The sequence below is a fragment of the Rhizobium subbaraonis genome (assembly GCF_900220975.1).
Classification (GTDB): Bacteria; Pseudomonadota; Alphaproteobacteria; order Rhizobiales; family Rhizobiaceae; genus Mycoplana; species Mycoplana subbaraonis.
The window spans coordinates 1-56,143 of the sequence record NZ_OBQD01000022.1 but is presented as its reverse complement, the minus strand read 5'-3'; the positions used below and the strand labels follow the sequence as shown (position 1 = coordinate 56,143).

The window sequence follows — 56,143 nt, the reverse complement described above, 5'->3', positions numbered from 1 at the left end:
ATCCGCCGGATGTCATCCTCGCGGAAGACGAGGGGTTCCACCTGCTGATCGCCGAGCTCTCGGGAAATCCCGAGCTTGTTCATCAGCTGTCTTCCATCAATGCGCGCATCCGCTTCATTCGGCGCATCCAGATCGAACACCGCACGCACGACAAGGCGCAGGTCAGCTCTCACTCGGCCATCGTCGAGGCCGCGATGAACCGGGATATCGAACGCGGTGTCGAACTCCTGCGCAATCATATCGAGATGACGGTCTCCGCGACGCAGCAGGCCTTGAAGGACGCTCTGCTCAAGGTTTTCGCCCCCGGCGACGCATCCTCGAAGACGCGCCGCCGAAGGGCCTGAGGAAGAAGAACTAGCCTGCGCAAAGATTGAACGCAATAGTGTCGACACTTTCTTGACGGCGGCCCAATAGTCTGCTTCGATGATCATCAGCAAGGAAACCGCATGAGCTTCCTGGCTGGAACAGATTGCAAAAAAGGGGAATCGCCATGAAATTTGCCGCCTCACTCTGCCTCGGCGTATCGCTACTCGCCTCGCATGCGCTCGCAGATGAAGTCACGATCGGGCTGGCTGGCCCGCTGTCCGGCCCGCAGGCCTATTTCGGCTCGACCTGGCACAACGGCTTCAAGCTCTACGTCGATCAGCTGAATGCTGCAGGCGGCGTGAACGGCACGACCATTGCCATCGACCAGCAGGACGACAAGGCTGATCCGCGTGAAGGCACGCTGGTCGCGCAGAAGTACTGCGACAACGATGACGTCGTTCTCGGCCTCGTCAACTTCAACTCGGGCGTCGCCCAGTCCACGCTGCCGATCTACGAGGATTGCTCCCTGCCGACCATGACCTTCGGCTCCAATCCGGCGCTGACGCAACAGGGCTACAAGTTCATGGTTCGCCCGGTTGCCAACGACCTCGCAGGTGCATTGCTGCCGGCCGAATACGCGCTTGGGGAACTCGGCGCCAAGAAGGCAATCGTCGTCAACGACAAGCAGGTTTTCGGTCAGGGTATCTCGGAAATCTTCGCCAATAACTTCACCACCGGTGGCGGCGAACTGCTGGACACGCTTGCCATTGCCCCGACCGACGTCGATTTCACCGCCGTCCTGGCCCAGATCAAGAGCAAGAGCCCGGATGTGATCTACCTTGGTGCCGTGATGCCGCAACTCGCGCTCTTTGCCAAGCAGATGCATGAGCAGGGTGTGACGGCCACGCTGCTGGTGCCGGATGGCGGCTATACGCCGGACTTCATCAGTCAAGCCGGCGAAGCCAACGTCCAGGGCGCGATCGTGGCGATCCAGGTACCGCCGATGGATGCGTCCCCGGACATCGCCGCGTTCGGCAAGCTCTACAAGGAGAAGTACGGCGAGGAAGCCGGTCCCTACTCGATCTACGGCTACGTCCAGGCGCAGATCCTCGAGGAAGTGCTGAAGACCACCAAGGGCTTCAGCCGGGAAGAGATGAACGACGCCCTCCACGCCGTAAAGGTCAAGACGGCAGTCGGCGAACTCGAGTTCGACGAAGTGGGCGAGCTGAAGGTCGCCCCGTCCTATCTCTACAAGGTAGAGGGCAAGGACTTCATGATGATCGGCTCGAAGTAAGTCGCGTCAAGAGTGCATAGGCCGGAGCAATCCGGCCGGTACTGTCGTCGTGCGACTGGCACGGCCGCCAAAAAAATGGCGTGCCGGTCGCACATTCCTATCCTCATCCCGCGCCGCGAAGTGTGTCGGCAGCCGGATACCTCGGACAGGACACCCATGCTGGGAACCATTATCCAACAGACGGTCAACGCTCTCACGATCGGCTCGATCTATGCCTTGATCGCCCTCGGCTACACCATGGTCTATGGCGTGCTGCGCATGATCAACTTCGCCCACGGCGAAATGTTCATGCTTGGCGCCTACGCCGCCTTTCTCGCGCTGACCCTCGTGGTCGGAGATATCGGCGCTGTCGGCGCCATCGCCCTGACGCTGGTCTTCTTCGGCGCCATCGTTGCCGTCGGTTTTGTCGGCGTCGGCATCGAGAGGCTGGCATACAGACCTCTGCGAAACTCGACGCGGCTTGCGCCGATGTTGTCGTCCCTCGGCGTCTCGCTTTCGCTCGTCACCGGCGTACAGATCCTGGCCGGACCGCAGCCGGTGGGCTTTCCGAGCTTCTTCCCGACGACCCGATTCGACGTCTTCGGCGGTACCGTGACTCTGGTGCAGATCGGTATCCTGATCGCCGCGTTCATCCTGATGTTCGGCCTCTACACGCTCGTCAATCGCAGCCGCATGGGCATCATCGTGCGCGCCGTCTCCGAGAGCCGGCCAACAGCGCAGCTGCTCGGCATCAACGTCAATCTGGCGATCTCGATGGTCTTCTTCTCCGGTCCGCTTCTTGGTGCGGCCGGCGGCATCCTGTATGCGAGCTACTACGGCATCATGTCGCCGACCATGGGCGCCGTGATTGGCTTGAAGGCGTTTACCGCGGCAATTCTCGGCGGCATCGGCTCGATCCCGGGCGCCATGCTCGGTGCCTACATCCTCGCTTTCGTCGAGGTTGGCGGCACGGCACTTCTGCCGGTCGTCTCCGGCGGTGTCCTCGGCACCGAATATCGCGACGTGCTCTCCTTCGCCATTCTCATCCTCGTTCTGCTCATCCGCCCGGCCGGTATCCTCGGCGAACCGGTCTCGGAGGAGAGCATGGTCTACAAGAGGGAATTCTGATGTCCGCCGTCGACACTCCCGCAGCAGCCGAGCCGCGGACGCGCAGGATCATCCCGCTCCTCGTGTTTGCGCTTGCGGTTGCCCTCCTCGTCGCCACGCCGTTCCTGCCGAACTATCACATCCGGGTCATCAACGGCTTGCTGATCTACATCCTGCTCGGCATCGGCCTCAATATCGTCATCGGCTATGCAGGCCTTCTCGATCTCGGCTTCGTGGCCTTCTATGCGGTCGGCGCCTATACATACGCGCTGCTCGCAAGCCCGCAGTTCGATCTCCACCTACCCTTCCTGCTGATCCTCCTGATCGCGGCCTTCCTCGGCATGCTCACCGGCATATTGCTCGGCATTCCCGTCCTGAAGCTCAGGGGAGACTACCTGGCGATCGTGACCCTCGGCTTCGGCGAGATCATCCGCATCGTGATGAACAACGTCGACTGGCTGACCGGCGGACCGCAGGGCATCGCCCGCCTCGACAAGGCATCGGTCTTCGGAATCGAGTTCGCACGTCCTGTCGAGATCTACTTCCTGCTTCTCGTGATCGTCTTCACCGTCGCCGTTCTGGTCTGGCGCATGGAGCGGTCGATCCTTGGCAAGGCATGGGCCGCAATCCGTGAAGACCAGGACGCCGCGCGCGGCATTGGCATCAACACGACCAATGCCAAACTGGCCGCATTTGCGACCTCTGCCAGCATCGGCTCCATCGCGGGTGTCATCTTTGCCGCCTCGCAGCGCTTCGTCAGCCCGGAAAGCTTTACGCTGCAGGAGTCCGTTCTGATCGTTCTGATGATCGTCGTCGGCGGGATCGGCAACATCCTCGGCATCGTTGCGGGTGCCACGATCCTGATCCTGCTGCCGGAGGTGCTGCGCGAATTCGCCGAATGGCGCATTCTCTTCCTCGGCCTGCTCATGATCGTTCTCATCATCATTCGTCCGGCCGGCATCGTGCCGCGCAGCTTCGGCCCGGATAAACTCATTCGGGGGCTGTTCGGAAAATGACGCTCATCTTCCAGAATATCCGCAAGCAGTATGGCAGCAACGTCGCGATCGACGACGTCTCGACAGAGTTCGTGCCCGGGCTGATCCACGGCATCATCGGGCCGAACGGTGCGGGCAAGTCGACCCTGATCAACATGACGGCTGGATCGTATGCCGTATCCTCCGGGGCGATCGTTCTCGACGGCAGGCAGATGCAGAGCCTGAAGAAGTACGAGATCGCCAATTCGGGCATCGCCCGCACCTACCAGAACATCCGCCTGTTCGATCAGATGACGGCGCTCGAAAACCTCGAGGTCTGCTATTATCCGACGGAAGTTGGGGCGACGTGGCGGGAGGTTCTGTGGCCGCCGTTCGGCCGGAGCCAGCGCGAGCGCAGACGCGAAGCCTGCATGGAGATACTGCGGTTCTTCAATCTGCAGGGCTACGCTTCGGCCGAGGCCGGCAGCCTGCCCTACGGTCGCCAGCGCATGCTCGAGATCGCGCGCGCGCTGGTCATGAACCCGCGGGTTCTGTTGCTGGACGAGCCGGCGGCCGGGCTCAATCACCACGAGACGGCGGAACTGACGGCCAAGCTCGCCGAGCTGCGCTCGCCCGACCGCATCATGATCATCGTCGAGCACGACATGGATCTCGTGATGACGCTCTGCGATCGCATCGTGGTCATGCATCACGGCAAACTTCTCTTCCAGGGCACGCCCGCCGAGGTGCAGGCAAACCCCGACGTCCAACTTGCCTATCTGGGGACAGCCAATGACATCGACGAAATCCGCGCCGCTGCTCAAGATCGCCGGGCTAAGCTCGGGATACGGGCGCGTCAGCGTTCTTGAAGGGATCGACCTCGAGGTCGACAACCAGGAAATCGTCGTCATCCTCGGCCCGAACGGCGCGGGAAAGACGACCCTCCTGAACTCGATCTCGGGTGTCGCGCGGGCGACGACGGGAAGCATCGTCTTCGACGGCAAGGACATCACCGGCGCAAGGCCCGAGCAGGTCGTCCGCATGGGGCTCGTGCATTGCCCGGAGGGTCGCCAGATCTTCCAGCGCCTGACGGTCGAGGAAAATCTCGTTGCTGCCCATATCGGCCGCGGCGGCAAGAGCTTCGAAGCGCTCCGCTCTGACGTGTTCGACCTGTTCCCGGTGCTGAAGGAACGGCGCAACGGGATGGCGAGCCGCATGTCCGGCGGGCAGCAGCAGATGCTGGCGATCGGCCGTGCACTCATGGCCGAACCGAAACTGCTGATGCTCGACGAGCCGTCGCTGGGCCTCGCCCCGAAGATCATCCACCAGATCTTCCGGATCATTCTGGATCTTTCCCAGACCGGCATCTCCATCCTGCTCGTCGAGCAGAACGTCCAGCTGGCGCTGGAATGCGGCGACTACGCCTACCTGCTGAACACGGGGCGGGTCAGGGTTCACGGACCGTCACAGGAAATCGCCGAGCACTCCGCCCTCAGCGACCACTATCTCGGTAGCGCTACCGAGGAAGTCCTCCATGTTTGAGGTGGACTGGAAGACGCCACACCTGTGGCGCAAGACTGCGAAAGCTCGTCCTGTGTCGCCGGAACTCCAAGGCGATCATCATACCGATGTGCTTGTCGTGGGCGGCGGCTTCACCGGACTTGCGGCAGCACTCGGCGCGCGCGACAGCGGCGTCGACGTGGTACTCCTTGAAGGCAACGAGATCGGCTCGGCGGCATCGGGACGCAACAACGGTCTCGTCATCTCGCATCACTCCAAGGCCTCCCCTTCCGAATTCGAGGCTGCATTCGGTCGCGAGATCGGCGAACGGTTCAACCGCATGGTGGCGGATTCGGCCGGTGTTGCCTTCGGCCTGATGCAGCGCTTCGGCATCGATGCCCACCAGGTGCAGGAAGGCTGGATCCAGCCCGCCCACACCGAGACGACGCTGGCCCGCGCCCGAACGTTCCATGACGAATGGAAGGCGTTCGGTGCCAACGTCTCGTGGCTCGACCGTGATGAGATTTCGGCGCGCATAGGCAGTCCCTATCTCGGCGGCTGGATCGTCCACAATTCCGGCCACATCAATCCATTCGCGATGACGATCGGGCTTGCCGACGCACTGACACGCGAAGGCGTGGCGATTTTCGAAAACTCCAGGGCGACCGGAATCGAGAAGGTGGCTGCGGGCTGGCGCGTGCGCACGGCCAGGGGCAGCGTGACGGCACGGGAAGTCGTGCTTGCCACCAATGCGCTGACAGGCGACATATGGCCCGGCCTGAAACGCACCCTGGTCCCGTTCAAGGTGTTTCAGGCCGCGACCGATCCCCTGCCCGAAGACGTCCGGGCAAGGATCCTTGTCGGCAATCCGGCCGTCTCCGACATGCGCAACGATCTGCGCTATTTCCACTATGACTGTGACAACCGGCTTGTGAGCGGTGGCACCCATACGTTCTGGCACAACGAAGCCGAACGCGGCCTTGCCAAGGTGTCGCGCATGCTCGGCAAGGCTTTTTCCGCCTTTGGCGGCGAGCCTCGGATGAGCGAGTACTGGCATGGAACGTTCGCCGTTGTGCCGGATCGCCGGCCACGCCTCTACCGGCTTGCGCCGGGCCTGGTCTTCGGTGGCGTCTATTCCGGGCGGGGCGTGGCTCTGTCCATGTCTCTGGGGCAGGAGTTGGGACGGTGGGCTGCGGGACGGCGGACGGATGCGCAGATGTCCCTGCCCGTGACCGGTATGAAACCGGTGGCCTTCCATCCGATCGCGACACAGATCGCAAACCGCATGCACGCCTGGAACCGCTTCCAGGACCGGGAATAGGCGCCGGGAGGCGCCATTGTGCCCAGGGATATCCGCAGCATCGACAGCCGCCCGCTCGGGCGGCTGTCTTTTTCTCCTGAGCTCAGTACGCCGCTTCGTAGGCGGCACAAATCTCGGCCTGCGTCTTTCCTGCCAAGTAGGCGATCTCGCCTTGCTTGTGCTTGACGTAGACGTCGGCAAAGCCCTCCGGGAACCAGCTGCAGACGGTCGCATTGTTCCGGAAGGAGGCCAGCGCTGCCTCGAGCGTCTGCGGCAGCCGGACGTAGCCGCGGGCGGCGAGTTCTTCCGGCCCGAGTAACGAAAGGTCCTCCTGGGTGGCTTCTGGCACTTCAAGGCCTTCCTCGATGCCCTGCACGCCGGCATGGACGATCGCGGCAAGTGCGAGGTGCGGATTGGCGGCGGCATCGGCCGCGCGGAACTCGAAGTTGAACTGGGCGGCCTTGGCGATATCGCTCATGTCCGAGACCGGGCAAATTCGCACCGAGGCCTCGCGATCGCGGAAGCCGAGATTGTTGAAGGCGGCACTCCATCGATGCGGCGTCAGCCGGAGATAGGAGACGACGCTGGGCGCGGTGATAGCGATGATCGAATCCATATACTTTAGAACGCCGGCTACGAACTTGCCCGCGAGATCGGACAGGTCGTGCTTGCCCTTGGGATCGTAGGTCGCCGGATTGCCGGCTGCATCAAGCATGCTCAAATGCACATGCACGCCGTTGCCGACGCCTGCGGGATCGCGGATCGGCGTGAAAGTCGGGTCATAGCCCAGCTCCCGGGCGACGAGGCCGACCAGTTCGCGCGTAATCAACGAATGGTCCGCAATCGTGACGCCCTTCTGCGGCCCCATGGTGACTTCGAACTGGCCGCTGCCGAATTCCTTCAGGATCGTGTCCGGCGTGACGCCGGCATCGCGCATGGCAGCCACGATGGCTTCGCAGAAATGGCGTTCCTGCTGGAAGCTGCCCAACGTAAAGGCTCCGCCCACTTCGGACGTCAGGTGCTTCAACTGGAATTCGTGCTCGAAGGCGCCGAGCAGTGTGACGCCCCCAACGCGCTCTAGCCTTTCAAGGGCGGATTCGAGAATGGAGCGGGTGCAGAATTCCCAGGGCCGCCCGTCGGTGTAGCGGATGTTTCCGAGAACGAAGTTTTCATTCGGCGCGTCGTCTTCGCTCTCGATGCTCACGCGCGTGGCAGCATCCGGGATCAGCACGAGATCGCCGAGCGAGCCGAAGGGGCTGTCGGCGATGGCATCGAAGCAGGTGATCTGCACATTGGTGGGCGTCCAGCCCACACCCCGCTTCAGGCGCTTCTCCATTTGGTCCAGCGGAAAGGCCTTGCCGCGGACCTTGCCCGAAAGGTCGCCGCAGCACGCGACCATCATTTCCTCACGTTTCATCCATTTCCCCGTTCATGCTGTCCTGGTCATATCCCGGCATCGCAAAGCGAATGCCGTCCCAATCTTTGATCCGCTTCTGCGTGGCGCTCCAGTCTGCCTCGGAGACGCGCACGATCAGCGCCTCGACGAGGGCAATCGCAGCGGCCACCGTGTCCCATGCGGTGCCGGCATCGATCGGCAGCGCCACGATATGGTCGGCGCTGCGCGCGGCAGGCGACATCCATTTGTCGGTCACCACGACGACGGTCGCACCGCGATTGACAGCGATGGTCTCGGCAAGGCGGCAGAGGCTCGGCTGGTAGCGGCGAAAATCGAACAGCAGTACGACGTCCTTCTTGCGCATCCGCAGGACGTGCTCGGGCCAGAATTCGGGATTGTCGGAGATGTGGTAGATTCCGCTGCGGATCTGGCGGAGGTGGATCGACAGAAAGGACGCGATGCTGTCGCTGACACGTCCGCCCAGCAGGAAGATGTTGCGGGAGGGATCCGCCAACAGCGCGGCGAGGATGTCGAACTGCGCCTGCGAGACGGTCTCCGTCATCTCCTGCATGACGGCAGAAAGGCGCGCGACGTATTCTGCCAGAAATTCCGAATGCCCGACGGGCTTCTGGCTCGACATGAGATCGAGAGGGGAGCGCTGCCCCTCCTTCAACTCGGCAATGAGTTGACGCTGCAGGTCCTGAAAGCCGCCACAACCGATTTTGCTGACGAAGCGGGTGATGGAAGGCGCACTCACCCCCGTTTTGGCGGCAAGCTCCTGGATGCTCTCAAGCGCCGTAAACGGATAATCGGCGAGGATCGCATTGGCGATCTTTCGCTCGCTTGCCGTCAGTTGTGCGGCGGAGTCCCTTATCCTCGTGCGGATCGTGGATGACTTTACATGGTTCACCGGTTGCATTCCCCCAGTTGCGATCGATATTGCGCTATGAAAAAAAATAGTCAAACGGAAAAATATGATTGACTATGATTGATAAATTTCCTTGAGTGCCAACCATACTATCCCGCACCGGTAACGACGTCGCCGGAACATGAACAGATCGGGTTTCCATGCCGAGTATCGCGGAACGCGACACGACGAAATTGCTGCTGGCCGGCGATCCCGAGCCTGTCGAAAGGGTCAACCTTCAGGGCGGCTCTGCCATTTTTCTGACCTGCGAGCATGCCGGGCGCGCCGTGCCCTCCGCTCTGGGCGACCTTGGCGTGGCCAGTGACGAGATGGATCGGCATATCGCCTATGACGTCGGCGCCGAAGGCCTGGCGCATGCGCTTTCGGAGCGCCTGGGCTCAGCCCTCGTGCTCCAACGCTACAGCCGCCTGGTGATCGATTGCAACCGGCCCTTCGAGGCCGACGATTGCGTTGTGCTGCGCAGCGACGGAACGAGGGTGCCCGCCAATGCTGATCTTGGCGAGAGCGACCGTCTTCGTCGTTATGCCGAAATTCACGAGCCTTTGCACGAAGCTATCAAAGTGGCACTCGATGAGCGCCAGGCGGCCGGTCGCCCGACGGTGCTCGTATCGGTGCACAGCTTCACGCCGGTCATGCGCTCGACCGGCGCCGTACGGGATTTCGAGCTCGGGCTTCTCTACAATCGCGACGGGCGCTTTGCGAGGCATCTGGCTGAGGCGTTTGCCGCGGCCAATCCGGATTCCTCCGTCCGACTCAACGAACCTTACGTCGTTGACGACCAGTCCGACTATACGATTCCTGTCCATGGCGAGAGGCGCGGCCTGCCGCACGTTCTCATCGAAGTGCGCAACGATCTCATCACGGACGCCCGCGGACAGCAGGAGTGGGCCGACAGGCTTGCCGAACCGCTCCGCCGCGCCGCCGATATGCTGAAGGAAACGACCTATGGCCGCTGAACACCTGACCACCCGCGAAGTTGCGCTCGATCCGGCTGCGTCCGCGATCCTCTTCATCGACGTCCAGAATTTCTCGGTCCGCCGCGATGGTGGCGAGTTCAAGGACGTCTCCGACGCCGACATCGCCGGCAAGTACGGCTATTACTTCCAGCGCATCGGCGAGGTTGCCATTCCGAACATGCAGCGGCTGCTGCACGGCTTTCGCAAGGCCGGCATCGAGGTGCTGCACACCACGATTGAGAGCCTGACGAGGGACGGCCGCGACCGCAGCCTGGACTACAAGATCACCGGGTTCAACGTGGCAAAGGGGTCATGGGACGGCAAGGTCATCGACGAACTGGAGCCGCTCGAAGACGAGATCGTGTTTCCCAAGAGTTCGTCCAGCGTCTTCGTCTCCACGCATATCGACTATGTCCTGCGCAATCTCGGCGTAAAGCAGCTCGTCCTTTGCGGCCTTCTGACGGATCAGTGCGTGGAATCGGCGATCCGCGACGCCTGCGACCTCGGCTACCTGGTGACGCTGGTGCCGGATGCCTGCGGCACCTATTCCGAGGAGCGGCACGAGACGTCACTTCGCGCCATAAAGGGCTATTGCCGCCAGATATCGACCGATGCGCTGCTGAAGGAAATCGGCCAATAATAGGAAACTGCGCATCAAGCATGGGACGAAACAAGGAGACCTCCGCAAGCGGACCCCAGCAGAAGAAAAAGACATGTCCGCGCAACAGCTTTAGTGCCGTGATGGCAAAAGAAAGGGGAACCACGCTATGAAATCGACTTCCAAACTACTTCTGGCAGCAGGTCTTGCGCTTGCGGGCACGTCGGCGCTCGCGGCCGACGACAAGATCGTCATCGGCGGCGCGCTTTCGATGACTGGTATCCAGGCACCGCTGGATACACCCGGCTATAACGGCGCCCTCGTGGCCGTGAAATACCTCAACGACAATGGCGGCGTGCTTGGCAAACAGGTCGAGTTCATCAACATCGACGGCAAGTCTGATCCGGTCACCGTCGGCAACGTCGCCGTCGAACTGATCGACAAGGGCGCGGAGGTCATCGTGGCGCCCTGCGACTTCGACTTCGGATCGCCGGCCGGCCGTGAGGCACAGTCGGCCGGCCTCGTCGGTATCTCGACCTGCGCTTCCGATCCGCTCTATTCATCGTGGTCACTCGGCGACAAGCAGTTCACGCTGTCGATGTGGAACACGACGATGGGGGCCACGGCGGCGGACTTCGCCGTCAAGGAGAAGGGCTGGAAGACGGCCTATGTCGTTACCGACCAGTTCATCGCCTACACCAAGTCGCTCTCGAAGTACTTCGTCGAACAGTTCAAGGCGAATGGCGGCGAGGTCATCCTCGAAGACACCTATACCAACGGCGACAACAACTTCTCCGCCCAGCTGGCGCGCCTGCAGGCGCTCGGCAAGAAGCCGGACGTGATCTTCGTCTCCTCTTACGGCACGGACATCGGTGTCATCATCCGCGCACTGCGCGAAGTCGGCTACGATGCGCCGATCCTCGGTGGCGACGCCTATGATGACCCGGCAATGCATGAAGCGCTCGGCGAGAAGTTCGGCAACGACGTCTATTTCGTCACCCACACCTGGATGGGGCCGGAAGCGCATCCGGACATGGCAAAGTTCATTGAGCTCTACACCGCCATGCACGGCAAGGCGCCGGACACCTCTTTCGTTTCGACGGGCTGGGACACTGTCATGCTGATCGCCGAAGCCATGAAGGCGGCCGGCTCCACCGATGGCGCGGCCGTCGCCAAGGCGCTCGAGGACGGCCAGTTCAAGCTCCTGACCGGCGACCTCGACTATGGCACCGCGGAAGAAGGCCACGTACCGAACAAGGCCGCAGCCATCATCGAGCTCAAGGGGGGCAAGCCGAGCTTCGTGGGATGGCGCAAGCCCGAATCCCTGCCGAAGCCCTGATCGCCCACATAGGGTCGGTCCTGCGCATGCCGCCCCAACCGGAAACGGTTTGCCGGGCATGCGCGGGCCAGGCGCCCGCAGCGTCTCATCCAGTCGATGACGCGCGGTGCCCGGAAAGACCGGCTCATCACCTTCGGATAAGCCATGTCTGAAACGCGTCTCGCGGTAGCCGATGTGTCGGTGGAGTTTACCGGACTTCGTGCACTCGATCATGTATCGCTGTCGGTCGAAACCGGCGAAGTCGTCGGCCTCATCGGGCCGAACGGCTCCGGCAAGACCACGCTCGTCAATGCCATTTCCGGCCAGGTCAAACTCGCCACCGGCACGATCACCGCTGCCGGCGTCACCCTGTCCGGCCTCTCTCCGCGCGCGATCGCCTTGCACGGCGTTAGCCGATCCTTTCAGATCGTTCGCCTGTTCAATGCCATGACCGTGCTTGAAAACGTCGAGGCCGCGGCTCTCGCCAAGGGCGCCTCCCGTGCGGTTGCCCGAGAGCGGGCGGAAGCGCTGCTGGACGAGTTCGGGCTTGCCCCCAAGGCCGACGAGCTTGGCGACAGCCTCAGCTACGGCGACAAGCGCCGCGTCGAGATCGCCCGCGCGCTGGCGGCCGAACCGAAGTTTCTGCTTCTGGACGAGCCCGCGGCGGGGATGAACGACGCGGAGACCGAGACGCTGCTGCACACCCTTGCCGCGCTGCCTAAAAAGAGGGGACTCGGTCTTCTCATCATCGACCATGACATGGGCCTGATCATGCGCCTCTGCCACCGGCTGCATGTGCTTGCTTCCGGACGCACCATCGCCGAAGGTTCCGCCGCTCACGTTCGCGCACATCCGGCCGTCATCGAGGCCTATCTTGGAAAGGGTACCGTCCATGCTTGAGGTGCGCGACCTTTCCGTCAGCTATGGCGCCATTCGCGCGGTGCGGGGCATCAGCTTCTCGCTCGGCAAGGGAGAACTGGTCAGCCTGCTTGGCGCGAACGGTGCCGGCAAGTCCTCGACCATCAAATGCATTGCCGGCGCGCTCAAGGCGTCCGGCGGCACCATCACGCTGGAAGGCAAAGACATCACCACCTCCAGCCCCGAACAGGTGGTCCGCACCGGGCTGGCGACGGTGCCCGAGACCCGTGACGTCTTCCCCGATCTAACCGTCGCAGAGAACCTCATGCTCGGCGCCTATCTCCATCGGCGGGACGTGGCCGGCAACCGCGACAACCTGGAGCGGATGCATGCGCTCTTTCCCCGCCTTTCCGAGCGATCGAACCAGGCGGCGGGCACGCTGTCGGGCGGCGAGCAGCAGATGCTGGTCATCGCCCGCGCGCTGATGTCGCGTCCGAGCGTGCTGCTGCTCGACGAGCCCTCGCTCGGCCTTGCGCCCGCGATCGTCGAACGCATCTTCGAAATGATCGAGACGCTGAAGAAGTCCGGCCTGACCATCCTGCTCGTCGAGCAGAACGTGAACCAGGCGCTGGCTGTCGCAGATCGCGCCTATGTCATGCGGCTCGGCTCGATCGTCGCCTCCGGCACGGCGGACGAGATCCGCTCGACCAGCGACCTCAGCGCGCACTACCTGGGGAGCTGACCCATGGCCTTTACCATCCAGTTCATCATCGACGTCCTCAGCCTCGGCGGCGCCTATGCGCTGATGGCGCTCGGTCTCGTGATCATCTACGGCATTCTGCGGCTGGTTAACTTCGCCTACGGCGAACTGATCATGGTCGCGGGCTACACCATGTATCTTTCGAGCGGTTCCGGCCTCCCGTGGATCGTCATGGCCGCGCTCGCCGTCGCCATGGCGGTGGTGTTCGGCATCTTCACCGACTACGCCGCCTTCCGGCCGGTCCGCGCCAAATCGGTCACCGCCGTGTTGATCACCTCGTTCGCCTTCTCCAACCTCTTGCAGAATGCGGCACTTCTCTTCATCTCGCCGCGCCCACGCAACGTGCCGCTGCCGCCGATCTTCTCGCAGACAGTCGAGATCGCAGGGGCGATCACCCCGGTGCGCAACCTGATCACGATAGCTGCATCGATCGTGCTTCTCGCCGCCGTTGCTTACCTGATGCGCAAGACCACGCTTGGCATCGCCATGCGCGCGGCGGCCACGAACTTCACCATGGCGCGCATGCTTGGCGTTCCCGCAAACCTCATCATCTCCTCGGCATTCGCCCTTTCCGGTTTCCTAGCCGGCGTCGTCGGCATCCTCTGGATCGGTCGCATCGGAACCGTCGTGCCCGGCGTCGGGCTCGAACCGTTGCTCGTCGCCTTCATCGCAACGGTGATCGGCGGAATGAGGAGCCTGCCCGGCGCCGTCGTTGGTGGCTTCCTGCTCGCGCTCATCGACACCACCTTGAACTACACCCTGCCGCAGGACCTGCTGAAGTTCCGCGACGCCTTCACCTTCACCCTCGTCATCCTGATCCTGCTCTGGCGGCCGGCGGGCCTCATCAAGGGTCCGGCGAGCGGCCAGCGGACCTGAGGAGCGCGCAACAATGAAGCATTCCTATATCACTGCCGCCCTGCTGATCGGTGTCATCGTGGCCCTCGTCGTCGGAACGGAACTGCTCGGCATCCGGCTTTATGACCGTATCGTCACGAATCTTCTTATCTCGCTGGTGCTCGTCATCGGGCTGCAGACCTTCATGGGCAATTCCGGCCTCCTGTCCTTCGCCCATATCGGCTTCATGGGCTTCGGCGCCTATACATCCGCCGTTCTCACCATTCCGGCGCAGATGAAGGGCATGGCGCTGCCCGACCTCTACGGTTTCATGACAGGGGTGGAAGTTTCGCCGCTGCTCGCCATGCTGGTCGCAGGCATCGTTGCCGCAATCGTTGCCGCGATCGTCTCCTACCCGCTGATGCGCCTTTCCGATGCCGCGGCGGTCATCACCTCGTTCGCGCTGCTCGTCGTTCTCTACACGGTGATGAACAACTGGAGCGCCTTCACAAACGGTCCGCGCACCCTATTCGGCCTGCCGAAGGTCACGACCATGCCGATGGCGGCGGTCGTTGCGGCCCTCGTCGTCGTCGTCGCGCTGGTCTTCAAGGAATCGCGAACGGGCAAGCTGCTGCGCGCGTCCCGCGAGGACGAGGTTGCTGCTGCGGCCCTCGGCGCCGACATTCCGAAGCTTCGCTGGAAGGCCTTCGTGCTGGCGGCCTTCATCGCCGGCGTCGGCGGCGCGCTGTGGGGGCACTTCATCACCTCGTTTGCGCCGAAGTCGTTCTATCTGAAGGAAACCTTCCTCGTCATCACCATGCTGGTGATCGGCGGCGCGAACACCGTAACGGGTGCTGTCGCCGGCGCCATCCTGGTGACGTTCGCCTATGAGGGGCTCCGCGGCCTCGAAGGCACGCTGAACGCGACGGCCGCCGGCGCCGGACAGGTGGTCGGCCTGACCGAGATCGTTCTGGCGATCGCCATGATCGCCTTCATGGTCCTCAGGCCCGGCGGGCTCTTTCCGACCCGCGAGATAGGCCACATCCTCGCCCGCATGCGCCGCAAGAAGGAGACCTCCGCATGACCTGGAAGACCGCCTACCGATCCTTCTACTATGCCAATGCCGAAGAGCCGGAGGATATCGTCCTCGACCCGGAAACGACCGCGCTGCTGGTCATCGACATCCAGAACACCTATCTCGAACCGAAGGATACGCCCGAGGAGACCGAACGCTGGCAGCCCTTCTATGACCGCATGCGCGAGACCGTCATCCCCAATACGGCGCGGCTGATCGAGGAATGCCGCAAGCGCAAGGTGGAAGTCATCTTCGCCCGCATCGCCTGCCTGAAGCCGGACGGACGCGACCGGTCCCTGAGCCAGAAGAAGCCGGGTTTCAACTACCTGCTGCTGCCAAAGGAATTGCCGGAAGGCCAGGTCGTGCCGGAGCTGGAGCCTCGTGCAGACGAGATCGTCATCACAAAGACCACTGACAGCGCGCTGACCGGCACGAACCTGCGCCTCATCCTGCACAACATGGGCATCAAGAACGTCATCTGTTGCGGCATCTTCACCGACCAGTGCGTCTCCTCCACAGTGCGCAGCCTGGCCGATGAGAGCTTCGGCGTGGTGGTCGTTGACGATTGCGGTGCGGCGGCGACGGACGATCTGCACAGGCGCGAACTCGAGATCATCAACATGATCTATTGCCATGTCGTCCAGCTCGACGAGGTCCTGACCTTCTTCAAATAGGCGAGGAAATGCCATGTCCGGTCTCTACGCCCGCGAGAGCCAGTCGATCTCCAGAATGGCGCATCTGCGGTTCTTCCCGCAGGCGGTCGTCGGAGGCCGCGGCGCGTATCTGACCGGAGACGACGGCCGGCAGGTTCTGGATTTCTCCGCATCGTGGGGTTCGGCGAGCCTCGGCCATTCGCATCCAGCGATCTGCGCGGCGGTCAACCGCGCGCTATCGGACCAGGCCGGGGCCAGTTATCTTTCGTCGGCGAACGAGCCCTGTGTACTGCTTGCGGAAAAGCTGCTGTCGCTCGGGCCCGAGCGTGCCAGTGGCCGGGTCTGGTTCGGCCATTCCGGTTCGGATGCCAACGAGACGGTCGCGCGCATGGTTACGGCAGCCACCGGCCGTCCGCGTATCCTTGCATTCGAAGGGGCCTATCATGGCGGCACGGTCGGTTCGATGGCCGTCTCCGGGCATCCCGCGCAGCAAGGCGCGCGCGCCGCCGGCCTGACGCTCGTCCCCTACCCCAACAGCTATGCCGCCGGAAGCGCCGAGGCCGCACGGGACGCCACCCTCTCGCATCTCGAACGCCTGTTTGCGACCGAATTTGCTCCGGATGAGGTCGCCGCCTTCTTCATCGAGCCAATTCAGTCTGATGGCGGTATGCTGGTTCCACCGGACGGTTTCTTCCAGGCGGTGGAGGCGCTTTGCCGCAAGCATGGCATCCTGCTCGTCAGCGACGAGGTGAAGGTCGGGATCGGACGCAGCGGCAGGTTCCACGCCTATGAGCATTCCGGCATCGAGCCGGATATTGTGGTTTTCGGCAAAGGCCTTGGCGGCGGGCTGCCGATCTCCGCCGTCGTCGGCCCCGAGGCCCTCATGAACCACGCGGCCGCCTTCTCCCTGCAGACGGTGCATGGCAACCCTGTCTGCGCCGCCGCCGCCCTTGCCGTGCTTGAGACGATCGAGCGGGAGCGTCTCGCCGAAAACGCAACCCGGACGGGAGGCATTCTCCGCGCCGCTCTCGATCGGCTCGCCTCCCGGCATGCGCTGATCGGCGATGTCCGCGGTCATGGTCTGGCGTTGGGGGTCGAGCTTGTCAGCGATGCCGCCAGTCGCGCCCCGGCCGCGCGGGAAGCGGCGCTGACGGTCTATCGTGCCTTCGAACTCGGCCTCGTGCTGTACTACGTGGGGGTGCGATCCAACGTGCTGGAATTCACACCCCCGCTCACCGTCACCGCCGAGGAGGCGGAGAAGGGGGTGGCCATCCTCGACCAGGCGCTCACCGACGTCCGCGACGGCAAGATCGGTGAAGACGTCCTTTGCGGCTTTGCAGGATGGTAGCCTTCGACGTGCCTCTGAGAGCGGAGGCGCACCGCCGATGAAAGTCAAAGTCTTTGTCGAACGAAATGAAATTGCCCGAAAACAGCATATTGTCCGGAAAGGTCAAACTCCATGACAACACGTTCCCAGCTGGTTGAGACAGTAACCGCGCTGATCGAAAGAGACAGGGACTGGGTCGTCGATCTGACGCAGCGTCTTGTCCGCATCCCTTCCGTCAACCCGAAATTCAACCTCGATCCGGCGGTCAACCGCGAGGCGGACGTACAGAAGCTGATCGAGACGGAACTGAAGACTATGGGATTTTCGACCGAAAGCTGGGATGCTCTGCCCGGCCGCCCGAACGTCGTCGGCGATCTTGCCGGCAGCGAGGAAAAAAGCCTCATCCTGTGCGGTCACATCGACGTGGTGCCGATTGGCGATCCGGCCCGCTGGACCGTCGATCCGTTCGGCGGCGAGATCAAGAACGGCAGGCTCTATGGGCGCGGTGCCATCGACATGAAGGGTGGCGTGGCTGCTTGCCTTGCGGCTGCGTGGGCGATCCGGGCGGCCGGCATCGAACTGGACGGGCGGCTTTCGATCCATACTGTGGTCGACGAGGAAGCCGGTGGCTTCGGCGCGATGGATGCGGTCAAGCGCGGCAAGCTTGCAAAGGCCGTTCTTGTCGCGGAACCGACCTGGGGCGACGTGTTGCCGGCGGAAGGCGGTCTCGAATGGGCGCGCGTGACGATCCGTGGCCGCACGGCGCACTCGGCCTGGCGCTACAACGAGATCTATCCGCAGCGGCACGAAAGCGGGCGTCTGGAACCCGGTGTCAATGCGATCGAGCTTGCCACGCGCTTCATCGAGGCGTTGCGTCACTATGAGTCCGGCCGCACGCGTGCAGCGTCCCACCCGCTTCTGCCTGTGGGCATGAATACGATCAACGTCGGCGTCCTGCACGCGGGCGCGGGCCTTGGCGACAACGGCCTGCCGATCACCATGACGAACCCGGCCATCATCCCCGACGTTGCCGTGATCGACCTCGACATGAAGTTCCTGCCCTCGGAGAATTCTGCGGATTACCGGCGCGATTTCGAGAATTTCGTGCATCATTTCGCCCAGACGGACGCCTGGCTGCGCAGCAATCCGCCGAAGATTCAATGGGAACTCGGCGGGCTGCATTTCCCGCCGCTCAATACGCCGGTCGATCACCCACTCGTGCAATCGCTCGTGGCCAACAAGGCGGCTGTGGGGCGCAAGCCCGACATCAAGGGCTTCGTTGCCGTCTGCGATGCCGCGCACTATGCCGGTGCCGGCGTCGATGGCGTCATCTTCGGCCCCTCGGGCGACGGCTTCCATGGTGACGACGAATATGTCGATGTCGAATCCCTGGTCGAGACGACGAAGGTGATCGCCGCCAGCGTCATCGACTGGTGCGGCAGCAAGTAAGCGGTCCGATCCGCATTCCAGTGCCAAAGACCCGGGCTGTATCCCGCAGCCCGGGTCTTTCATCGAACGGGACCTTGCGTGATCAGCCTTCCCGGCGTCTGAGCCAGGAAGCGCGCGCCGAAGCCCATATCCCGGCAAGCCCGGAAGGATAGACAAGCATCACGACGATGATCAGGAGGGCCGTGATGATCGGCCGCCAGGCGCCGAAGTCGGCCATGACCTCGGCAAAGATCGTCAGCACGAAAGAGGCGCCGATCGCGCCGTATATGGTGCTCGTCCCGCCCAGCAGGACCATCGAAAGGATGATCGTCGCAAGGCTCATGCCGAACACGTCCACCGAGGCATTGCGCTGGTAGGCGGCATAGAACGCCCCGGCGACGCCGGTGAAGAATGCGCTTGCGGCAAGCGTAATGACCCTCTGGCGCACCAGCGAGATACCTCGGCTGACGGCATATTCCTCATTGTCGCGAAGCGCCACGATGCTGGCGCCGGTCTTCGAGCGGACCAGCAGGCGGAGAAACACCGTGCTGGCAAACAGGATCGCCAGTGCGATGTAGAAGTAGGCAAACTTCCCGTCGCGGATCATGTTGTGGCCGGCGAGATAGAGCGTCTGGATCCGCACCATGCCCTGCGTGCCGCCGGTATAATCGGACTGGCTCAGGATCAGTTGCATGACGAGCTGGGCGAAGCCGAAGGTCACGAGAATGATGTAGATGCCCTTCAGTCGCAGAATCGGGATCGTCACCACGATTGCGGCAATCGTGGAGACCGCGCCGCTCAATGCCATGGCGAGCCACGGATCGATGCCGGCAAGTTTGGTCATCAGGCCGTAGGCGTACACGCCGATGCCGAAAAGCGCCAGATGGCCGAAATTGAACACGCCGCCATAGCCAAGGCTCAGGTCCCAGTTCGACGCCACCACCGCATAGATGAACGCCATGATCAGGATGTGGCGGCTGTAGCTGTCGGTGACAATGAAGGGCGTCAGCGCCAGCACGGCAAATGCCGTAACGACGAGGGCCGCCTCGTTCTTCCAGCTTACGCGGCCTGGTGTTGCGCGCAGGTCGGCCTTCATGCGAGTCCCCTCGTCTTTGCGCCGAACAGGCCCTCGGGCTTGATCATCAGCATGAGAATGAGAACCGCGAACAGCAGCGCCGGCGTCCAATAGAGGCCGAAATAGTAGCTGCAGATCGCTTCGAAGAAGCCGATCAGATAGGCCGCGAAGATCGGGCCGGAAATGCTCGACAATCCGCCGAAGACCACCACGATCAGCGCCTTCAGCAGCGGATCGGCCCCCATCACCGGGGACATGAAGCGATAGCCGCCCATGAAAATGCCGGCAAGAGCGGCCAAGGCTGCGGCGATGGCAAAGGCGAGGCCGTAAAGCGCCGTCACGTTCAGGCCGACCAGCAGGCTGGCATCCTCGTTCTGCGCGACCGCGCGAAGCGCAAGCCCTAGCCGCGTGCGGTTGAGGAACAGCCAGAGCGCGCCGAGGATCACCGGCGTAATGAGGATGATGGCGATCTGATGCATTGAAACGCCGACGCCGAGGATCTGCGTATTGCCTTCGATCAGAGTCGGCAGCTGCTTCGAGCGCGGTCCCCATATCTCAAGGACGCCGTTCTCGACGAGCGACGCTGCGGCGAGCGTGGTGATCACGACTACGAGCACGATGTTGGGACGGCCGATCAGCGGCCGCACGACACTGGCCTGAAGCAGCCAGCCGACCCCCGCCATAATCAGCATGGTTGCCGGCAGCACGATGAAAAGGGGTATGGACCAGGCGCTCAGCTGCCAGGCCACGTAGGCGCCCAGCATCATCATCACCCCGTGGCTGAAGTTGAAGACGCCGATCGTCGTCCAGATAAGCGCCAGCCCGACTGCCATCATGGCAAACAGCGAACCCTGAAACAGGCCGCCAAACAGGATCTGCAAGGCTGCATCCACTATGCCTGTCCTCCGAAGGGGTGAAAATCGAACATCGTACTACTGGCCAAAATAGAGCGCCATGATATCGGCATGGCCCATGGTCTGGCCCGGCTTGATCTCGGCGGCCACCTGCCCGTGGTTGACGAGGTAGAGGTGCTGGCTGAGTTCGAGCAGGAACTCGACGTCCTGCTCCACCACGACAAGCGGTATGCCGCCGGCCGAGATGTCGAGCACGGCGCGGCAGAGCTCTTCCTTGACCTTCGGTGCAAGGCCGAGCGTCGGCTCGTCGAGGATCAGCATGGCCGGGTTGCTCATCAGCGCAGTGCCGATCGACACCATCTGCCGCTCGCCGCCGGAAAGCGTGCGAACCTTCTGGTTCCAGCGTTCGCCGAGCTTCGGGAATATCTTCAGCGCCCGTTCCCGGTTCGCCTCCTCCTGCGCCCTGGCGCGTGGCGTATAGGCGCCGAGTGCCAGGCATTCGCCGATGGTCAGATCGGGAAACAGCCGGTTGCCCTGGGAGGAGTGAACCAGGCCCAGCCCGACGATCGAGCGCGGCGTCTGGTTGGCGATGTCGGCGCCGCCGAAACGGATCGAGCCTGAACGCGCCTTCACCAGGCCGGAGATCGCCCTGAGAAGCGTCGTCTTGCCATGGCCGTTCGGCCCGAACAGGCCGACATTGCCGTGCGCGCCGATCGTCATGGTCAGATCGTGAAGCACATCGATGCGGCCGTAACCGGCGGTCAGATTGGTGATTTCCAGAAGTCCGCTCATACCGCAGCCTTCCGCGTGCCGAGATAGGCCTCGATGACGCGCGCATCGGCGATCACGTCCTTTGGATTGCCGATGGTGAGGACCTCTCCCTGGTTGAGCACGAGAAGGTGCTGTGAAAGGCTCATTAGGAAAGTTAGCACGTGTTCGATCAGCACGATCGTCACCCCGAGGTCCGCGATCCTGCGGATCAGGCCGATCGACGTCTCGATTTCCGGCCTGGTGAGGCCGGACGCGGGCTCGTCGAGGAGAAGCATCTTCGGCTGCATCGCGACTGCGGTTGCAAGCATCAGGCACTTTCGGTCGAACACCGACAGTTCCTCGGCCAGTCGCCCATGGCGCGATCTCGGCAAGCCGACGATGTCCAGCGCCTCGAGAGCGCCGGCGCGCTCCTCTTCCGGCGATCGATTGGGCTTTCCGTATGCACCGGAGACCAGGACGTTTTCGAACACGGTCAGCTTGTCGAAGCTCGTCTCGCGCTGAAATGTCCGTGCCAGGCCGAGCCATGCGATCTTATGGCCGGCCTTGCGCTGAATTTCGACACCGTCGAAGACGATGCGGCCGCTGTCCGGGCCGAACGGAATTCCGGTGATCACGTTGAACAGCGTACTCTTGCCCGATCCGTTCGGTCCGGCAATCCCGAAGATCTCGCCGGGTTCGACCTTAAAGGAGACCTTGTCCAAGGCCTTCAGCGAACCGAAGGCCTTGCTGACGCTTTCCACTTCAAGCAGCGGCATGCTTCACTTCATCCAGGGCTGCTGCTTGTATTCACCGCTCGCATAGGCCGCGGGCGAGATCAACGTGCGTTGGCCATCCCAGATCTGGAAGAAGGTGATCGGAATGTAGTCGTCGCCCTGCATGGCAAGGTGGGTGGTGGGATCGAACTTCAGCCGGCCGGCAACCACCTGCTTGTCGGTCTCGCCGATCGCCTTCATGATCGCCTCGTGGTCGCTGGCATCGCCGACCTTCTTCAGCGCGTCATGGTAGACGTTGACGATCTCGTAGAGCGCCAGCCCATAGGTGCCGCTTTCCACGCCATATTTGTCCTTGAACTTCTTTGCGACCTCGTCGGCGCGCGGGTTCTTCGGCGAAAAGAGCGGGCCACCGAGCAGGTTGTAGACGACGCCGTTGGAGTTGGATTTGGTCAGCTCGACGAACTCTGGCACGCTCGGCGCATACTGCAGGAAGACGAGGCTGTTGGTCGGCTGTTCCAGGAACTGGTTCAGGAACGAGGCGGAATTGCCCGAGAGGTAGTCGGTATTGATTACCACGTCCGGCGGGTTTTCACGCACCTTGGCAAGAATCGGACGCCAGTCGGTGACTTCGCCGAAGGGGACCATTTCGTCGACGGTGAGCGTCCAGCCTTTCTCGCTGAAGGTCTTCTTCATGCCCTCGGAAATCGTCTTCGAGTAGGCATTGTCGGACGAGATGATCGCCACCTTCTTGTCGGACAGCTTCAGCTTGCCGTCGGCGGCGAGCTTCTCGACGAAATACGTGACATCGGTGTTGTAGGCGTCGAAAGACGGCGTCCAGGACCAGCAGCAGTTATACTTGTCCGGATCCGGCGCGATGATGTCGCGCGTCTGCGCCGAGGTTGCGGCGAGCACATAGGGCATCTCCGCTTCGGCCATGGTGTCGATTTCGAAATTGGTCAGGCTCGCATAGCCGGTCAGCATGAAATGGACGTCCGGATCGCCGAGCAGGCGCTCGACGGCGCTGGTCACGTTGCCGGCCGACTGGTCCTTCACGTCGCCGACAACGAGTTCGAAGGTGTCGCCGTTGAATCCGCCGGCGGCGTTCAGCTCGTCGACGGCCATCTGGGCGCCCCGCTGGTACTCCTGGCCGTCCGCGCTGGCGGGTCCGGTCAGCGGTGCCAGAAGACCGATCTTGATTGTGGCTGCGGACGCGATGTTCGCTGCGGCGGCACTCAGCAAGACGGCTGCTGCAACGCAGGAGGCGAGCTTACTGACATGCGCGGCAATGGTGCGATTCTTCATGTACGGACCCCTGTTATGGCCACCGTGGGTGGCGATGTATTTTTTTCAATATAGGCATAATCAATTTCGATTGAAAAGATAATTTCATTGACGTGTTAAAGATTTCGCTTAATTTCTGAGCATGCCTACCAATTGGACAACGTCCGCTTTCCGGAGATTTTCATGAGCGTGCGAACATCAGTGCTCGAGACGAGCCATGCGAAAATTGCGGTCCGCGAGAGCGGCGGCAAAGGTACGCCGATCCTGTTCGTCCACGGGAATTCGAGTTCGGGCGCCGTCTTCCGCAATCAGTTCGAAAGCGAGATCGGCACCACCTACCGCATGATCTCGTTCGACCTTCCCGGACATGGCGACTCATCCGATGCCGTCGATCCGGACCGCAGCTATTCGATGGAAGGCTACGCCGACTGCATGGTCGAGGCGCTTGGCCTTCTCGGCATCGAGCATGCCGTCGTCTTCGGCTGGTCGCTTGGCGGCCATATCGGGCTGGAGATGATCAAGCGGTATCCCGGCATGCTGGGTCTGATGATCACGGGCACCCCGCCGGTGGCACCCGAAGAAGTTTCGCTGGGCTTCCGTACCAGCCCGCACATGGGGCTTGCCGGAAAGCAGGACTTCACAGAGGAAGACGTCGGGCACTATGCGCACGCGACCTGCGGCGAGCCCTTCGAACCGTTCCTGCTGGATACGGTGCGGCGAACCGATGGCCGTGCGCGGCGACTGATGTTCGAGAAATTCTCCGCCGGCACCGGCGACAACCAGCGTGAGATTGTCGCCGGGCCGACGCCGCCGATCGCAGTCGTAAACGGGATCGATGAGCCGTTCGTCGAGGTGGATTTCGTTGCCAACGTCAGGTTCGGCAACCTGTGGCAAGGCAAAACGCACACCATCGCCAATTCGGGCCATGCGCCCTTCTGGGACAAGCCGGCGGAATTCGACGAATACCTGCTTCGCTTCATCCGCGACGTCGCCGCCTGACGGGCTGGAGGTAACGATCCGAAACTTCAGGCCGCCGCGGGTCGGGGATGCCGACTAAAGCGAAAGCGCGTCGCGAAGGGTCAGGCTGGAGCTGGCACGAAGGTCGAGGTCGGCCTCGATGTGGTCGATATGGCGCAGCATGAGCGCCTGCGCGCGTGCAACGTCTCTCGCCTCGACCGCGTCGAGCAGATCGGCGTGGTCGTTGTGCCCGCAGCTTGACGCGCCCGAGCGGCCGTAGAGTGCAATGACCAGCGACGAGCGGGCGACCAGTTCGTCCATGAACTTCTGCAAGATCGCGTTACCGGCGACCGCGGCAAGCATCAGGTGGAAGTCGCCCGACGCCTTGATCTCCGCGCGCCTTGCCTGCGCACCCCGCTCATGCTTGTGGCGCGTTTCTTCCTCCAGATGACGGCGGAAGGCCGCAATGTCCTTCGCGGTGGCCCGCTCGATCGCCGCTGCAATCACGCCGGGCTCGATCAGGCGTCGGGACGCGAAGACCTGGAGTGCCTCCTCGGGGGTTGGATCCGAAACGAAGGCGCCGCGGTTGCGCTCGACCCGTACCAGTCCCTCGAACGCCAGCATCTGCAGGGCGGCGCGCACCACCGTGCGGCTCACATCGAAGAGTGTGCCAACCTCCGCTTCGGACAGCTTTGTGCCGGGGGCAAGCCTGCGGTCGACGATCGCGTCACGCAGCGAGTCGCGGATGGCCTGCGCCCGATCCTCCTGGCTTGGATCGGAAGGGAGCGGCGGTTCGGCGATCTTCATGGTCCTTGGCATGACCTATCTCTACCCTGCGGCGCCCTGTGAGGGAATATAGGGCTGCAACAAATTCCCAATTGTTTTGCACTCAATATTGCCGCCAGATTGAGCGCAAAATGCTCTTTTTTGTGCATGCATTGCTGCGTTGCAGCGCAAACGACAGGCAGTCGAAATTAAACTTCCGCGATTTCAATGCCTTGGCATTTCCTCATGTGAACTGGCACGGCGCCTGCATCGTCCCTGGCGGAAACCAGGAGATGCCGCATGACCAAAGCAGCAGAAATCGACATCGCTTCCGTCTCCAAAGTCTACGGCCAATCCACGGCCGTGCACGCGATCAGCCTGAAAATTCCGGCCGGAACCTACTGCTGCCTGCTCGGACCGTCCGGTTGCGGCAAGACCTCCACGCTTCGCATGATCGCCGGCCATGAGAGCATCACCAGTGGCGACATCCGCCTTGGCAACGCGGTCGTGACCGACCTGCCGCCGGCCCGGCGCGGCACGGCCATGATGTTTCAGTCCTACGCGCTCTTTCCCCATCTCGACCTCGTTGACAACGTTGCCTTCAGCCTGAAGATGAAGGGCGTGGAGAAGGACGAGCGGCGGCAGAAGGCGCTCGACATGCTGCGGCTCATGCAACTTGAGGCCTATGCGACGCGGCGCCCGGCCCAGCTCTCCGGCGGCCAGCAGCAGCGCGTGGCGCTTGCCCGTGCGCTGATCACCGATCCGGAAGCGTTGCTTCTGGACGAGCCGCTTTCCGCGCTGGACCCGTTCCTGAAGATTCGCATGCGCGCCGAGTTGAAGCGCCTGCAGACCTCCCTCGGCATTACCTTCGTCCACGTCACCCACAGCCAGGAAGAGGCGATGGCACTGGCCGACCTGATCGTTGTGATGAACGACGGGCGGATCGAACAGGCTGCGGCACCCCGCACGGTTTTCGAGCGGCCGGCGACTGCCTTCGTTGCCCGCTTCATGGGCGATCACAACGTGATTTCCGGCCGTGCTGTCGCAAGCGGGAACGGTGTCGTCACGCTGGAAGTGGCCAATGGCGGCCAGTTCAAGGCGATGGGGGATGTGGCGGAGATCGGCAGGCCCGTCGATATCGCGATCCGGACCGATCACGTCCGCATCGGCCAGCCGGACCAGGGCGGTCTCGGCTTCAACGGGATCGTTTCCAACATCGAATACCGCGGTTCGACCGTGAAGCTGACCCTCGACGGTGCGGGCGTCGAGGATTTCACCGCGATCCTCGACGACGCAGCCTTCTTCCAGCAGACGATACGGGTGGGCGACGCCGTGCCGCTCTCCTGGGGCGGGACGGATGCCATCGTGCTCGGACGTGTCGCGCCATAAGGCCGACCAGACAACGACAACAACCACAACGAAGGAGAACAGCCAATGACAGAGAATGCATCGAACAAGGCCGGCATCAGCCGCCGGTCGCTTCTGAAGACCGGTGCCGCAGCCGCCGGCCTTGCCGCGGGCTCGGGCGCCATCACCGGCTTCCCGACCATTTGGGCGCAGAACCCGATCACCTTGCGCCAGTTCGGTACCGGCGTCTCCAACATCAATGCCATCGCCGAGAAGTGCAAGGAAGACCTGGGCATCACGCTCGAGATGACGGCGACGGACTCCGATGCCGCTGCCCAGCGCGCCGTCACGCAACCCAATTCCTACGACATCGCCGACATCGAATACTGGATCCTCAAGAAGGTCTATCCGACCGGCGTTATCCAGCCGATGGAAACCGCCAAGCTGAAGTACTACGACAAGGTCGTTCCGCTCTTCAAAACCGGCAAGCTGACGCCCGACAGCGTCATCGCCCAGGGCACGGCGCCGCACACCGTTGGCTATGTCAAGAGCAAGGATGCCAAGACCTTCGCTTCCGGCGAGACCGGCTTCTTCACCATGATGCCGACGATCTACAACGCCGACACGCTCGGCATTCGTCCAGACCTCGTCGGCCGCGAGATCACTACCTGGGCCGACATCATGGACCCGGCGTTCAAGGGCAAAACCTCGATCCTCAACATTCCCTCGATCGGCATCATGGACGCGGCGATGATCATGGAGGCGATGGGCAAGATCAAATATGCCGACAAGGGCAACATGACGAAGGAAGAGATCGACGCGACGATCGATTTCCTGATCCAGGCCAAGCAGGACGGCCAGTTCCGCGCCTTCTGGAAGTCGTTCGACGAGAGCGTCAACCTGATGGCTTCGGGCGAAGTCGTTATCCAGTCCATGTGGTCGCCGGCAGTGGCCGCCGTGCGTTCCAAGGGCATCGCCTGCAAGTATCAGCCGCTGAAGGAAGGCTATCGCTCCTGGGGCGGCGGTCTCGGCCTCGCTTCGCATCTGACGGGTGCACAGCTCGATGCGGCCTACGAGTACATCAACTGGTACACCTCCGGCTGGGTCGGCGGCTATCTCAACCGGCAGGGCTACTACTCGGCCTGCATGGACACGGCGAAGGAGTTCATGTCGGCGGACGAGTGGGGTTACTGGATCGAGGGCAAGCCGGCCCAGGGCGACATCCTCTCGCCGGAAGGCAAGGTCATGGAGAAGGCAGGCGCCGTCCGCGACGGCGGCTCGTTCGAAGAGCGCATGGGCAAGGTCGCCTGCTGGAATTCGGTCATGGACGAGGATCGCTACATGCTCAAGCGCTGGAACGAGTTCATCGCTGCCTGATGTAAGCGTCCTCTTCTCCCCTCGGGGAGAAGTGCCGAGCGCATGTGAGGCGATGAGGGGGCTCTGCGGCTCCCTCATCCGGCCCTTCGGGCCACCTTCTCCCCGGCGGGGGAACGAACAGTGCGCCCTCGGCGCCCTGCCTGCAAATTGACGAAGGAGCAAGCCGTGGCCACGATCGCAGACGCAACCACAAGGGTCGCCACCAAGGCCCGAACCCGCAAGCCTGGCAGCCGGATCGGAGAATTCGCCGCCTACCTGCAGGCGCTGCCGCTTCTTGTCATTCTCGGCGGCTTCCTGCTGCTGCCGCTTCTGATGATCGCAGTCGTCAGCTTCTGGGACTATGACTTCGCCGCGATGTATCCGGATTTCGTCACCTTCAACTACACCGAGACCCTCGGCTCCTGGGTGACCTGGAAAACCTATCTCAATACGCTCAAATTCGCTGTCATCGTCTGGATGATCACACTTTTCGTCGGCTTCTGGGTCGCTTACTTCCTGGCTTTCCACGTCCGCACGTCGGCCATGCAGACGGTCCTGTTTCTTGTCTGCACGGTGCCCTTCCTCACCTCGAACATCATCCGCATGATCTCGTGGATCCCGGTGCTCGGTCGCAACGGGCTGGTCAACTCGGCGCTTGTGGACACGGGTCTCGTCGCCGCTCCGGTGGAATGGCTGCTTTACTCTGATTTTGCCGTCGTGCTCGCCATGGTGCATCTCTACACGCTTTTCATGGTGACGCCGATCTTCAACACCCTGATGCGCATCGATCGCTCGCTGGTGGAAGCGGCGCGCGACGCGGGCGCCTCGAACTTGCAGGTGCTGACCAACGTCATCCTTCCGCTTGCAAAGCCCGGCATGGCGATCGGCACGATCTTCGTCGTGACGCTGGTGATGGCAGACTTCTCGACGGTGCAGGTCATGTCCGGCGGCCAGAGCGCCTCCGTCGCGCTGATGATGAAGAACCAGATGTCGCTGCTGCAATATCCGGCCGCCGCCGCAAATGCCGTGATCCTGCTGGTCCTCGTCCTCATGATGGTGGCGGGAATCCTGCGCATCGTCGATATCCGCAAGGAGCTCTGAGCCATGCATCGCGAACCCCGCAGCCGCGAATTCTATGTTCTGGCGCTTTTCTTCGCGCTCTTCGTCGTCTTTCTCTACGGTCCGCTCTCGGCGATCGTCATCCTGTCCTTCCAGGGACCGGACGGTGGCCTGACCTTCCCGCTGAACGGCGTGTCACTGCACTGGTTCGGCAATCTTCTGGAGAAGCAGGCGGTCGGCGATTTCGGCGGCAGCTTCCGCCGTTCGCTCGTGCTCGGGCTGATGGTGATGGCGGTCACCGTTGTGGTTTCGCTGCTGGCCGGTCTGGCCTTCCGCCGCAAGTTCCTTGGCGCGACGCCGCTCTTCTACCTTTCTGTCGCGAGCCTCGTCGTGCCGTCGATCATCATTTCGCTCGGCATCGGCGTGCTGTTCCAGCAGTTCGGCCTGCAGCCGGCCTGGTACAGCTCGGCCTTCGGGGCCCATCTCACCTGGACCCTGCCCTTCGGCGTGCTGATCATGTTCGCCGTCTTCAACCGCTTCTCTCCTTCATACGAGGAGGCGGCCCGCGACCTCGGCGCCAGCTCCTGGCAGACCTTCCGGCACGTCGTCCTGCCGATGATCGCGCCGAGCCTGGTCGGTGTCGGCCTGTTCGGCTTCTCGCTGTCCTACGACGAATTCGCGCGCACCCTGATGACGTCGGGGACCTACAACACGCTGCCGCTGGAGATCTACGGCATGACGACCAACGTCACCACGCCGGTGCTCTATGCGCTCGGAACCGTCACCACCCTGTTCTCCTTCCTCGTCATCGGCGGCACGGTCGGCACCATCCTCTACCTCAACCGGCGCAGGGCGCGGGCCTAGGGAACTCTGCAATCATGCGCATCGCCGTCATCAATCCCAACACCACGCAGTCCATGACCGCGACCATCGCCGATGCGGCTTCGCGCGTGGCGAACCCGCTGACCGCGATCGTTCCCATAACTTCGGCATCGGGGCCTGCCTCGATCGAGGGCTACTATGACGAGGCGCTGGCCGTGCCGGGGCTGCTCGTCGAACTGGCCAAGGCCGAACGCGCCGGGGCCGACGCCGCCATTATTGCCTGCTTCGACGATACGGGGCTCGATGCGTGCCGGGCGCTCGCCGAAATCCCCGTGCTCGGCATCTGCGAGGCCGCGATCGCGGCGACCTCATTCATCGCGCGGCACTTCACCATCGTCACGACGATGGAGCGCTCGCGCGTTCCGATCGAGGATCTGGTTCATCGCTATGGCATGGGCGGCCGCTGCAAGGTGCGCGCCGCAGACATCCTTGTCCTGTCGCTGGAGGATCCCCGCTCGAATGCGCGCGACCGCCTGCGCCGCGAGATCGGCGCCGCCCTACGTGACGATCGTGCGGAGGCGATCGTGCTCGGCTGCGCCGGCATGGCCGATCTCGCAAATTCCCTTCGCGCCGAGTTCGGCGTTCCGGTTGTCGATGGCGTCGCCGCAGCGGTCAAGCAGGCGGAAGCACTGGTGGCGCTGGGCTTGCGCACGTCCAAGCGCGGCCCCTATGCATCCCCGCTCCCGAAAACCTATAGCGGCGCCCTTGAATCATTCGCGCCACAGGTCATCCTGTCGGCATGAGCACGACGAAGCCCGCAATACGGACGCTTAAGCCGGCTGAGGTGGGGGAACTTCTGGACTGGGCTGCGGCCGAAGGCTGGAACCCGGGGCTGGACGACGCGGCGGCCTTTCAGGCGGCTGATCCGGCAGGCTTCATCGGCGCTTTCGTCGAAGAACGGATGGTGGCTGGCATCTCCGCCATCGCCTACGGCCCCGCTTTCGGGTTCATCGGCCTCTATATCTGCCGGGCGGATGTGCGCGGCAAGGGCTATGGCAAAGCGGTGTGGGACGCCGGAATGGCATATCTTGCCGGCCGCACGGTCGGCCTGGATGGCGTTCCGCAGCAGCAGCAGAACTATGCCGGGATGGGTTTCCGGCCTCTCTACGAAACCTACCGCTGGTCGGGCCGCCCTGCCCCGCCGGCGGCTGGCCGGAGCGGCACCATCCTCGCAGCGGCGCCTGACCTTCTCGCCTCGCTCCACGCCTTCGACCGGCGCTTCTTTCCCGCGGAGCGTCATGCCTTTCTCTCGAAATGGCTCGCGCCGCCACGAACCGCACACGTTCTCCTTCGGGATGGAGACGTCTGCGGCTACGGCGTCGCCAGGCGCTGCCGGGAAGGCTACAAGATCGGACCGCTTTTTGCCGTCGATGCGATCGGAGCGGCGGAATTGCTCGCGTCCCTCGCGCAGGCGTGCGGACCGGGCCTCATTCACCTTGACGTGCCGGAGACAAGCCTATCTTTCGTGGCGGTTCTGGACCGGGCGGGGATGCAGAAGAGTTTCGTCACGGCCCGCATGTACCGGGGAGCCGCGCCGGCGATAGCGCTCGAAGGGGTCTTTGCGGTCACCACGCTGGAACTGGGCTGATCCGGGCTGCGGCAGCGTTAGACCGGTGGCCGCAGTGTCCCCGCAGGAGAGCGGCGACGCGCACCGTCTTTTCCCCTTAAGCCGTAGGCGGCGATGCAGGAGCGTGACCTCTTCGTGGTCGGAAGGGCCAGTGCTGTCCAGACAAGGTTGAGGAGACGTGTCGGCGAACCGGCCTCACCCGACCTGTCGGCGAGCCGCCATGGAGGGGCTTTCGGAGAGCCGGAGGTCGCGGGCAATGCGTTCTGCGACGAAGATCGCGTGCTCGGTCACCTGGGGCAGCCCCATCAGTTCACCGAACCTGCCTCGCGCCAGCGGTCCAGCGATATAGAGCGACCGTGAGGACACGCCGTCCGCGCCGATCGGATGGCTGTCCTCGTCCACTGCGATACCGAGGCCGACGCTATCGGCATGCAGTATTCCTGCGTCGGCAAGGCCCGCGAGGAACGGCTGGCTTGCGAGGATGGATTTGTTCCCGGGTCCCGTGGTCACGATCAGCGCATCATAGCGCGCTTCGATTTCTTGCTTTGCGTGGCGGGGGCGCAGGACGACGACGATTTCATCGTTCTCTTCTCGCCGGACTGCGGCAATGGAGGCCGCCTTGACGGTCAGGTTGCCTGCGTCAAGCCGGCGCCGGATGACGTCCTCCAGCTGTGGCGCGATCCGGAAGCGGTGAACGTCCCAATAGGGTCTCAGGAACCGGACGAGGCGACGGCGTTCGGCGTCCGGCAGCGCGCGCCATATGTCCCCGCCCTGCACCCGCAGCCGATCGAAAACGGCATGCCAGGTAACCCCATGTTCCGCGGCTTCCCTGACCGTTTGCCGCACGACCCGCAGCAGTGCCCGGGCCGAACGCACGGGCGCTGCCGCTCGTAGACGATGATCCTCACAGGATCTGCACCCATCGCGGCGAGGTGGTAGGCGGTGGCAGCGCCTGAAAAGCCGCCGCCGATGATTGCGACGACAGGCCGTTCGGATATTGCAGTTACGACTGGGATGCCTCCGTTGCGGGGGAGCCTGTCTCCAGTGATTTTATCCGTTGCGGCCGCCATGCTTGCATGCTCCTGGTCCGATCTCAAAAAGGCAGCCACCGGATGATCAGCCGGCGGCCAAGCAAAGCATAAAATACATAAATTTAGTTGATAATAAAAATCCAGGCTTCCATTCTCCGTTCAAATGCTGCCTTTAGCGAAGGCTCGACGACGGAGACGGAAATGAACATGGCCAATCTGACAAACATCGGCTTCAACGACGACCACGGCACGCGCGCGATCGTCGATCCGGCTCTGTTGAAGACGGCCATGCGTTCGGTTGCCGGCGCTGTCTCCGTGATCACGGCCGGTGTCGGCCCTGATCGCACGGGCGCGACGGTGACGTCCGCCACCGCGCTGTCCGTCGAACCGCCGACGATGATCGTCAACATCAACCGCGCGTCTTCCAGCTTTCCCGTCATCAGCCGCCACGGCCACTTCTGCGTCAACATTCTGGCGGGAGAACATCACGACATTGCCAACCGCTTCGCCGGAGTTGGCGGGGTCAAGGGCGAAGCGCGCTATGACGGTGCCGCCTGGACGACGCGTCTCAGCGGCGCGCCGGTCCTGGTCGGCGCAGTGGCGGCCATCGACTGCGAAGTCGAGGAAATCATCGAGCGGCACAGCCACGGCATCATCATCGGCCGCGTCCTGGATGTGACGATCGGCGACGGACAGTCGCTTGTCTATCACAACGGCCGATATGGCGGATTTTCGCCGCTGGCAGGCTGATCTGCGGCAGGCGATATCGACGGCGCATACATCTGGGATCCGGTCCTTGCCGAGTTGAAGAAGTCGGGCAAGGTGCTGGCGACCTCGGCGGACGTTGCCGGGTGGGGCGGGCCGACGTTCGACGCCTGGATAGTCAGCAAGAAGTTCGCCGAAGAGCATCCCGATGTCGTCACTGCCTTCGTGAAGGTAACGGGTGATGCAACTGCGACCTATCGCGCCGACCCGGACGTCTGGAACGCCACGTCGCCGGAGGCCGAAAAGATCGCGCGGCTTACCGGCGCCAAGCAGGAGGAAGTTCCAGCGCTTCTGAAGGGCTACATGTTCCCCACGCTCGAGGAACAGGCGGGCGAAGCGCTGCTCGGCGGTGGCACCGTGAAGGCGGTCGCCGACACGTCCGCCTTCCTTTTGGAGCAGGGCAAGATTCCGTCCGCCCTGTCCGACTATCGCCCATACGTTTCCACGCAGTGGGTGACGGATGCGAGCAAGCTCGCCTACTGAGCCCCAGCAACCTTGGCGGCCAGCGGTCGATGGTCCACCCGCACTTTCGACCGCTGTTCGCTCGCAAAGATGACGATAGATCCGGAGGTCCCATGAGCGTCCTGGCGTTTCGAAACACCCGTCGCTCGTTCACTCTCCATACGGCAGCCAGATGGTTTTGACCTGGCACGCCCGCCGCAGGAACTCGCCGCCCTGCCCCTGGCGCGGATCGCGCCAGTCGCGCAGCCTGCCGTGATCAACCCATGTCGTCTTGAGGTTGCCGGCAGACGCGGCTTCGACCATCCGGGAACCCTCGTCGCTGCCGCAATACCAGACCGCAGCGACGTCGTCGTGCTCGGCAAGCGTCTTCGCCAGCACGTCGCGCTCGCCGGTGAGCAGATTGACGACGCCTGCGGGAATATCTGACGTCTCGAACACCTGGTAGAGACGTGTCGCGACAAGCGGATGGCTCTGGGCGGCGATCGCGACAACCCGGTTGCCGAGTGCAAGTGCGGGCAGGATCAGCGACAAGAGCGACAGCAGCGGCGCCTCGTCGGCGGCAACGACGCCGACGGTGCCGTAGGGTTCGTTGACGGTCATCGTCACATGTCGCGACTTCGTCGCTGTGACGGCGCCATCGAACTTGTCTGCCTGCGCCGCGTACCAGAAGGCGCGCCGGATCGCCAGTTCCACTTCCTCCTCCGGCTTCGGGCTTGCTCCGGTTGCTGCAAGCGCCGACACGAACTCGGCCCGACGCTGGCTCAGGTTCTCGGCGAGGAAATAGAGCACCTGGGCGCGATTGTGCCCGGTTACATTTCCCCAGCCCGTCGCCTTGCCTGCCGCTTCCACCGCATTGCGGACGTCCTTGCGATTGGCGAGGCCCGCCTGCCCGATCGCCTGGCCCGACTTGCCTAAGACGGTGTAGCTCTGTCCGCCGTCGGGCCGGACCTGCTTGCCGCCGATGTAGAGCTTAGCCGTCACGTCGATGTCGGGGCGGTCGGCCTTGCCCGTGAACGGGACGACCTGCGGCTGAAGCGCCGGCGCCGTCCGCGTCTTGCCCTGCCTGTCTGCGGGTATCGTCAGGTACTCGAGCAGGCCGGAGCGCCCGCCCTCGCGGCCGAAGCCGCTCTCGCGATAGCCGCCGAAAGGTGCTGCGGCATCGAACAGGTTGGTCGCGTTGATCCAGACGACGCCCGCCTTCACCCGCGCTGCCAGCTCGATCGCGCGGTTGACGTTCTCGGACCAGACCGAAGCGGCAAGCCCGTAGCGCGTGTCGTTGGCGAGCGAGACAGCCTCGTCGAGGGTCCGGAAGGTCAGGCTGGTGGCAACCGGTCCGAAGATCTCGACCTGCGACACGGTGTGGGCCGGCGCGGTGCCGGTGAAGAAGCCGGGCGCGCAGAAGGCGCCGCGCTTCGGCAGATCGACGGGCGCGAGATTGAGGGTGGCGCCCTCGACCTGGCCGGTCGCAAGCAGGCCCTTGATGCGGGCGAGCTGCTTTTGCGATACGACGGCGCCGATATCCATGGTCTTGTCCAGCGGGTCGCCGACGCGCAGGGTGGCCATGCGGCTCTTCAGCTTCTCGAAGAAGCGCGGGGCAATTCCCTCCTGCACCAGGATGCGCGATCCGGCACAGCAGACCTCGCCCTGGTTGAACCAGACCGCGTCGACCACACCTTCCACCGCCGCGTCGAGATCGGCATCTTCCAGCACGATGAAGGGCGACTTGCCGCCGAGTTCCAGGCTCAGCTTCTTGCCGGAGCCGGCGATCTGGCGGCGGATGATCCTGCCGACGTCGGTCGAACCGGTGAACGCGACCTTGTCGATATCAGGGTGCCCGGCGATCGCCGCCCCCGTCTCGCCGTCGCCGTGAACGATGTTGACGACCCCCGGCGGGAGCCCGATCTCGCTCAGGAGCTCCGCGAACGCAAAGGCGGTCATCGGCGTGAGATCCGCAGGCTTGATGACGACGGTGTTGCCCGCCGCCAGAGCCGGCGCGACCTTCCAGGCCAGCATCAGCAGCGGGAAGTTCCAAGGTATGATCTGGCCGCAGACGCCGACCGGCGCATGGTTCGGAAACTCGTCGGCAACGAGCTCGGCCCAGCCGGCATGGTGATAAAAGTGCCGGGCGACAAGCGGGATGTCGATGTCGCGTGTTTCGCGGATGGTCTTGCCGTTGTCCATGGTCTCCAGCACGGAGAAGAACCGCTCGCGCTTCTGGATGTGGCGGGCGATGGCGTAGAGATATTTCGCGCGCTCGTGGCCGGAAAACGCCGACCATTTCGGCAGCGCGGCGCGGGCGGCCCGCACCGCTGCGTCCACATCGCCGGCGTTGCCCTTTGCGACCCGGCCGATCACCTCTTCCGTCGCCGGATTGGAGACCTCGATAAGTTCGCCCTCGGCTGTGGTGAACTTGCCGTTGATGTAGTGGCCGAGCCCGGCCGAACGGGCTTGGAGCCAGGCCTTGACTTCGGAGTTGCTTTCGGGTGCGGGGCCATATTCCATGGTTTGCATGATGTCCTTGATGGAAGGCATGGTCTTTCCTCAGGCCAGCGCGTGGCGGTTGGCGGCCGAGTACCGGCCCGTGACATGGTGTTCGAGCTGGCGTTCGATATCGCCGAGCATGGAGGATGCGCCGATGCGGAAGAGATCCGGCATCATGAAGCGCGTGCCGAGTTCCTCCTTCATCAGGATCAGCCAGTTCATTGCGTCCTTGGCGGTCCTGAGGCCGCCGGCCGGCTTGAAGCCGACCATCTGACCGGTGCGGTCGCGGTAGTCGCGAAGCGCGCGGACCATCGTCAGCGACACCGGCAGGGTGGCGTTGACGTCCTCCTTGCCGGTCGACGTCTTGATGAAGTCCGAACCGGCCTGCATGGCGACCATCGAGGCCTTGTAGACATTGGTCAGCGTCTTCAGGTCGCCGGTGGCAAGGATCGCCTTCATGTGCGCCGGGCCGCAGGCTTCTCGCATCGCCCTGATCTCGTCATAGAGTGCAGCCCAGTCGCCCTTAAGCACGTGCTCGCGGGTGATGACGATGTCGATTTCCTTCGCCCCCTGCTCCACGGCATAGCGGATCTCGCCCAGCCGCAGCGGCAGCGGCGTCAGGCCGGCGGGGAAGCCGGTGGCGACCGAGGCGACGGGAATGCCCGAACCTTCGAGCGCCATTACCGCATGCGCCACCATCGTCGGATAGACGCAGACCGCGCCGACGGTCACCTTCTCGATGCCGAGCGCTTCGAGGAGGTCCGCGCGTACCGGCGTTCGAGCCTTGGCGCACAGGCGCTGGACGCGGTCCTCCGTGTCATCGCCGGCCAGCGTCGTCAGGTCGATGCAGGTGATCGCCCGCAGGAGCCAGGCGGCCTGCCACTCCTTCTTGACGGTGCGGCGGGTCGGCAGGCTCGCCGCACGCCGCTCGGAAGCGCTCAGGTTGACGGCGTGGGCGTCGAACCAATCGGGCATGAGGGGAGAACCCTCCGGACGGGGGAAATGTTCTGTCATGGCAATGTCCAGCGTTGGGCGTTGGGCGGCGGGCTCAGGCCCGTCCGCGGCGGATGTCGATGAAGCGATTGAGCAGGATGGCGGCGACGATGATCAGACCGGTCACGGTCATCTGGTAGAACGAACCGAGGCCCAGCAGGTTGAAGATGTTGCGCAGCACCTGCAGCAGCATCACGGCGAAGAAGGTGCCGAGCACGCCGCCGCGACCGCCGAAGAGCGAAGTGCCGCCGAGGACCACGGCAGCGATGGCATCGAGCTCCAGGCCCTGGGCGGCAGTCGGCTGGCCGATGCGCAGGCGTGAGGTGAGCAGAATGCCGCCGAGTGCGCTCATGATCCCCGAAACGGTGAAGACGAGGACGAGAATGCGCTTCGTCGGCAGGCCCGAAAGGCGGGCCGCCTCTGCATTGCCGCCGGTCGCGTAGACGGATTCGCCAAAGACCGTGAAGCGAAGCAGGGCGCCGGCAGCGATGCACAGAACGATGAAGATCAGTCCCATCGAGCTGATCTGCGCGCCCGGAAACAGCGGGATCATCGTGGACGAGATCGCCCCGAAGCTCGGCGGCAGCCCGGAGACGGGCACACCGTCGGTCAACAGGTAAGTGACGCCGCGGAAGGAGACCAGGCCGGCCAGCGAGACGATGAAGCTCGGCACTTCTGCCAGCGCGGTGATCAGTCCGATCGTCGCGCCGGCGGCCGCGCCCGTCAGGATGGTGATGGCGATCGCCGGCAGGATAGGCATGCCACCCGCAAGCAGCACCGCCACGAGCATGCCGCACAGCGCAACCACGGAGCCGACGGAAAGGTCGATGTTTCCTGTCAGGATGACAAAGGTCATGCCGATCGCGACGACGCCGACGACCGCCGCCTGCTGGAACAGGTTGGCGATGTTGGTTGGCGTCATGAAGTTGGGCGACAGGATCGCCGCGATCGCGACGACGACCAGGAAGATGAAGATGAAATTGTACTCGATCGCCAGATCGATGAGGCGGCGTCCGGAACGCTGCATGGGCGGAGCTCCCGTCACGGTGTCAGTCATGGTGATGTTCTCCGAGAATCTGATGCTTCAGGATCGTGTCCTGATCGGTGGTGGCCGGATCGAACCGGGCGATGTTCCGCCCCTCGTGGAAGACCCAGATGGTGTCGCAGGCCGCGTAGAGCTCCTCCAGCTCCGACGAGGCGACGATCACCGCGGCGCCGTTGGCGGCCAGTTCCTCCACCAGCCGGTAGAGGTCGGCCTTGGCGCCGATGTCGAGACCGCGCGAGGGTTCGTCGAGCAGAAGCAGGCTGGCGCCCTTGATGATCCACTTCGCCAGCACGACCTTCTGCTGGTTGCCGCCCGAAAGCTGGATGACCTTCTGTTCCGGCGCGCCATACTTCGTCGAAAGTTGCCTGAGGACCGGGACGGTTTTCGCCTTCAGTTCGCCGTGCCGGGCGAGGAAGTTTCCCTGCATCGCGGGCAGCGTGGCATTTCGATAGATCGGCGCATCCAGAATGAGGCCTTCGGTCTTGCGGTTTTCCGGGACGAGACCGAGCCCGGCCCTGATCGCGTCGCGCGGGGCCTTTGGCCGGTAGGGCCGGCCATTGAGCGACATCTTTGCCTCGCTGACCTCCGCACCGAAAAGTGCCTTGAGGAACGAGGTCCGGCCCGAGCCGTTGAGGCCGGTCAGCCCCGAAATCTCCCCGCGGCGAAGTTCGAAGTCGCGGATATCGAGGCCCTGCGCCGCCGTCAGCCGGTCGACCTTCAGGACGACGTCGCCCGTCACGGGCGGGCGTGGCCGGCGTTCGACGAGCGTCCGGTTGCGCCCGAGAATCGCTTCGACAAGCGCGCTGTCGGGGGTGCCTGCGACATCGAAGGTCTCGATCGTCTGACCACCCCGCAGCACCGTCACGCGATCGCCGATCTCCCGCAGCTCGCCAAGCCGGTGGCTGACATAGAGAATGGCCACGCCCTGTGCGGTGAGTTCGCGAATGACGCGGAAGACGGCTTTGAGCTCCGTCTCGTTGAGCGCAGCCGAGGGCTCGTCCATGATGATGACCTTGGCATCGCGGGTCAGCGACCTTGCGATGGCCGTCAGCTGCTGGTTGGCGATCGACAGGCTGCCCACCCGGTCTTCCGGCGAAAAGGTCGCCCCGACGCGGGCCAGCGCCTCTTTTGCGCGGTTCCGGCGCGTCCGCTTGTCGAGGAAGCCGAAACGCTGCGGCGGATGGCCGAGGAAGAGATTTTCGGCCACCGTCAGTTGCGGCACCAGATCCAACTCCTGGTAGATCATCGATATTCCGGCGGTGGCGGCCTCGGCCGGCGCGCGAAAACTCACCTTGCGTCCGTCGACGCGCATTTCTCCGCCGGACGGCGACAAAGCGCCGGCAATCAACTTCAGGAACGTCGACTTGCCGGCGCCGTTTGCGCCCAAAAGGCAATGCACCTCGCCCTTGCGGACCGAGATGTTGGCGTCAGCGAGCGCCACGATGTTGGGCGGGAATCGCTTGGACAGCCGCTCGATGCTGAGCACGTCCTCCATCATGCAGTCTCCTCCAGTATGCGCCGCGCCGTGCCCTCGTCCGTGACGAGGTCGGTGACGTAGCCGGCCCGCAGGCAGGCCGCCGCGATCAGATGCTTGTCTTCGCCGGCCGCGACCCCGATCACCCGCTCCTTGCGCGCAAGCGCATCGAGCCGCAGACCGATAGTCCGGTCGTCCAGATGCCGGTCGGCGATCCGCCCCTCCCGGTCGACGAAACGCCCCATGATGTCGCCGACGGAATTCAGCTTTCTGAGCCGGGCGATGTCGTCCTCGTCGAGATAGCCCGAGCCGAGCAGGACCGACTGGTGGGTCAGTCCGCCGAGGCCGAAGCAGATGACGGGCGCCTCGTCGGCGAGCGTCAGCACCCTGTCGATGATCGGATCCTGTTCGAGCGCGTCTCTGGTCGAACGCGATCCCATGATGGCGGGGACGGGCAGCAGCGTCGCGCGCCCGCCCGCGGACTGGGCGATTTCCTCGGCGACGGCCGAATTGCGGCTCGTCGTGGTCGTCAGAGCCGTGGATCCGTTGACCAGAACCACATGCAGGCCGGGGCACCAGTCTTTCGGCAGCGCGCGGGCGACCGCGGCCATGGTGCGCCCCCAGCTGACGCCCATCAGGGCCGGCTTGGGGCTCAGGCTGGCAAGATGGGTCGCCGCCGCCTGCGCGACACTGTCGATGATGAGGCTCGGATCCTCGATGTCGCCGATTGGAACGACGATCGCCTCACGGACGCCGAACTGTCGCTGCAATTCGACCTCGAGCGAGGTCCGCCGGCCGGCGCGCGGGGTGATCTCGATGCGGACGATCCCCGCCTCCTTGGCCTCGGTCAGCAGCCGACCGACCTGCCAGCGGGTCAGTCCGAGTTCGGTCGCGATGTCGGACTGGGTGCGGTCGAGATCGTAGTAGAGCTTGGCAACCTGAACCATCAGGTGATCGCGTTGCTCGTTGATCGGCAGCCGCGCCGAGTAGGGATTGCGTTCGGCCACGTTCAGCCTCCCATCTGCCGGCGGGCGAGCTGGTGCAGCACCGGGCGCAGTTGCTCCGTCGCCTCCTGATAGAGGGGCAATGTACGCGCGAACCATGCGGCCCGCGCGGGATCGGGCGTCAGCTCGCTTGCCGGCGCGACGCACGCGCGTGCCGCCGCCTTCAGGTCGGAGAAGACGCCGATCGCAGAAGCTGCGGCCACCGCCGTGCCGACCAGCGAGAGATTGTCCTCGCGCGCCACCTGGACCGGCAGGCCAAGCGCGTCCACGGTTGCCTGGAGCCAGGCCGCATTCTTCACAATGCCGCCCGCCATCATCACGCGGTCCACCGCCACGCCGCGTGCTTTGAGCACCGACAGGACGTTGGCCGAACCGAGCGCGAGGGAATCGACCGCGGCCGCGTAGATGTCCGTCCGCGTATGGCCCAGCGTCAGTCCCATCAGGGCGCCACGCAATGCTGCGTCGCGATAGGGCGTGCGGTTGCCCATCATGTAGTCGAGCGCGAGAAGGCCTTCAGAGCGGCCGGGTGATGCCGCCACCGCCTCGATCAGGGCCGCGTGACCGGCCTGATCGAGGCCGAACATTTCGCCGGCCAGCCAGTTCAGCATCGAACCGGCGGCCACCTGCCCGCACTCGACGAGCCAGTGTCCGTCGGTGAGGGCGTTGGGATACGGGCCCCAGAAGCCGGAGACGTCCGCCTCCCCTGCCAGCTGAACAAGCTGCACGATCGAGGTGCCGCCGATGAACAGCATGCCGCCCGGCTCAACGGTATCGGCGCCGAGAATTCCGATATGCGCGTCGATGCCGCCCTGAGCGACGATCGGCCGGTTTTCAAGGCCGAGGTCGGCCGCCATGGCCGCACGCATCGGGGCGATGACGCCGCCCACCGGCACGATGTGCTGCGGCAGGCGGTCGATGAGGTCCGCTACTCCGAGGTTCTCGTATATTTCCGGGACGAAGCTGTGCCCTTCGCTGTCGTAATTCCACTTGCAGGCCGCGTTCATGCGCGAACCGACCCATTCGCCGGTCAGGTCGAAGTTGACGTAGTCCAATGCCTCGCAGACGACTTCGGCCTTCGACCACAGTTCGGGTTGATGGCGTTTGAGCCACATCGATTTCGGCACCAGCCATTCGACGGCATCGGAGCCGCCGCAGAAGCGCATGACCGGATGCGTCAGGCGCGCGGTTTCACGCGCTTCCGTTTCGGCGCGGCAGTCCATCCACAGGATGGCCGGGGCAAGCGGCGTGCCGTCGCGCAGGCAGACGGCGACGGTCGAGGCGGTCGTGGCAGTGCACACGGCATCGACGGTCCTGCGCCCCGTCTTTTCAAGGACGGCGCGACCGGCAAGGCGCAATGCTGCGCGCCACTCGTCGGGCGACTGCTCGGCCCAGCCGGCGCGAGGATAGCGCGTGGCATAGGGGGCATCCGCCTGTCCGAGCATCTGGCGGCGGTCGGTGTCATAGACACCCGCCCGAACGCCGCCTGTGCCGAAGTCGAAGCTCAGAATATGAGCCATGTCCGATTGTCCTCCTCAAACGTGCGTCTCAGACGGCCCCGGCCTCCTGATTCCGGGGCGCATCGTCACGGACGGAACATGATCTTGGAGAAGAAGAAGCCGCGATCGGTGCGAAGCCGTTCGAAAATGCCGGGCAACTCCTCCAGTCCCAGCTCGTGGGTGATCATGAATTCCCATTTCAGGGCGCCCGACGCAAGCTTGTCGAGGGTCACGGTCCACTGCGCGCCCGGATAGGGGGCGCCGAAGGAGTTCCATGAACCATGCAGCGAAACCTCCTGGCGCAGGAAATGCTGGAACGCCGCGTTCGAGAGCGGGACCTCGCCGACCGGTATCCCGATGAAGACTACGTGGCCGCCCGGTGCGGCGAGCTTCACCGCGGCGTTGATCGAGCTCGGATGGCCCGCCGCCTCGACGATCACGTCCGACAGAAGTGTCTTCGGCAGATCGGCGCCCGACAGCAGCGTGTGGGTCGCGCCGGCCTGCCGCGCAAGTTCAAGCTTGTCCTCGGAGACGTCGATCGCCACGACCTCGCGCGCGCCCATCAACAGCATCCACTGGATCGCAAAGAGCCCGATCGGGCCGCAGCCGATAACGGCGCCGCGATCGCCCATGCGCACCCCGCCCGCCTTCCAGATCGCGTGAAGGGCGATCGATGCCGGGTCGACCATGGCGGCGGCGCGGGGATCGCAGCCTTCCGGCGCCTTCAGCAGGTTTTCGACGGGCGCACAGACCCACTCGGCATAGGCCCCGTCACGGCGCGAACCGAAGTAGTCGTAGTCCCGGCAGCGCGAGAAGTTTCCGGTCGCGCACTGGTCGCAGGTGCCGCACGGCAGCATGGGGGGCACGGTCACGAGATCGCCCTTGGCAAAGCCGCTGACGCCGGCACCGATCTCCTCGATGTGTCCGGAGAACTCGTGGCCGCAAATGATCGGCATCTTGTGGGCGCCCTTGATCAGCATGCGCGGCAGGTCCGACCCGCAAACGCCGACGGCGGCCACGCGCAGGAGGACTTCTCCCGGGCCTGTCACAGGCTTTGCCACATCTTCGAGGCGAATGTCTCCGGGGGTGTGAAGTACGGCTGCACGCATGTAGATCGATCCTTTGAATGCGACTGGGCAGTCGCCGGCCGTGATCGGCCGGCGTTCGTCAAGCAGGAGGGGCACATGGCCCCTCCCACCTTCTTGGGAGTTACTTGTCGAGGATCTGCGGACGGTATTCCGCAAACAGCGCGGCATGCGGGAACTGCCCGACGTTGTCCGGCGTCACGAGCGCGGTGCCGGCATCGACGAAGGCGGGGACGGTTTTGCCGGCCGCGGCCTCGCGCGCAACCTGGATCGTGACGTCGCCGAGGTACTGCGGGTCGTTCAGGGCGGTCGCGACGTATTGGCCGCCTGCAGCCATCGTCTCCAGCGCCTCGGACAGGCCGTCGACGCCGGCGATCAGCACATCGTCGCGGCCATTTTCCTTGAGCACCTGCATCGCACCCAGCGCCATGTCGTCGTTGTGCGCGTAGACCACCTTCACGTCGGAATTCGCCTGCAGCAGGTCCTGCATCGCGGTCACCGCGTTTGCGCGAATGTATTCGGCATACGGTCCTTCGGTGATGGCATGGCCGGAGCCCTCGATGGCGGCGTGGAAGCCGTCGCGGCGATCCATCATGACGGCGCCGCCGGCATCGCCCTGGATCTCGATGATCTTCGCACCCGTTATGCCGTCGGCCTTGAGCTTGGCGACGACAGCCTCGCCGACGAGCTTGCCCATCGCCTTGTTGTCGCGCCCGACATGCGCGGCAACCTTGCCGCCGGTAACCGGGCGGTCGACGGTGATCACGGGGATGCCGGCAGCCGCGGCCGCTTCAAGCGAAGGCGCGACGGCTTCCGGGTTGACCGGATTGATGATGATCGCGTTGACGCCCTGGGTGATCAGATCCTGAATGTCGTTGTTCTGCTTGCTGACGTCGCCATTGGCGTCGAGAAAGACCAGCGTGTCGCCGGAAGCCTTCGCGGCGGCCTCTGCGCCGGTCTTCAGCTGCACGTAGAACGGCGACTGGAGCGTGACCTGGCTGAAGCCGATCTTGAGCCCTTCGGCGTGCGCGGCACCGGATACGGCGAGCATGGCGATGGCAGACGCTGCCGTTGCAAGGCTGGCCAGAATTGTACGACGGGTTTTCATGCGGTCCTCCCGGATTGAAGCAAATGAACGATTGCCCTCCTCGGCAATCAGCATTTGTGATAAATATTCACTTATGCTGAATTCATGCCGCCATGAAGGCATCCCGCTTGTCAACCGAGCGCCTTCGGAAAAAATCAGACGTGAAATAAGGTGTTGTTAAATCGTTATTATTTTTCATTTTGCCATCCGAGGGCACGCCGCCGCGCAGATGGAAACTCGATTGTTGTCTACTCGAAAATCAACTCAAGATTGATTTGGGAACCCGCATTTGTTGGATTGTGCACCGCAAATGGTGCACCCAAACCATGTGCGGAAGCGGGATGGCGAGATTGGCCGCCGAGACGGCAGCGCCAAATGGGCCGGAACCGAACGGGTGATCCTTGGCGGCTGTGGCCCTTGAGGCCTTGGTCCCGATTGCCGGCAGTGGTCCCCTGCCCGCCCACTGCCTGACAGGGGACCGAATTGCGAAGCCTCAGACGCCGTGCGAGCCGTCGTAACCGTTCAGCTGCGGCGGCTGCCAGCCTTCCGGCAATGCTTGCGGCCTGTAGATCTCCACTTCGAGCGGATAGCAGGCGGCGGTGTCGGAGGAATGCTCAGACGAGCAGTCTCCGCCGGGGCAGGCCGACATGCAGCCGAGAAGGTCGATCTCGGCGAAAAACTCCAGGTAGTCGCCCGGGCGCACCGGGCTCGCCTTCATGAAGTACTGGCCGGTATCGCGGGTGAAGCCGGTGCACATGAACACGTTCAGGACGTCGTGGATATGGTCGGCGGCTTCGGCAAGCGGCTTGCCCGTCTGCCTGGCAAAGGCGCGGGTGAGGTTCGAGTGGCAGCAGTGGTGATACTGGCCGCCATGGCTGAGGAGATTGTGGGTGTAGGGATCGCAGCGCGTGCCGATCACGTCATGCACCGAGCCGCCGAATTCGTCGAACCCGTACCAGTCGAGCGTGTCGTGGGTGATGGTGGCGATCGGGCGCAGATAGGGCATGTTCGAGAACAGCTGATCGCCGAGGCCGACATGGGTGCCGTTCAGAGCCCGCGTCTTGCCGGTATAGAGACGTTCGCTGAGATTGTGGGCGTTGAACAGGTTGAGATCGCCAACCTGCGATCCCTCGCTGCAGAGAATACGACAGAAGTGTCCGGCGGGCACGGACCAGCAAGCGGCATCGCGCGCGGGAACGGTGACGCGATCGACAAGCTCGAGATTTTCGCGCACGGCACGATAGGTCGCCAGATCGGGGCGCGGCAGCGTCTCGACCGGATAGCAGATGACGGGCGCGATTGCCTTGCGGGCGGCCGCATCCTGCGGGGCATTGGTGATGGGCTTGGGTTTCATCCCTGTTGTTCTCCGTGTCGTATGTCAGTCTGCGGCAGGTGCTGCGGATCTGGAGGGGCGGGGCAGGCCGTGGGATCGCGCCGCCTCCAGCACGACGCGCTCGGATTCCTGCAAATAGAGCTCAAGCGCCCGGGATGCTCCTGCGCGGTCGCCATCGCAGAGCATGCTGCAGATCTCGACATCGCGCGCCACCCACGGCTCCTGGAAACGGCGGGCGTCGCTGGCAAGCGAAAATGCAAGCCGGGCCTGCGCGGCGACCGAAGCAAAGAGCTCGTCGAGCCGGGGACTGCCGATGAAGCTCACGATCTGGCGGTGGAACTCGAGAGACGCGGTGCCGCTCTGCTTCCAGTCGCGCGCGAGTGCGGCGCGCTGCACCGCCTCGACACGCTCGACAAGTTCGGCCATGGCCTCCTTCGAGGCGTAGGCGCTGCAGGTCACGCCCCGAAGCTCGAGCGTGAGGCGGATCGTGTAGATTTCGCTGATCTCGGCGGAGGTCAGGGCCCGCACGGTCGCGCCATGGTGTGGACGATGCTCGATCAGGCCCTCGGCGACGAGGTCGCGCAACGCCTCGCGCAGTGTGTTGCGGGAGACGTTCAGGGCCTCCGCCCAGATGACCTCGCGCAAGGGCGTGCCCGGCGCCAACTCGCCGCGCAGAATCTTGTCGCGCAGCAGTCCGGCAGCGGTCTGTGAAAGAACGAGGGGGCGATCGGGTTCGGGCACGAGTATCTCCTTTCGATATAATTTGTTGAACAAAATTTTCCTGTCAAGGCGCTTTCTGGGCATTGCGTCCCGCATAGAGAGTTCATGGCAATGGTTATTGACGTCGGTCCAGGCTCTGTTCGTGCGCTTCCAATCCTCAAGATTGTCGAACATTATGTGCTTCGCGGACGTGATAGGCGAGGTTTTCGCAGGAATTCGACTTTTCTGAATTCGGGGCAAAACCTGAGAGTTTTCGACGGAAAGCGAGCGAAATTGAATAATTATGACGAAAAATCCGATGAATCGCACCCGAAGCCGATCCTGATTCCGATCAGTGACTCCCGTTGCAAGGCGCAGTCACCCAGGTCGAAGCGCATGACGCTGTTCATAAAGGTGTTGCATTCTCAACATTGTTCAACAAAGATGGCGCCATTCATCGAGAGGAACGCATCATGCAGAAAATTATGGCCGGCGCCATTTTCCTTGTGGCATCGCTGACAGCCGCCCAGGCCGAAGATCTTCGGGTCGGGGTGGATCTCACCTATCCGCCCTACAACTACTTCGACGAATCCAACCAGCCTGCCGGCTTCGACGTGGAGTTGATGAAGCTTATCGGCAAGAAGAGCGGCGGCAACGTCTCGTTTCTCGACACACGCTTCGAAAACCTGATCCTCGGCGTTTCCGGCGGGCAGTTCGACGTGATCGCCTCGACGCTCTATGTCACGCCGGCCCGCGCACAGCAGATCGACTATGTGCCCTACATGAAGACCGGCGTCTCGATCGCCGTCTCCGCCAGCGGCGGCCAGAGCTTCGCCAAGCCGGAGGAACTGTGCGGCAAGCGTGTCGGCTCGATCAAGGGCGCAGCCTGGATCCCCGAGCTTGAGAAGCTGAATGAGACGGCCTGTGCCGGCAACCCGATCGACTCCCGCGAGTTCCCGACTTCCCCTGAGGCCACCCAGGCGGTGATGTCCGGCGGCGTCGACGCGCAACTCGAAAACTCCGCGGTGCTGGCGGATGCCTCCGTCAAGCTGAACGGACGCCTGAAGGTGACCTCGACCGAACAGCTTTATCCGGTGATCGTCGGTTTCGGCGTGAAGAAGGGTAACGAGCAGCTTGCGACCTTCCTGCGCGAGACGCTGGCCGGCCTCGAGGGAGACGCGGACTACGAAGCGCTCTTCAGCAAATATGGCGTGGCGAAGTCCACAGAGGCCGAATTCAAGGACGCCATCGCACAATAAGGGGTAGCTGCCGGGCCGGGCTCGCGCCCTGTCCGGCCAGCTGTCCGATGCGGCATTGCGCGGCGCTCCGGCGCCGCCGAACGAAGAAGCAGGTCCCATGAACTTTGACTGGAACTATCTTTTCAGCCTGGCGCTTTATCCCGATTTCTGGCGAGCCACAGCCCTGGTCGCCTGGCTCGGCGTATTGACCTGGGTCATCGGGACCGTGCTCGGCTTCCTGCTGGCGCTGGCGCGCCAGTCCGCGCTGCGCCCGGTGCGCTGGTTTGCCAAGACCTACATCTGGCTGTTCCGCAGTCTGCCCCTTCTGGTGCTGCTGATCTTCGTCTACAACCTGCCGCAGTTCGCGCCTTCACTCTCGCCGGTGCTGTCGGTACCGTTCTGGGCGGGGCTCATCGCGCTGGTCATCTCGGAGACCGCCTATCTGGCGGAGATACATCGCGCCGGGTTGATTTCCGTGGATCAGGGCCAGCACGAGGCGGCCCATGCGCTCGGCGTGCGGCCGGTCGGAAAGTACCGGCACATCATCCTGCCGCAGGCGATCCGCGTCGCCCTGCCTTCGCTCGGCAACGAATTCATCACCATCGTCAAGCTGACCTCGCTGGTGTCGGTGATCTCGCTTGCCGAAATCCTACTGGTGGGACAGCGGCTCTATACCCGCAACTTCATGGTGATCGAAACGCTCGTCGCGGTTTCGTTCTACTATGTCCTGGTGGTCTCGGTGTTTGGCCTGTTCCTGTCGCGGATTGAAAAGCGACTCGACATCGCGCGCATGACGGGCGCGGAAATTTCCGTCCCGGCGGCCGTCGCTACCGAGGCGCCGGCGACCGCGCGCCGTGTCAGCGACGAAGTCGTGGTTGCGCTCGATCGCGTCCGAAAGGACTTCGGCGACAAGCGAGCGCTCGCGGATGTCTCGCTGAAAGTCAACAAGGGCGAAGTGGTCAGCATCATCGGTCCGTCCGGCTCCGGCAAGACGACGCTGATCCGCACCGTCAACGCGTTGCAGGATATCGACGCCGGCCGCATTGCCCTTGACGGCGCGGACTGGATCAGCGCCGAGGGGAATTATCGGCTGGCGCCGGACTTCCATGGCCGTGTCACACGGTTGGGCATGGTCTTCCAGTCCTTCAATCTGTTTCCGCACATGACGGTTCTGCAGAACGTCACTTTCGGGCCGCGTTATCACGGAAGCGGCAATACCGACGCCCTGCGCGTGGCCGCAATGGGCCACCTCGCCCGCGTCGGCATGGCAAGCCATGCGAACAAATATCCCCACCAGCTGTCGGGCGGCCAGAAGCAGCGCGTGGCGATCGCCCGTGCGCTGGCGATGGATCCGGAAATCATGCTGTTTGACGAGCCGACCTCGGCGCTGGATCCCGAACTGGTCGGCGAGGTGCTACAGGTCATCGAAAGCCTGGCGCGCGACGGCATGACCATGATCATCGTGACGCACGAGATGCGCTTCGTCAGCCGCGTCAGCGACCGGGTGGTGATGATGGAGAACGGTCATGTCGTGGCCGACATGACCGCCGCCGAACTGGAAGCCTCCCCCGTCGACAGCCGCATCCGCCGCTTCATGCTGCAAGGCTGAGCGTGGCACCAGTGAAAGGCGCGACAATGAAAAGACCGGCGATCATCCAATCGCCGGTCTTTCTGTTTCGGGTCATTGCGTGAGGGGCTCCCCTCCGGAAGGTCTGTCGTTGGTGCGGATGCGGTTGCCGCAGCCAAGCCAGTTGCGCCAAATCGGCTTCTTATGGCTACGGTCTTCCCAGGGTGGCGACCAATCCGGCACGAGCGCCACGCCGAACCCGCTGTCGACGAGAACGGCGACCGCGTCCAGCGTCACCAGTTCGAACCGTAGGCGGGGCCGCAGATTTGCAGCACTCAGATAATCGTCAATGATCCGGGCCGCCCAGTTGGAGCGATCCTGCCGAATGAAGGGTTCCCGAGCCAGCAGCGTGTGCGGATCCACCTCGGCCAAGCTCTTCGGCGCAAGCAGCATCATCGGCTCCTCGCGCAGCAACTGCCAGCCCAGCTGGCGAGTTGGAAGGGTGGCCTGACGATGATCGCTCCGTCGAGCTGGCCGTCGAGCACCCGGCTATAGAGGTCGAGGGAGCGGGCGGGCGCGATGTCGATCACCAGATCCGGATGCTGCTCGCTGCAGGCCATCAGGATCCGTGGCAGGATACCGGTAATTCCGTTGGGGATGGATCCGACACGCAGAGCACCCCGGATCGCGGCCGCAAAGCTGCGGTCTTGCCAAGCCTCCCGGAGACAAAACAATGACGATCGGCTTTAGGATCAGGAAAAGTTGGACACGCGTCAGCCATGATGCTGTCGAGCAATTCCGCAACCTTCCGGTTGCGAATGTCAGTGACTGCATGTCGCGAATGTTTGCAGGCGGCGCGAACCTCAAACGCATGGACCGCGACGGTGTCTTGGCCGGACCGGCGCTCACCGTCAAAACCCGACCGGGCAGTAATCTGTTGCTGCACAAGGCTATCGAGATGGCGCAGCCGGGCGATGTCATCGTGGTCGATGGCGGCGGGGAAACGAGCGCTGCCGTCATGGGCGAGATGATGATGCTTCAGGCGATCCAGCGTGGCATCGCCGGTTTCGTGATCAACGGTGTCATTCGCGATGCCGATGCTCTCATGGAGATCAACCGTCCGATCTTCGCACTCGGGGCTACCCATCGCGGACCACACAAGGACGGCCCGGGCGAGATCGGCTTTGCCGTTTCCATCGGCGGCATAGTGATCGAGGCGGGAGACCTGCTGCTCGGGGACGGCGACGGGGTGCTTTGCGTCCCGCGCGATCAGATCGAGCCGATCCACCTTGCCGCGCTGAAGAAACAGGAGGCCGAAGGCCGCCAGATCGAGCAGACGCTTGCCGGCGCTCTCGACCGGTCATGGATCGACAGATCGCTTCATGAACTCGGCTGCGAATTCGTCGAATATTGCCTGAAGGCAGGGCAAGCCCCGATACATCGACGCAGGATGATAAGTGAAAGGCAGATTGAATGAGCGGGAAATCCGCCCGGCTGCGCCGGATACTTTCTTTGGACGACCTGGAGACGGCGGCGCGCCGCTTCCTTCCCCGCCCGATCTTTGGCTACGTCTCGGGTGCGGCTGAAACCGGCGCCTCCCTACGTGGCGACCGGGAGGCCTTCGATGAATGGTCGTTCGTACCGAGGGTCTTGAACGACGTGTCTAAACGCACGACGGAGACAACGCTTTTCGGAAAACGCTACACCGTACCGTTCGGCATTGCTCCCATGGGTATATCGGCCCTTGTTGCCTATCGCGGTGATCTTGTCCTTGCAGAAGCTGCGCGAGACGCCAACATGCCGATGATCGTCAGCGGCTCCTCCCTGACACGCATGGAAGAGATAGCGGCGACATATCCCGGCGCCTGGTTTCAGGCCTATGTGCCCGGCGAGCCGGCGCGCATCGACGCCCTGCTGGAGCGCGTTGCGGCTGCCGGCTTCGGGACGCTTGTGGTAACCGTCGACGTGTCTGTCTCCGCCAATCGCGAAACCAATATACGAACCGGGTTCTCCACCCCGTTGAGACCATCGCTGCGGCTGGCATACGATGGACTTATCCGCCCGCGCTGGACGGTAGGAACGTTTTTGCGGACGCTGACGCACGGCATTCCGCATTTTGAGAATTCCCAGGCTACGCGCGGCGCACCCATTATCGCCAAGAATGTGATGCGGGACTTCGGTGCCCGGGATCATCTCAATTGGACACATCTTGCGCAGATACGCCGGCGTTGGCCGGGCACGCTGGTGGTGAAGGGCATTCTTGACGCCCGCGATGCCACGCTCGCTGCGGATCATGGCGCAGACGGCATCATCGTATCCAATCACGGCGGCCGGCAGCTGGATGGCGCAATCGCGCCCCTGCGCGCATTGGAGTCGATCGCTCAACACAGCGGTGGGGTAAAGGTCATGCTGGACGGGGGTATTCGCAGGGGCTCGGACGTTCTGAAGGCGCTTGCCCTAGGCGCCGAGTTCGTATTCGTCGGGCGACCTTTTCTCTATGCGGCGGCGCTGGGCGGAACTTGCGGCGTGAACCATGCCATCGACATCCTGAAGCAGGAGGTCCGTCGCAATCTCGGCCTCGTCGGCGTTTCCAGTCCAGGCGAGATCACACACGACGCACTTGCCCGATCGGCGTGTTGAAGGACCGCCATCGACTGTCGGCAGCCGCACAGCCGGAGCCATGAAACGGCAGCGATGAATGACCTCGGCCTCGTAGAAGGCCGTTGATCGTTTCAGCGAGGGCGTTGATGCTCCTATATCTTTCAAGGCTCAGAAAGCTGGGAAGCGGATTGCGTGCAGAGATATCGGTATATCTCCCTGATGACATATGCAGAGGCCTTGCGCAAAATCTCGTTGGCCTGACGAAGCTCACGGTTCTCCCGTTCCAGAGCCTTCATCTTCTCCGCGACGTCACTCGGCAAACCTGAACACTTGTCGCTGTCGACCTCGGCCTTCTTCACCCACTCATTGAGCGTATGCGCCGAGCAGCCGATCTTGGCGGCTATGGAAGATACTGCCGCCCATCGCGAAGGATGTTCGGCTTCATGCTCCGTCACCAATCGAACAGCGTGGGCACGGACCTCAGGGGAGAACTTGTTCGTCGTCTTGCTTGTCATAGACCCTGCTTCTCACGAGTTGGGGTCTCCGCCAAAGCCGGGGCGGTTCACTACAACCACAAAGATCACCTGTACGGTAGACATGCAGGCGCGTTGCTGTCTCCCCAAATCGCGCGGTCAATGTCCGGTTCGGGCCGACAGCAGACTTCAGCCGTTTGTTCGTTCCGAATAATTCCACGGCAGAAGCTCATCGATGCGACGTTGCCTGTGACCGTTGTGTTTCGGCGTGCAAGTTTTGGACGCCGATTGACAGCTCTAACCCGAAACACAGCGTAATACTGCGCGCTATCCGCCAACCCGCGCGCTCGTGAAGCGCTCGCGATACTCGCGCGGCGTCAAAGAGAACCGGCGGGAAAAAGCCTTGCGCATCTGCTCATCGGAGCGAAAGCCGGATTGAAAGGCGATGGCTTTCATCGGCAGATCGGTATCAAGCAACAAAGTGATGGCTCGTTCGCAGCGGGCGTTCTCCAGATAGTTCGCTGGAGAAACGCCGAGTTCAGTTACAAACAGACGCGAGAAGTTACGTGCGCTCATCCCCGCTTGCTTCGCCATATCCAGAACGCGAAGGGGCTCGTGGAGGTTGGCAAGAATCCACGCTTGCAGATCGCGCATTCCGGGCGGGCCGGTCATCTGACTGCTCAAAATGGAACTGAACTGTGATTGCCCACCCGGTCGCTTGAGATAGATAACCAAGTCGCGTGCCACGTTTAGAGCAAGATCGCGACCAAAATCCTGCTCCACGAACGCAAGCGTCAGGTCGATCGCCGCTGTCACACCTGCTGACGTCCAGAGATTGCCATCCTGGACGAAGATCGCATCGGCATCGACGCGGATTTCGGGGAAGCGCCTTTGCAACAGATCAGCAACGCTCCAATGCGTTGTCACGCGCCTTTTGTTCAAGACGCCTGCCGCTGCGAGAAAGAAACTGGCCGAGCAAAGCGCAGCAAACCGTTCGGCCTCAAAAGCTCGCCTTCGGCACCAATCCACCAATCCGGCTTCGTGGAGAAGCGCCGCTTCGATGTCGAGCGCTCCCGCTAACATCACGGTTGCCAGGCTGCCTTTCTCCGGTAACGCCGTCGAGACCTCGATTGACAAGATCGTATCGGATGGGATCGTTCCCGGATGTGGAGCAGTCAGCGTAATGCCGTATCGCCTGGGATCACCACGAACTTGCAGATGGCGGTTGGCGTAGGTCAGAACGTTGACAGGTCCAACCGCCTCCATCGATTTGAAACCGGGATAAATCACCATATAGACCGGATGCGTGGCCGCAGCAGTTCGGTCGGTATCTGCCCTGTTATCCATCCAACCCAACGCCATCCTCCGCTTTCGCTGACACAGGTAGTTTGTCCGAAATCGCCTGCTCACATGCATTCGACCACATGATGATCTGTTATAACGTAAACACTCACTGTTCAACGTCAGGAGACACGTTATGAAAACCCGCGCCGCCATCGCATGGGAGCCGAATCGCCCGCTTGAGATTGAGGAGGTCGACCTCGAAGGCCCTAAGGACGGAGAAGTCCTTGTGCGCATCGTCACCACCAGCCTTTGCCATACCGACATGTTCACGCTATCGGGCAAAGACCCCGAAGGGCTTTTTCCGGCCATCCTCGGGCACGAAGGCGTCGGCATTGTCGAGGAGATCGGTCGGGGCGTCACCTCGGTCCAGACGGGCGATCACGTGATCCCGCTCTACATCCCCGAAGACCCGAATTGCCCCTATATCAAGTCGGGCAAGACAAATTTGTGCCAGACGATTCGCGAAACTCAGGGACGCGGCGTCATGCCTGATGGCACATCACGTTTCTCCCACAAGGGAAAGATGATCCATCACTACATGGGCACCAGCACATTCAGCGAGTATACGGTATTGCCCGAGATTGCCGTCGCGAAAATCTCGAAGGAAGCGCCGCTGGCGAAGGCAAGCGTCATGGGATGCGCCATCCCGACAGGTATGGGCGCCGTGCGAAACGCCGCCAAGGTGGAGCCGGGCTCAACGGTCGCAGTCTTTGGTCTGGGAGCCGTCGGAATGGCTGTCATCCAAGGCGCCAGGCTGGCCGGTGCGAGCCGGATCATCGGTATCGACACCAACCCCAACAAGTTCCCGCTAGCCCGCACTCTCGGAGCCGGCGACTGCATCAACCCAAAGAACTTTTCTCAGCCCATTCATGAGGTTATCATCGATATGACCAATGGCGGGGTGGATTATTCCTTCGAATGCATTGGCAACGTCAAAGTAATGCGTTCGGCGCTGGAATGCTGCCATAAGGGTTGGGGCGAATGCACGGTGATCGGAGTTGCGGGCGCCGGTGAGGAGATCGCTACCCGGCCGTTTCAGCTCGTCACCGGGCGGGTGTGGCGCGGCTCGGCCTTCGGCGGCGTCCGAGGCCGGTCTCAGCTTCCCGGTATGGTCGATGAATGGCTGCGCGGCGAGTTCGATGTCGATCCCTACATCACCCACAACATGACGCACGAACAGATCAACACCGCCTTCGATCTGCTTCATGCAGGCGAATCCACCCGTTCCGTGATCCACTTCCGTCCGCAGGACACGATGCTGGTCAACAACCTGCCCGGAAAGATCGTGCCCGCCTGACACAGGGCCTAAGACTTCTCGGTCCTTGAGCCTTCAACGAAGCGCCTTGGAAGACATTGCTGCTGTGATCTTTGTCATGGCGCTTCGCCTCACGGCATTGGATCGATACTGTCGACAATATTTCAGACCCAAAATAGGATCAGCCGAGGCGGAGGATATAGGAGAGCCTTCTCGGCGGTAAGAGCACTTCTTATCGACGGGTGTTGAGTGCGTTATCATCGCAAAATGCTCATTGCCAAGCATCGACGAGAAACAGTCCCGTCAGCATCGTGACCCCGAAGAGGAACACCGTGCAAGCCCCGGCGAACTCGAAACATATGGCGAAACGTTCTCCTCCGCCCGCGCCCGACAGGGCGAGCCGCGCGAGGAACCTGCGCGACAGCACCGACAAGGCGGCGACGATGATGACCGTCAAGGCAGTTCCCGCCGCCATGGCCAGCACGGACATCGTCCCGGCCAGTGCGAGATGGCGTGACAGCGCAAAGACCAGCACGATCAGGGCACCCGAACACGGGCGCAGGCCGATCGAAAGGATCGCCTGAAGCTTTTCCTTCCAGGACGCTCCCGGACCGGCCGTTGCCAGCCGATCGACGGGTAGGCACCTGCATGCCGTATCGTGCCGGTGAGCCCCCCTCACCTCCTCGCATGCGAATGAGCCCGTTGGACGCTCTACCCTTCCCCATCGATGCGCAAGCAGCCGACCCTTCGACACGAGAAGATTCAGGCCCAGCAGGGTGATCAGGCCGTAGCTTCCCAATTCGAGCTTGTCAGTAAGACCATATGTCCGTCTTCGTGGCTGAGGTGGCTCGCCCCTACACTGGTCTTCCGAGGGTTGCTCGGACAGGCCGAGGCGATCCTCATCACAGGAGGACGAGCCGTGGCAGATTATAGAGAAGTGTTCGTTGGAATCGACGTCGCCAAACGGAAGAATGCGATTGCCGTCGCCGAATCCGGCCGGGAGGGAGAGGTTCGCTTCTGGGGTGAGGTTGACGCGTCTGATACGAGCATGCGCCGCCTCATCCAGCGGATAGCGGCAAAGTTTGACCGCGTTCAATTCTGCTACGAGGCCGGACCAACCGGATACGGGCTGCATCGGCTGATCCGATCGCTCGGCCATGAATGTGTGGTCGTCGCTCCATCATTGATCCCCAGGAAGCCGGGCGGCAGGGTAAATACCAACCGTCGAGATGCGCTCGCGCTCGCCCGGCTATTGAGGGCCGGCGAGCTCATGGCGGTGTGGGTTCCCGACGAGGGCCATGAGGCGATGCGCGACCTCGTCCGCGCCCGGGCTGCGGCTGTCGAGACGTTGCGGGTTCACCGGCAACAGATCAGCGCTTTCATGTGTTGATTTCCATTGAGAGCTGATGGAGTGGATGCCCCCTCCCGACGGCATCGCAATGTGCCAGAGTGATGTTCGCCAGAACGTCACTAGAGGAGAGAGCATCCATGA

Annotated in this window: 53 protein-coding genes and 4 pseudogenes (1 of these 57 cut by a window edge); 32 read left to right on the top strand and 25 right to left on the bottom strand. The window is 63.1% G+C overall.

Annotated features, from left to right (window positions below):
- The 7 genes from CRO48_RS25815 to CRO48_RS25785 all read left to right on the top strand — a co-directional run.
- Positions 1 to 344, top strand: partial view of a GntR family transcriptional regulator gene (locus CRO48_RS25815; RefSeq protein ID WP_097142639.1) — the 3' end only. It extends 415 nt beyond the left edge of the window; only the last 344 of its 759 coding nucleotides appear in the window; its start codon lies beyond the left edge, outside the window; its stop codon occupies positions 342 to 344.
- A 146-nt stretch (positions 345 to 490) separates the two neighbouring features.
- The gene (locus CRO48_RS25810; protein ID WP_097142638.1) at positions 491 to 1,600 is read left to right on the top strand and encodes a branched-chain amino acid ABC transporter substrate-binding protein; all 1,110 of its coding nucleotides are present in this window, start codon (positions 491 to 493) and stop codon (positions 1,598 to 1,600) included.
- A 156-nt stretch (positions 1,601 to 1,756) separates the two neighbouring features.
- Complete coding sequence (locus CRO48_RS25805; protein ID WP_097142637.1) at positions 1,757 to 2,707, top strand: branched-chain amino acid ABC transporter permease; 951 nt, start codon at positions 1,757 to 1,759, stop codon at positions 2,705 to 2,707.
- Positions 2,707 to 3,702, top strand: coding sequence for an ABC transporter permease subunit (locus tag CRO48_RS25800; RefSeq protein WP_097142636.1), 996 nt, complete (start codon positions 2,707 to 2,709; stop codon positions 3,700 to 3,702). Before CRO48_RS25805 ends, CRO48_RS25800 begins: the two co-directional genes overlap by 1 nt.
- Positions 3,699 to 4,529, top strand: coding sequence for an ABC transporter ATP-binding protein (locus tag CRO48_RS25795; protein ID WP_097142635.1), 831 nt, complete (start codon positions 3,699 to 3,701; stop codon positions 4,527 to 4,529). Before CRO48_RS25800 ends, CRO48_RS25795 begins: the two co-directional genes overlap by 4 nt.
- Positions 4,453 to 5,202, top strand: coding sequence for an ABC transporter ATP-binding protein (locus CRO48_RS25790; RefSeq protein ID WP_097142634.1), 750 nt, complete (start codon positions 4,453 to 4,455; stop codon positions 5,200 to 5,202). The genes CRO48_RS25795 and CRO48_RS25790 overlap by 77 nt, the downstream gene beginning before the upstream one ends.
- Positions 5,195 to 6,481: an NAD(P)/FAD-dependent oxidoreductase gene (locus CRO48_RS25785; RefSeq protein ID WP_097142633.1), complete on the top strand. Its 1,287-nt coding sequence runs from the start codon at positions 5,195 to 5,197 to the stop codon at positions 6,479 to 6,481. The genes CRO48_RS25790 and CRO48_RS25785 overlap by 8 nt, the downstream gene beginning before the upstream one ends.
- A gap of 82 nt (positions 6,482 to 6,563) precedes the next feature.
- Here the strand turns inward: CRO48_RS25785 and CRO48_RS25780 are convergent, their stop codons facing one another.
- Complete coding sequence (locus CRO48_RS25780; RefSeq protein WP_097142632.1) at positions 6,564 to 7,877, bottom strand: type I glutamate--ammonia ligase; 1,314 nt, start codon at positions 7,875 to 7,877, stop codon at positions 6,564 to 6,566.
- Positions 7,867 to 8,775 carry a MurR/RpiR family transcriptional regulator gene (locus CRO48_RS25775; RefSeq protein WP_245423671.1) on the bottom strand — a complete coding sequence of 303 codons (909 nt, stop codon included), beginning with the start codon at positions 8,773 to 8,775 and terminating at the stop codon, positions 7,867 to 7,869. Before CRO48_RS25775 ends, CRO48_RS25780 begins: the two co-directional genes overlap by 11 nt.
- A 149-nt stretch (positions 8,776 to 8,924) precedes the next feature.
- Here CRO48_RS25775 and CRO48_RS25770 point away from each other — a divergent pair, with 149 nt between their 5' ends.
- The 10 genes from CRO48_RS25770 to CRO48_RS25725 all read left to right on the top strand — a co-directional run bounded on the left by CRO48_RS25770 (position 8,925) and on the right by CRO48_RS25725 (position 18,612).
- Positions 8,925 to 9,740: an N-formylglutamate amidohydrolase gene (locus CRO48_RS25770; RefSeq protein WP_097142631.1), complete on the top strand. Its 816-nt coding sequence runs from the start codon at positions 8,925 to 8,927 to the stop codon at positions 9,738 to 9,740.
- Positions 9,730 to 10,380, top strand: a complete 651-nt coding sequence (locus tag CRO48_RS25765; protein ID WP_097142630.1) for an isochorismatase family cysteine hydrolase — start codon at positions 9,730 to 9,732, stop codon at positions 10,378 to 10,380. Before CRO48_RS25770 ends, CRO48_RS25765 begins: the two co-directional genes overlap by 11 nt.
- A 127-nt stretch (positions 10,381 to 10,507) precedes the next feature.
- Positions 10,508 to 11,677, top strand: coding sequence for an ABC transporter substrate-binding protein (locus tag CRO48_RS25760; protein ID WP_097142629.1), 1,170 nt, complete (start codon positions 10,508 to 10,510; stop codon positions 11,675 to 11,677).
- Between the two features lie 144 nt (positions 11,678 to 11,821).
- Complete coding sequence (locus CRO48_RS25755; RefSeq protein ID WP_097142628.1) at positions 11,822 to 12,556, top strand: ABC transporter ATP-binding protein; 735 nt, start codon at positions 11,822 to 11,824, stop codon at positions 12,554 to 12,556.
- Positions 12,549 to 13,256: an ABC transporter ATP-binding protein gene (locus CRO48_RS25750; protein WP_097142627.1), complete on the top strand. Its 708-nt coding sequence runs from the start codon at positions 12,549 to 12,551 to the stop codon at positions 13,254 to 13,256. The genes CRO48_RS25755 and CRO48_RS25750 overlap by 8 nt, the downstream gene beginning before the upstream one ends.
- A gap of 3 nt (positions 13,257 to 13,259) precedes the next feature.
- Complete coding sequence (locus CRO48_RS25745) at positions 13,260 to 14,150, top strand: branched-chain amino acid ABC transporter permease (RefSeq protein WP_097142626.1); 891 nt, start codon at positions 13,260 to 13,262, stop codon at positions 14,148 to 14,150.
- Positions 14,151 to 14,163: 13 nt separating this feature from the next.
- The gene (locus CRO48_RS25740) at positions 14,164 to 15,192 is read left to right on the top strand and encodes a branched-chain amino acid ABC transporter permease (RefSeq protein ID WP_097142625.1); all 1,029 of its coding nucleotides are present in this window, start codon (positions 14,164 to 14,166) and stop codon (positions 15,190 to 15,192) included.
- Positions 15,189 to 15,857: a cysteine hydrolase family protein gene (locus CRO48_RS25735; protein WP_097142624.1), complete on the top strand. Its 669-nt coding sequence runs from the start codon at positions 15,189 to 15,191 to the stop codon at positions 15,855 to 15,857. The genes CRO48_RS25740 and CRO48_RS25735 overlap by 4 nt, the downstream gene beginning before the upstream one ends.
- 13 nt (positions 15,858 to 15,870) lie before the next feature.
- Positions 15,871 to 17,184, top strand: a complete 1,314-nt coding sequence (locus tag CRO48_RS25730; protein WP_097142623.1) for an aspartate aminotransferase family protein — start codon at positions 15,871 to 15,873, stop codon at positions 17,182 to 17,184.
- A 111-nt stretch (positions 17,185 to 17,295) separates the two neighbouring features.
- Positions 17,296 to 18,612, top strand: coding sequence for a M20 family metallopeptidase (locus tag CRO48_RS25725; protein ID WP_097142622.1), 1,317 nt, complete (start codon positions 17,296 to 17,298; stop codon positions 18,610 to 18,612).
- 82 nt (positions 18,613 to 18,694) lie between these two features.
- Here the strand turns inward: CRO48_RS25725 and CRO48_RS25720 are convergent, their stop codons facing one another.
- The 5 genes from CRO48_RS25720 to CRO48_RS25700 are packed head-to-tail and all read right to left on the bottom strand — an operon-like array spanning position 18,695 to position 23,306.
- Entirely contained in the window at positions 18,695 to 19,687 is a 993-nt protein-coding gene (locus tag CRO48_RS25720) for a branched-chain amino acid ABC transporter permease (RefSeq protein WP_097142621.1), read from the bottom strand.
- The gene (locus CRO48_RS25715) at positions 19,684 to 20,559 is read right to left on the bottom strand and encodes a branched-chain amino acid ABC transporter permease (protein ID WP_097142620.1); all 876 of its coding nucleotides are present in this window, start codon (positions 20,557 to 20,559) and stop codon (positions 19,684 to 19,686) included. Before CRO48_RS25715 ends, CRO48_RS25720 begins: the two co-directional genes overlap by 4 nt.
- A gap of 39 nt (positions 20,560 to 20,598) precedes the next feature.
- The gene (locus CRO48_RS25710; RefSeq protein WP_097142619.1) at positions 20,599 to 21,312 is read right to left on the bottom strand and encodes an ABC transporter ATP-binding protein; all 714 of its coding nucleotides are present in this window, start codon (positions 21,310 to 21,312) and stop codon (positions 20,599 to 20,601) included.
- A complete protein-coding gene (locus CRO48_RS25705; RefSeq protein ID WP_097142618.1) occupies positions 21,309 to 22,046 on the bottom strand; it encodes an ABC transporter ATP-binding protein in 738 nt (245 codons plus the stop codon). The genes CRO48_RS25710 and CRO48_RS25705 overlap by 4 nt, the downstream gene beginning before the upstream one ends.
- Before the next feature lie 3 nt (positions 22,047 to 22,049).
- On the bottom strand, positions 22,050 to 23,306 hold the full coding sequence (locus CRO48_RS25700; protein ID WP_097142617.1) for an ABC transporter substrate-binding protein: 1,257 nt from the start codon (positions 23,304 to 23,306) through the stop codon (positions 22,050 to 22,052).
- 162 nt (positions 23,307 to 23,468) lie between these two features.
- Between CRO48_RS25700 and CRO48_RS25695 the strand changes: the two genes are divergently transcribed.
- Positions 23,469 to 24,284 (top strand): alpha/beta fold hydrolase, encoded by an 816-nt coding sequence (locus CRO48_RS25695; protein ID WP_097142668.1) that lies wholly within the window; start codon positions 23,469 to 23,471, stop codon positions 24,282 to 24,284.
- A gap of 54 nt (positions 24,285 to 24,338) precedes the next feature.
- Here the strand turns inward: CRO48_RS25695 and CRO48_RS25690 are convergent, their stop codons facing one another.
- On the bottom strand, positions 24,339 to 25,061 hold the full coding sequence (locus CRO48_RS25690; protein ID WP_245423670.1) for a GntR family transcriptional regulator: 723 nt from the start codon (positions 25,059 to 25,061) through the stop codon (positions 24,339 to 24,341).
- A gap of 246 nt (positions 25,062 to 25,307) precedes the next feature.
- Between CRO48_RS25690 and CRO48_RS25685 the strand changes: the two genes are divergently transcribed.
- From CRO48_RS25685 to CRO48_RS25660, 6 genes are all read left to right on the top strand, one after another.
- A complete protein-coding gene (locus tag CRO48_RS25685; protein WP_097142615.1) occupies positions 25,308 to 26,396 on the top strand; it encodes an ABC transporter ATP-binding protein in 1,089 nt (362 codons plus the stop codon).
- 45 nt (positions 26,397 to 26,441) lie between these two features.
- Positions 26,442 to 27,731: an ABC transporter substrate-binding protein gene (locus CRO48_RS25680; RefSeq protein ID WP_097142614.1), complete on the top strand. Its 1,290-nt coding sequence runs from the start codon at positions 26,442 to 26,444 to the stop codon at positions 27,729 to 27,731.
- 165 nt (positions 27,732 to 27,896) lie between these two features.
- Positions 27,897 to 28,811 carry an ABC transporter permease gene (locus CRO48_RS25675; RefSeq protein WP_407071957.1) on the top strand — a complete coding sequence of 305 codons (915 nt, stop codon included), beginning with the start codon at positions 27,897 to 27,899 and terminating at the stop codon, positions 28,809 to 28,811.
- A gap of 3 nt (positions 28,812 to 28,814) precedes the next feature.
- On the top strand, positions 28,815 to 29,633 hold the full coding sequence (locus CRO48_RS25670; protein WP_097142613.1) for an ABC transporter permease: 819 nt from the start codon (positions 28,815 to 28,817) through the stop codon (positions 29,631 to 29,633).
- 14 nt (positions 29,634 to 29,647) lie between these two features.
- The gene (locus CRO48_RS25665) at positions 29,648 to 30,394 is read left to right on the top strand and encodes an aspartate/glutamate racemase family protein (protein ID WP_097142612.1); all 747 of its coding nucleotides are present in this window, start codon (positions 29,648 to 29,650) and stop codon (positions 30,392 to 30,394) included.
- A complete protein-coding gene (locus CRO48_RS25660) occupies positions 30,391 to 31,239 on the top strand; it encodes a GNAT family N-acetyltransferase (protein ID WP_097142611.1) in 849 nt (282 codons plus the stop codon). Before CRO48_RS25665 ends, CRO48_RS25660 begins: the two co-directional genes overlap by 4 nt.
- Before the next feature lie 174 nt (positions 31,240 to 31,413).
- Here the strand turns inward: CRO48_RS25660 and CRO48_RS25655 are convergent, their stop codons facing one another.
- A complete protein-coding gene (locus CRO48_RS25655; RefSeq protein ID WP_097142610.1) occupies positions 31,414 to 32,094 on the bottom strand; it encodes an FAD/NAD(P)-binding protein in 681 nt (226 codons plus the stop codon).
- A gap of 14 nt (positions 32,095 to 32,108) precedes the next feature.
- Positions 32,109 to 32,288, bottom strand: a pseudogene (locus CRO48_RS33555) (hypothetical protein); the annotation flags it as partial.
- A gap of 168 nt (positions 32,289 to 32,456) precedes the next feature.
- Here CRO48_RS33555 and CRO48_RS25650 point away from each other — a divergent pair.
- Together CRO48_RS25650 and CRO48_RS25645 are read left to right on the top strand one after the other, a co-directional pair.
- A complete protein-coding gene (locus CRO48_RS25650; RefSeq protein WP_245423669.1) occupies positions 32,457 to 32,999 on the top strand; it encodes a flavin reductase family protein in 543 nt (180 codons plus the stop codon).
- 9 nt (positions 33,000 to 33,008) lie between these two features.
- Positions 33,009 to 33,497: pseudogene (locus tag CRO48_RS25645) on the top strand (glycine betaine ABC transporter substrate-binding protein); the annotation flags it as partial.
- Between the two features lie 129 nt (positions 33,498 to 33,626).
- Here the strand turns inward: CRO48_RS25645 and CRO48_RS25640 are convergent.
- The 10 genes from CRO48_RS25640 to CRO48_RS25595 form a co-directional block, all read right to left on the bottom strand.
- Complete coding sequence (locus CRO48_RS25640) at positions 33,627 to 36,008, bottom strand: aldehyde dehydrogenase family protein (protein WP_097142608.1); 2,382 nt, start codon at positions 36,006 to 36,008, stop codon at positions 33,627 to 33,629.
- Positions 36,009 to 36,017: 9 nt separating this feature from the next.
- Entirely contained in the window at positions 36,018 to 36,971 is a 954-nt protein-coding gene (deoC, locus tag CRO48_RS25635; RefSeq protein WP_097142607.1) for a deoxyribose-phosphate aldolase, read from the bottom strand.
- Positions 36,972 to 37,005: 34 nt separating this feature from the next.
- A complete protein-coding gene (locus CRO48_RS25630) occupies positions 37,006 to 38,007 on the bottom strand; it encodes an ABC transporter permease (RefSeq protein ID WP_097142606.1) in 1,002 nt (333 codons plus the stop codon).
- On the bottom strand, positions 38,000 to 39,493 hold the full coding sequence (locus tag CRO48_RS25625; protein WP_245423668.1) for a sugar ABC transporter ATP-binding protein: 1,494 nt from the start codon (positions 39,491 to 39,493) through the stop codon (positions 38,000 to 38,002). Before CRO48_RS25625 ends, CRO48_RS25630 begins: the two co-directional genes overlap by 8 nt.
- Positions 39,490 to 40,476 (bottom strand): sugar-binding transcriptional regulator, encoded by a 987-nt coding sequence (locus CRO48_RS25620; RefSeq protein WP_097142605.1) that lies wholly within the window; start codon positions 40,474 to 40,476, stop codon positions 39,490 to 39,492. The genes CRO48_RS25625 and CRO48_RS25620 overlap by 4 nt, the downstream gene beginning before the upstream one ends.
- A 2-nt stretch (positions 40,477 to 40,478) precedes the next feature.
- Positions 40,479 to 41,990, bottom strand: coding sequence for an FGGY-family carbohydrate kinase (locus CRO48_RS25615; protein ID WP_097142604.1), 1,512 nt, complete (start codon positions 41,988 to 41,990; stop codon positions 40,479 to 40,481).
- A 65-nt stretch (positions 41,991 to 42,055) separates the two neighbouring features.
- Positions 42,056 to 43,078, bottom strand: coding sequence for a galactitol-1-phosphate 5-dehydrogenase (locus tag CRO48_RS25610; RefSeq protein WP_097142665.1), 1,023 nt, complete (start codon positions 43,076 to 43,078; stop codon positions 42,056 to 42,058).
- Positions 43,079 to 43,178: 100 nt separating this feature from the next.
- Positions 43,179 to 44,162, bottom strand: coding sequence for a substrate-binding domain-containing protein (locus CRO48_RS25605; RefSeq protein WP_097142664.1), 984 nt, complete (start codon positions 44,160 to 44,162; stop codon positions 43,179 to 43,181).
- Between the two features lie 472 nt (positions 44,163 to 44,634).
- Positions 44,635 to 45,495 (bottom strand): urea carboxylase-associated family protein, encoded by an 861-nt coding sequence (locus CRO48_RS25600; RefSeq protein ID WP_097142603.1) that lies wholly within the window; start codon positions 45,493 to 45,495, stop codon positions 44,635 to 44,637.
- A gap of 24 nt (positions 45,496 to 45,519) precedes the next feature.
- On the bottom strand, positions 45,520 to 46,215 hold the full coding sequence (locus CRO48_RS25595) for a GntR family transcriptional regulator (protein ID WP_210202026.1): 696 nt from the start codon (positions 46,213 to 46,215) through the stop codon (positions 45,520 to 45,522).
- A gap of 431 nt (positions 46,216 to 46,646) precedes the next feature.
- Between CRO48_RS25595 and CRO48_RS25590 the strand changes: the two genes are divergently transcribed.
- Both CRO48_RS25590 and CRO48_RS25585 read left to right on the top strand, forming a co-directional pair.
- On the top strand, positions 46,647 to 47,432 hold the full coding sequence (locus tag CRO48_RS25590; RefSeq protein WP_097142602.1) for a transporter substrate-binding domain-containing protein: 786 nt from the start codon (positions 46,647 to 46,649) through the stop codon (positions 47,430 to 47,432).
- Between the two features lie 97 nt (positions 47,433 to 47,529).
- Positions 47,530 to 49,020: an amino acid ABC transporter permease/ATP-binding protein gene (locus CRO48_RS25585; RefSeq protein ID WP_097142601.1), complete on the top strand. Its 1,491-nt coding sequence runs from the start codon at positions 47,530 to 47,532 to the stop codon at positions 49,018 to 49,020.
- A gap of 72 nt (positions 49,021 to 49,092) precedes the next feature.
- On the opposite strand, the gene CRO48_RS33310 is transcribed toward CRO48_RS25585, so the two are convergent.
- Both CRO48_RS33310 and CRO48_RS33305 read right to left on the bottom strand, forming a co-directional pair.
- The gene (locus CRO48_RS33310) at positions 49,093 to 49,431 is read right to left on the bottom strand and encodes a LysR substrate-binding domain-containing protein (protein ID WP_280952697.1); all 339 of its coding nucleotides are present in this window, start codon (positions 49,429 to 49,431) and stop codon (positions 49,093 to 49,095) included.
- The gene (locus CRO48_RS33305) at positions 49,431 to 49,712 is read right to left on the bottom strand and encodes a LysR substrate-binding domain-containing protein (RefSeq protein ID WP_097142599.1); all 282 of its coding nucleotides are present in this window, start codon (positions 49,710 to 49,712) and stop codon (positions 49,431 to 49,433) included. The genes CRO48_RS33310 and CRO48_RS33305 overlap by 1 nt, the downstream gene beginning before the upstream one ends.
- Here CRO48_RS33305 and CRO48_RS25570 point away from each other — a divergent pair.
- Entirely contained in the window at positions 49,712 to 50,455 is a 744-nt protein-coding gene (locus CRO48_RS25570; RefSeq protein ID WP_097142598.1) for an RraA family protein, read from the top strand. The two genes, CRO48_RS33305 and CRO48_RS25570, sit on opposite strands and share 1 nt — an antisense overlap.
- Positions 50,452 to 51,618, top strand: a complete 1,167-nt coding sequence (locus CRO48_RS25565; protein WP_097142597.1) for an alpha-hydroxy acid oxidase — start codon at positions 50,452 to 50,454, stop codon at positions 51,616 to 51,618. Before CRO48_RS25570 ends, CRO48_RS25565 begins: the two co-directional genes overlap by 4 nt.
- A 185-nt stretch (positions 51,619 to 51,803) precedes the next feature.
- Here CRO48_RS25565 and CRO48_RS25560 read toward each other — a convergent pair.
- Positions 51,804 to 52,094 (bottom strand): annotated as a pseudogene (locus CRO48_RS25560) (transposase); the annotation flags it as partial.
- Positions 52,095 to 52,379: 285 nt separating this feature from the next.
- Positions 52,380 to 53,399, bottom strand: coding sequence for a GlxA family transcriptional regulator (locus tag CRO48_RS25555; protein WP_097142662.1), 1,020 nt, complete (start codon positions 53,397 to 53,399; stop codon positions 52,380 to 52,382).
- Between the two features lie 130 nt (positions 53,400 to 53,529).
- Here CRO48_RS25555 and CRO48_RS25550 point away from each other — a divergent pair, with 130 nt between their 5' ends.
- Positions 53,530 to 54,693: an S-(hydroxymethyl)glutathione dehydrogenase/class III alcohol dehydrogenase gene (locus tag CRO48_RS25550; protein WP_097142596.1), complete on the top strand. Its 1,164-nt coding sequence runs from the start codon at positions 53,530 to 53,532 to the stop codon at positions 54,691 to 54,693.
- A 229-nt stretch (positions 54,694 to 54,922) separates the two neighbouring features.
- Here the strand turns inward: CRO48_RS25550 and CRO48_RS32430 are convergent, their stop codons facing one another.
- Positions 54,923 to 55,330 carry a HoxN/HupN/NixA family nickel/cobalt transporter gene (locus tag CRO48_RS32430; protein WP_176526897.1) on the bottom strand — a complete coding sequence of 136 codons (408 nt, stop codon included), beginning with the start codon at positions 55,328 to 55,330 and terminating at the stop codon, positions 54,923 to 54,925.
- A 240-nt stretch (positions 55,331 to 55,570) separates the two neighbouring features.
- On the opposite strand from CRO48_RS32430, the pseudogene CRO48_RS25540 reads away from it, so the two are divergent.
- Positions 55,571 to 56,035, top strand: a pseudogene (locus tag CRO48_RS25540) (IS110 family transposase); the annotation flags it as partial.
- Positions 56,036 to 56,143 lie beyond the last annotated feature (108 nt).

Bases quoted from the DNA above. Each gene is read 5' to 3' on its own strand.
- CRO48_RS25585 (WP_097142601.1), top strand. From the start codon at position 47,530: ATGAACTTTGACTGGAACTATCTTTTCAGCCTGGCGCTTTATCCCGAT.
- CRO48_RS25710 (WP_097142619.1), bottom strand. From the start codon at position 21,312: ATGAGCGGACTTCTGGAAATCACCAATCTGACCGCCGGTTACGGCCGC.
- CRO48_RS25550 (WP_097142596.1), top strand. From the start codon at position 53,530: ATGAAAACCCGCGCCGCCATCGCATGGGAGCCGAATCGCCCGCTTGAG.
- CRO48_RS25625 (WP_245423668.1), bottom strand. From the start codon at position 39,493: ATGATGGAGGACGTGCTCAGCATCGAGCGGCTGTCCAAGCGATTCCCG.
- CRO48_RS25565 (WP_097142597.1), top strand. From the start codon at position 50,452: ATGAGCGGGAAATCCGCCCGGCTGCGCCGGATACTTTCTTTGGACGAC.
- CRO48_RS25750 (WP_097142627.1), top strand. From the start codon at position 12,549: ATGCTTGAGGTGCGCGACCTTTCCGTCAGCTATGGCGCCATTCGCGCG.
- CRO48_RS25725 (WP_097142622.1), top strand. From the start codon at position 17,296: ATGACAACACGTTCCCAGCTGGTTGAGACAGTAACCGCGCTGATCGAA.
- CRO48_RS25685 (WP_097142615.1), top strand. From the start codon at position 25,308: ATGACCAAAGCAGCAGAAATCGACATCGCTTCCGTCTCCAAAGTCTAC.
- CRO48_RS25600 (WP_097142603.1), bottom strand. From the start codon at position 45,495: ATGAAACCCAAGCCCATCACCAATGCCCCGCAGGATGCGGCCGCCCGC.
- CRO48_RS25775 (WP_245423671.1), bottom strand. From the start codon at position 8,775: ATGCAACCGGTGAACCATGTAAAGTCATCCACGATCCGCACGAGGATA.
- CRO48_RS25640 (WP_097142608.1), bottom strand. From the start codon at position 36,008: ATGCCTTCCATCAAGGACATCATGCAAACCATGGAATATGGCCCCGCA.
- CRO48_RS25805 (WP_097142637.1), top strand. From the start codon at position 1,757: ATGCTGGGAACCATTATCCAACAGACGGTCAACGCTCTCACGATCGGC.
- CRO48_RS25740 (WP_097142625.1), top strand. From the start codon at position 14,164: ATGAAGCATTCCTATATCACTGCCGCCCTGCTGATCGGTGTCATCGTG.
- CRO48_RS25720 (WP_097142621.1), bottom strand. From the start codon at position 19,687: ATGAAGGCCGACCTGCGCGCAACACCAGGCCGCGTAAGCTGGAAGAAC.
- CRO48_RS25670 (WP_097142613.1), top strand. From the start codon at position 28,815: ATGCATCGCGAACCCCGCAGCCGCGAATTCTATGTTCTGGCGCTTTTC.
- CRO48_RS33310 (WP_280952697.1), bottom strand. From the start codon at position 49,431: ATGCTGCTTGCGCCGAAGAGCTTGGCCGAGGTGGATCCGCACACGCTG.
- CRO48_RS25705 (WP_097142618.1), bottom strand. From the start codon at position 22,046: ATGCCGCTGCTTGAAGTGGAAAGCGTCAGCAAGGCCTTCGGTTCGCTG.
- CRO48_RS25730 (WP_097142623.1), top strand. From the start codon at position 15,871: ATGTCCGGTCTCTACGCCCGCGAGAGCCAGTCGATCTCCAGAATGGCG.
- CRO48_RS25690 (WP_245423670.1), bottom strand. From the start codon at position 25,061: ATGCCAAGGACCATGAAGATCGCCGAACCGCCGCTCCCTTCCGATCCA.
- CRO48_RS25630 (WP_097142606.1), bottom strand. From the start codon at position 38,007: ATGACTGACACCGTGACGGGAGCTCCGCCCATGCAGCGTTCCGGACGC.
- CRO48_RS25570 (WP_097142598.1), top strand. From the start codon at position 49,712: ATGACGATCGGCTTTAGGATCAGGAAAAGTTGGACACGCGTCAGCCAT.
- CRO48_RS25590 (WP_097142602.1), top strand. From the start codon at position 46,647: ATGCAGAAAATTATGGCCGGCGCCATTTTCCTTGTGGCATCGCTGACA.
- CRO48_RS25555 (WP_097142662.1), bottom strand. From the start codon at position 53,399: ATGGATAACAGGGCAGATACCGACCGAACTGCTGCGGCCACGCATCCG.
- CRO48_RS25695 (WP_097142668.1), top strand. From the start codon at position 23,469: ATGAGCGTGCGAACATCAGTGCTCGAGACGAGCCATGCGAAAATTGCG.
- CRO48_RS25700 (WP_097142617.1), bottom strand. From the start codon at position 23,306: ATGAAGAATCGCACCATTGCCGCGCATGTCAGTAAGCTCGCCTCCTGC.
- CRO48_RS25795 (WP_097142635.1), top strand. From the start codon at position 3,699: ATGACGCTCATCTTCCAGAATATCCGCAAGCAGTATGGCAGCAACGTC.
- CRO48_RS25615 (WP_097142604.1), bottom strand. From the start codon at position 41,990: ATGGCTCATATTCTGAGCTTCGACTTCGGCACAGGCGGCGTTCGGGCG.
- CRO48_RS25800 (WP_097142636.1), top strand. From the start codon at position 2,707: ATGTCCGCCGTCGACACTCCCGCAGCAGCCGAGCCGCGGACGCGCAGG.
- CRO48_RS25735 (WP_097142624.1), top strand. From the start codon at position 15,189: ATGACCTGGAAGACCGCCTACCGATCCTTCTACTATGCCAATGCCGAA.
- CRO48_RS25650 (WP_245423669.1), top strand. From the start codon at position 32,457: ATGGCCAATCTGACAAACATCGGCTTCAACGACGACCACGGCACGCGC.
- CRO48_RS25770 (WP_097142631.1), top strand. From the start codon at position 8,925: ATGCCGAGTATCGCGGAACGCGACACGACGAAATTGCTGCTGGCCGGC.
- deoC (WP_097142607.1), bottom strand. From the start codon at position 36,971: ATGACAGAACATTTCCCCCGTCCGGAGGGTTCTCCCCTCATGCCCGAT.
- CRO48_RS25665 (WP_097142612.1), top strand. From the start codon at position 29,648: ATGCGCATCGCCGTCATCAATCCCAACACCACGCAGTCCATGACCGCG.
- CRO48_RS25780 (WP_097142632.1), bottom strand. From the start codon at position 7,877: ATGAAACGTGAGGAAATGATGGTCGCGTGCTGCGGCGACCTTTCGGGC.
- CRO48_RS25605 (WP_097142664.1), bottom strand. From the start codon at position 44,162: ATGAAAACCCGTCGTACAATTCTGGCCAGCCTTGCAACGGCAGCGTCT.
- CRO48_RS25660 (WP_097142611.1), top strand. From the start codon at position 30,391: ATGAGCACGACGAAGCCCGCAATACGGACGCTTAAGCCGGCTGAGGTG.
- CRO48_RS25790 (WP_097142634.1), top strand. From the start codon at position 4,453: ATGACATCGACGAAATCCGCGCCGCTGCTCAAGATCGCCGGGCTAAGC.
- CRO48_RS25680 (WP_097142614.1), top strand. From the start codon at position 26,442: ATGACAGAGAATGCATCGAACAAGGCCGGCATCAGCCGCCGGTCGCTT.
- CRO48_RS25810 (WP_097142638.1), top strand. From the start codon at position 491: ATGAAATTTGCCGCCTCACTCTGCCTCGGCGTATCGCTACTCGCCTCG.
- CRO48_RS25755 (WP_097142628.1), top strand. From the start codon at position 11,822: ATGTCTGAAACGCGTCTCGCGGTAGCCGATGTGTCGGTGGAGTTTACC.
- CRO48_RS25610 (WP_097142665.1), bottom strand. From the start codon at position 43,078: ATGCGTGCAGCCGTACTTCACACCCCCGGAGACATTCGCCTCGAAGAT.
- CRO48_RS25745 (WP_097142626.1), top strand. From the start codon at position 13,260: ATGGCCTTTACCATCCAGTTCATCATCGACGTCCTCAGCCTCGGCGGC.
- CRO48_RS25765 (WP_097142630.1), top strand. From the start codon at position 9,730: ATGGCCGCTGAACACCTGACCACCCGCGAAGTTGCGCTCGATCCGGCT.
- CRO48_RS25760 (WP_097142629.1), top strand. From the start codon at position 10,508: ATGAAATCGACTTCCAAACTACTTCTGGCAGCAGGTCTTGCGCTTGCG.
- CRO48_RS25785 (WP_097142633.1), top strand. From the start codon at position 5,195: ATGTTTGAGGTGGACTGGAAGACGCCACACCTGTGGCGCAAGACTGCG.